Source organism: Terriglobales bacterium (genome assembly GCA_035454605.1).
Taxonomy (GTDB): domain Bacteria; phylum Acidobacteriota; class Terriglobia; order Terriglobales; family Acidobacteriaceae; genus DATMAB01.
The window spans coordinates 1-44,079 of sequence record DATIGQ010000162.1; the positions used below are offsets into that span (position 1 = coordinate 1).

46 protein-coding genes and 1 pseudogene are annotated in these 44,079 nt (G+C 62.1%); 14 read left to right on the forward strand and 33 right to left on the reverse strand.

The window, feature by feature from the left end:
* The 5 genes from nuoF to VLE48_11565 all read right to left on the reverse strand — a co-directional run.
* A partial coding sequence (gene nuoF / locus VLE48_11545) for an NADH-quinone oxidoreductase subunit NuoF (GenBank protein HSA93637.1) occupies window positions 1-1,117 on the reverse strand: 1,117 nt, incomplete at its 3' end.
* Window positions 1,118-1,603: an NAD(P)H-dependent oxidoreductase subunit E gene (locus VLE48_11550; protein ID HSA93638.1), complete on the reverse strand. Its 486-nt coding sequence runs from the start codon at window positions 1,601-1,603 to the stop codon at window positions 1,118-1,120.
* A complete protein-coding gene (gene nuoD, locus VLE48_11555; protein HSA93639.1) occupies window positions 1,600-2,799 on the reverse strand; it encodes an NADH dehydrogenase (quinone) subunit D in 1,200 nt (399 codons plus the stop codon). The genes VLE48_11550 and nuoD overlap by 4 nt, the downstream gene beginning before the upstream one ends.
* Window positions 2,800-2,801: 2 nt before the next feature.
* Window positions 2,802-3,299 carry an NADH-quinone oxidoreductase subunit C gene (locus VLE48_11560; protein ID HSA93640.1) on the reverse strand — a complete coding sequence of 166 codons (498 nt, stop codon included), beginning with the start codon at window positions 3,297-3,299 and terminating at the stop codon, window positions 2,802-2,804.
* Window position 3,300: 1 nt separating this feature from the next.
* A complete protein-coding gene (locus tag VLE48_11565) occupies window positions 3,301-3,690 on the reverse strand; it encodes an NADH-quinone oxidoreductase subunit A (protein ID HSA93641.1) in 390 nt (129 codons plus the stop codon).
* Window positions 3,691-3,832: 142 nt separating this feature from the next.
* Here VLE48_11565 and VLE48_11570 point away from each other — a divergent pair, with 142 nt between their 5' ends.
* Window positions 3,833-4,411 (forward strand): hypothetical protein, encoded by a 579-nt coding sequence (locus VLE48_11570; GenBank protein HSA93642.1) that lies wholly within the window; start codon window positions 3,833-3,835, stop codon window positions 4,409-4,411.
* Between the two features lie 26 nt (window positions 4,412-4,437).
* On the opposite strand, the gene thiS is transcribed toward VLE48_11570, so the two are convergent.
* A complete protein-coding gene (thiS, locus tag VLE48_11575; protein ID HSA93643.1) occupies window positions 4,438-4,641 on the reverse strand; it encodes a sulfur carrier protein ThiS in 204 nt (67 codons plus the stop codon).
* 202 nt (window positions 4,642-4,843) lie between these two features.
* Between thiS and VLE48_11580 the strand changes: the two genes are divergently transcribed.
* Together VLE48_11580 and VLE48_11585 are read left to right on the forward strand one after the other, a co-directional pair.
* Window positions 4,844-5,317 carry a MerR family transcriptional regulator gene (locus VLE48_11580; protein ID HSA93644.1) on the forward strand — a complete coding sequence of 158 codons (474 nt, stop codon included), beginning with the start codon at window positions 4,844-4,846 and terminating at the stop codon, window positions 5,315-5,317.
* Window positions 5,314-5,640, forward strand: coding sequence for a hypothetical protein (locus tag VLE48_11585; GenBank protein ID HSA93645.1), 327 nt, complete (start codon window positions 5,314-5,316; stop codon window positions 5,638-5,640). Before VLE48_11580 ends, VLE48_11585 begins: the two co-directional genes overlap by 4 nt.
* A 69-nt stretch (window positions 5,641-5,709) precedes the next feature.
* Here VLE48_11585 and ribB read toward each other — a convergent pair whose 3' ends face one another.
* The 18 genes from ribB to VLE48_11675 form a co-directional block, all read right to left on the reverse strand.
* Window positions 5,710-6,876: a 3,4-dihydroxy-2-butanone-4-phosphate synthase gene (gene ribB / locus VLE48_11590; protein HSA93646.1), complete on the reverse strand. Its 1,167-nt coding sequence runs from the start codon at window positions 6,874-6,876 to the stop codon at window positions 5,710-5,712.
* Between the two features lie 111 nt (window positions 6,877-6,987).
* Complete coding sequence (locus tag VLE48_11595; GenBank protein HSA93647.1) at window positions 6,988-7,980, reverse strand: inorganic phosphate transporter; 993 nt, start codon at window positions 7,978-7,980, stop codon at window positions 6,988-6,990.
* Between the two features lie 55 nt (window positions 7,981-8,035).
* Window positions 8,036-8,650, reverse strand: a complete 615-nt coding sequence (locus VLE48_11600; GenBank protein ID HSA93648.1) for a DUF47 family protein — start codon at window positions 8,648-8,650, stop codon at window positions 8,036-8,038.
* A gap of 181 nt (window positions 8,651-8,831) precedes the next feature.
* Complete coding sequence (locus VLE48_11605) at window positions 8,832-9,059, reverse strand: hypothetical protein (GenBank protein ID HSA93649.1); 228 nt, start codon at window positions 9,057-9,059, stop codon at window positions 8,832-8,834.
* A gap of 278 nt (window positions 9,060-9,337) precedes the next feature.
* Entirely contained in the window at window positions 9,338-11,383 is a 2,046-nt protein-coding gene (locus VLE48_11610; protein ID HSA93650.1) for an amylo-alpha-1,6-glucosidase, read from the reverse strand.
* Window positions 11,380-11,538: a hypothetical protein gene (locus VLE48_11615; GenBank protein ID HSA93651.1), complete on the reverse strand. Its 159-nt coding sequence runs from the start codon at window positions 11,536-11,538 to the stop codon at window positions 11,380-11,382. Before VLE48_11615 ends, VLE48_11610 begins: the two co-directional genes overlap by 4 nt.
* Window positions 11,539-11,548: 10 nt before the next feature.
* On the reverse strand, window positions 11,549-11,731 hold the full coding sequence (locus tag VLE48_11620; protein HSA93652.1) for a hypothetical protein: 183 nt from the start codon (window positions 11,729-11,731) through the stop codon (window positions 11,549-11,551).
* A gap of 10 nt (window positions 11,732-11,741) precedes the next feature.
* The gene (locus VLE48_11625; protein HSA93653.1) at window positions 11,742-12,308 is read right to left on the reverse strand and encodes an NAD(P)H-dependent oxidoreductase; all 567 of its coding nucleotides are present in this window, start codon (window positions 12,306-12,308) and stop codon (window positions 11,742-11,744) included.
* 9 nt (window positions 12,309-12,317) lie between these two features.
* Window positions 12,318-13,487 carry a glucose 1-dehydrogenase gene (locus tag VLE48_11630; protein ID HSA93654.1) on the reverse strand — a complete coding sequence of 390 codons (1,170 nt, stop codon included), beginning with the start codon at window positions 13,485-13,487 and terminating at the stop codon, window positions 12,318-12,320.
* 49 nt (window positions 13,488-13,536) lie between these two features.
* A complete protein-coding gene (locus VLE48_11635; protein ID HSA93655.1) occupies window positions 13,537-16,275 on the reverse strand; it encodes a hypothetical protein in 2,739 nt (912 codons plus the stop codon).
* A 29-nt stretch (window positions 16,276-16,304) separates the two neighbouring features.
* A complete protein-coding gene (locus VLE48_11640; GenBank protein ID HSA93656.1) occupies window positions 16,305-17,309 on the reverse strand; it encodes a VOC family protein in 1,005 nt (334 codons plus the stop codon).
* A 52-nt stretch (window positions 17,310-17,361) separates the two neighbouring features.
* Window positions 17,362-18,924 carry a GMC family oxidoreductase gene (locus VLE48_11645; GenBank protein HSA93657.1) on the reverse strand — a complete coding sequence of 521 codons (1,563 nt, stop codon included), beginning with the start codon at window positions 18,922-18,924 and terminating at the stop codon, window positions 17,362-17,364.
* A gap of 14 nt (window positions 18,925-18,938) precedes the next feature.
* Complete coding sequence (locus tag VLE48_11650; GenBank protein ID HSA93658.1) at window positions 18,939-20,549, reverse strand: SMP-30/gluconolactonase/LRE family protein; 1,611 nt, start codon at window positions 20,547-20,549, stop codon at window positions 18,939-18,941.
* Window positions 20,546-21,028, reverse strand: a complete 483-nt coding sequence (locus VLE48_11655; protein ID HSA93659.1) for a heme-binding protein — start codon at window positions 21,026-21,028, stop codon at window positions 20,546-20,548. The genes VLE48_11650 and VLE48_11655 overlap by 4 nt, the downstream gene beginning before the upstream one ends.
* A 12-nt stretch (window positions 21,029-21,040) precedes the next feature.
* Window positions 21,041-21,901, reverse strand: a complete 861-nt coding sequence (locus tag VLE48_11660; protein HSA93660.1) for a heme-binding protein — start codon at window positions 21,899-21,901, stop codon at window positions 21,041-21,043.
* A 79-nt stretch (window positions 21,902-21,980) separates the two neighbouring features.
* Window positions 21,981-22,463 (reverse strand): hypothetical protein, encoded by a 483-nt coding sequence (locus tag VLE48_11665; protein ID HSA93661.1) that lies wholly within the window; start codon window positions 22,461-22,463, stop codon window positions 21,981-21,983.
* 38 nt (window positions 22,464-22,501) lie between these two features.
* Window positions 22,502-23,350 (reverse strand): DM13 domain-containing protein, encoded by an 849-nt coding sequence (locus VLE48_11670; GenBank protein HSA93662.1) that lies wholly within the window; start codon window positions 23,348-23,350, stop codon window positions 22,502-22,504.
* Between the two features lie 227 nt (window positions 23,351-23,577).
* Window positions 23,578-24,405 (reverse strand): aquaporin, encoded by an 828-nt coding sequence (locus tag VLE48_11675; GenBank protein HSA93663.1) that lies wholly within the window; start codon window positions 24,403-24,405, stop codon window positions 23,578-23,580.
* Between the two features lie 340 nt (window positions 24,406-24,745).
* On the opposite strand from VLE48_11675, the gene VLE48_11680 reads away from it, so the two are divergent.
* From VLE48_11680 to VLE48_11695, 4 genes are all read left to right on the forward strand, one after another.
* Window positions 24,746-24,997: a zf-HC2 domain-containing protein gene (locus tag VLE48_11680; protein HSA93664.1), complete on the forward strand. Its 252-nt coding sequence runs from the start codon at window positions 24,746-24,748 to the stop codon at window positions 24,995-24,997.
* A 171-nt stretch (window positions 24,998-25,168) separates the two neighbouring features.
* Window positions 25,169-25,846 (forward strand): sigma-70 family RNA polymerase sigma factor, encoded by a 678-nt coding sequence (locus VLE48_11685; GenBank protein HSA93665.1) that lies wholly within the window; start codon window positions 25,169-25,171, stop codon window positions 25,844-25,846.
* Entirely contained in the window at window positions 25,840-26,694 is an 855-nt protein-coding gene (locus tag VLE48_11690; GenBank protein HSA93666.1) for an MEDS domain-containing protein, read from the forward strand. Before VLE48_11685 ends, VLE48_11690 begins: the two co-directional genes overlap by 7 nt.
* 10 nt (window positions 26,695-26,704) lie before the next feature.
* A complete protein-coding gene (locus VLE48_11695; protein ID HSA93667.1) occupies window positions 26,705-27,007 on the forward strand; it encodes a zf-HC2 domain-containing protein in 303 nt (100 codons plus the stop codon).
* A 290-nt stretch (window positions 27,008-27,297) separates the two neighbouring features.
* Here VLE48_11695 and VLE48_11700 read toward each other — a convergent pair whose 3' ends face one another.
* Window positions 27,298-27,735 carry a DUF1801 domain-containing protein gene (locus tag VLE48_11700; protein HSA93668.1) on the reverse strand — a complete coding sequence of 146 codons (438 nt, stop codon included), beginning with the start codon at window positions 27,733-27,735 and terminating at the stop codon, window positions 27,298-27,300.
* A 391-nt stretch (window positions 27,736-28,126) separates the two neighbouring features.
* On the opposite strand from VLE48_11700, the gene VLE48_11705 reads away from it, so the two are divergent.
* Entirely contained in the window at window positions 28,127-28,306 is a 180-nt protein-coding gene (locus tag VLE48_11705; GenBank protein ID HSA93669.1) for a hypothetical protein, read from the forward strand.
* 206 nt (window positions 28,307-28,512) lie between these two features.
* A pseudogene (locus tag VLE48_11710) lies at window positions 28,513-28,614 on the forward strand (integrase core domain-containing protein).
* A gap of 231 nt (window positions 28,615-28,845) precedes the next feature.
* On the opposite strand, the gene VLE48_11715 reads toward VLE48_11710, so the two are convergent.
* Window positions 28,846-29,868 carry a hypothetical protein gene (locus VLE48_11715; GenBank protein HSA93670.1) on the reverse strand — a complete coding sequence of 341 codons (1,023 nt, stop codon included), beginning with the start codon at window positions 29,866-29,868 and terminating at the stop codon, window positions 28,846-28,848.
* Window positions 29,869-30,217: 349 nt separating this feature from the next.
* On the opposite strand from VLE48_11715, the gene VLE48_11720 reads away from it, so the two are divergent.
* Together VLE48_11720 and VLE48_11725 are read left to right on the forward strand one after the other, a co-directional pair.
* A complete protein-coding gene (locus tag VLE48_11720) occupies window positions 30,218-32,653 on the forward strand; it encodes a glycosyltransferase family 4 protein (protein ID HSA93671.1) in 2,436 nt (811 codons plus the stop codon).
* The gene (locus tag VLE48_11725) at window positions 32,650-33,630 is read left to right on the forward strand and encodes a hypothetical protein (protein HSA93672.1); all 981 of its coding nucleotides are present in this window, start codon (window positions 32,650-32,652) and stop codon (window positions 33,628-33,630) included. Before VLE48_11720 ends, VLE48_11725 begins: the two co-directional genes overlap by 4 nt.
* Here the strand turns inward: VLE48_11725 and VLE48_11730 are convergent.
* The 4 genes from VLE48_11730 to VLE48_11745 all read right to left on the reverse strand — a co-directional run bounded on the left by VLE48_11730 (window position 33,547) and on the right by VLE48_11745 (window position 36,585).
* Complete coding sequence (locus VLE48_11730; protein HSA93673.1) at window positions 33,547-34,488, reverse strand: hypothetical protein; 942 nt, start codon at window positions 34,486-34,488, stop codon at window positions 33,547-33,549. The two genes, VLE48_11725 and VLE48_11730, sit on opposite strands and share 84 nt — an antisense overlap.
* A gap of 117 nt (window positions 34,489-34,605) precedes the next feature.
* The gene (locus VLE48_11735; protein ID HSA93674.1) at window positions 34,606-35,001 is read right to left on the reverse strand and encodes a response regulator; all 396 of its coding nucleotides are present in this window, start codon (window positions 34,999-35,001) and stop codon (window positions 34,606-34,608) included.
* Between the two features lie 151 nt (window positions 35,002-35,152).
* The gene (locus VLE48_11740) at window positions 35,153-36,001 is read right to left on the reverse strand and encodes a BON domain-containing protein (protein ID HSA93675.1); all 849 of its coding nucleotides are present in this window, start codon (window positions 35,999-36,001) and stop codon (window positions 35,153-35,155) included.
* A 164-nt stretch (window positions 36,002-36,165) separates the two neighbouring features.
* Window positions 36,166-36,585, reverse strand: a complete 420-nt coding sequence (locus VLE48_11745) for a hypothetical protein (protein ID HSA93676.1) — start codon at window positions 36,583-36,585, stop codon at window positions 36,166-36,168.
* A gap of 271 nt (window positions 36,586-36,856) precedes the next feature.
* Between VLE48_11745 and VLE48_11750 the strand changes: the two genes are divergently transcribed.
* Window positions 36,857-37,669, forward strand: coding sequence for a hypothetical protein (locus VLE48_11750; GenBank protein HSA93677.1), 813 nt, complete (start codon window positions 36,857-36,859; stop codon window positions 37,667-37,669).
* Window positions 37,670-38,342: 673 nt separating this feature from the next.
* Window positions 38,343-38,765: a response regulator gene (locus tag VLE48_11755; GenBank protein HSA93678.1), complete on the forward strand. Its 423-nt coding sequence runs from the start codon at window positions 38,343-38,345 to the stop codon at window positions 38,763-38,765.
* Window positions 38,766-39,093: 328 nt separating this feature from the next.
* Here VLE48_11755 and VLE48_11760 read toward each other — a convergent pair whose 3' ends face one another.
* From VLE48_11760 to VLE48_11770, 3 genes are all read right to left on the reverse strand, one after another.
* Entirely contained in the window at window positions 39,094-39,243 is a 150-nt protein-coding gene (locus VLE48_11760) for a lmo0937 family membrane protein (protein HSA93679.1), read from the reverse strand.
* 241 nt (window positions 39,244-39,484) lie between these two features.
* Window positions 39,485-41,764: a DUF3011 domain-containing protein gene (locus tag VLE48_11765; protein HSA93680.1), complete on the reverse strand. Its 2,280-nt coding sequence runs from the start codon at window positions 41,762-41,764 to the stop codon at window positions 39,485-39,487.
* Between the two features lie 83 nt (window positions 41,765-41,847).
* Window positions 41,848-42,555 (reverse strand): lipid-binding SYLF domain-containing protein, encoded by a 708-nt coding sequence (locus VLE48_11770; protein ID HSA93681.1) that lies wholly within the window; start codon window positions 42,553-42,555, stop codon window positions 41,848-41,850.
* 380 nt (window positions 42,556-42,935) lie between these two features.
* Here VLE48_11770 and VLE48_11775 point away from each other — a divergent pair.
* Window positions 42,936-44,079, forward strand: a 1,144-nt coding sequence (locus VLE48_11775) for a hypothetical protein (protein ID HSA93682.1), incomplete at its 3' end; no start/stop codon positions are given.

Consider the following 44,079-nt stretch of genomic DNA (forward strand, 5'->3'; position numbering starts at 1 on the left):
CGCCGCCGGCGTGGAAGCGGGTGAGCGTCTTCTTGAGCCAGTCCGTGCCCTCGCGGCAGGGGATGCACCAGCCGCAGCTTTCGTGCTGGTAGAAGCCGATGATGCGCTGCGCGAACTTCACCATGCAGGTGGCATCGTCAACCACCACCACGCCGCCCGAACCCAGGAAGGTGCCGATCTTGGCCAGCGAGTCGAAGTCCATGGCGACGTCGATTTCTTCGGCGGCGAGGATGGGCGTCGAAGAGCCGCCCGGCACCACGGCCTTGACCTTGCGGCCGTTGGGGATACCGCCCGCCACCTCGTGAATCATCTTCTTCAGGTTGTAGCCGAGCGGCAGTTCGTAAACGCCCGGCCGGTTGACATGGCCGCTGAGGCAGAACAGTCGAGTGCCGCCGTTCTTGGGCGTGCCCAGGTCGGCGTACCATTTCCCTCCGCCCAGAATGATGTGCGGCACCGAGGCCAGCGTCTCCACGTTGTTGATGACGGTAGGACCGCCCCACAGCCCCACCACGGCCGGGAAGGGCGGACGTATGCGCGGGATGCCGCGCTTGCCCTCGAGCGACTCCATCAGCGCCGACTCTTCGCCGACCTCGTACGCGCCGGCGCCGGTATGCCAGTAGACCTCGAAGTCTCGGCCGCTGCCAAAGATGTTCTTGCCGATGAAGCCGCGCGCGCGCGCCTCTGCCAGCGCCTGGCGAAGGATGTCGACCAGGTAGCGGTACTCGCCGCGAATGTAGATGAAGCCGACCTTGGCTTGCACGGCCAGCCCGGCGATCATCACGCCTTCAATCACCGAGTGCGGGTCGTGCTCCAGGAGCAGGCGGTCCTTGCAGGTGCCGGGTTCGCTCTCATCCCCGTTGCAGAGCACGTACTTGGGCTTGGGAGACTCTTTGGGCACGAAGGACCACTTCAGCCCCGCAGGAAAGCCAGCCCCGCCGCGGCCGCGCAGGCTGGAGTCTTTCACTTCGCCGATGATGGCGTCCGGCGTCATGGAAAGGGCCTTTTGTACGGCCTTGTAGCCATCCAGCTCCAGGTAGCGGTCCAGCGAGGCCGCACCTAGGCCGAAGCGTTTGCTTACGACCTTGACTTCATCGGCGTGTGCTACCAGGTCCGCCACCTATTGCGTTCCCTTCTTGCGGCAATCCTCGAGGAGCTTATCGACCTTTTCCGCTGTGAGGTTCTCGTGAAAGTCGTAGTTCACCTGCATGGCAGGCGCCCAACTGCAAGCACCGATACACTCGACTTCTTCGAGCGAAAACACGCCGTCCTTGCTCGTTCCCTTGTGGCCGATGCCGAGCCTGCTCTTGCAGTGCTCGAATATGCCCTCGGCTCCGCGCAGCATGCAGGAAATGTTGGTGCAAACCTGCAGGTTGTACCTGCCTCGCGGCTTGGTGGTGAGCATGCTGTAGTAGCTGATGACGTTGCGGATCTCTAGCTCCGTCAGGTCGGTCTTGCTGGCCAGGTAGGTGACGGCTTCGTCGGTCACGTAACCCAGTTCATCCTGGGTGTAGAGCAGCATGGGAACGAGGAACGAGCGACGCGTGGGGTATTCCTGCATCTTCTCGTCAAAAAACCTGTCGAGCTGTTCGGAGACGGGAATCACCGGTCGATTTCTCCCAGCACGATGTCAATGCTGCCGATGGCCGCCACCACGTCCGCGATCAGTTTGCCTTCGCACATCTTGGGCAGGGCCTGGAGGTTGGCGTACGACGGCGAGCGCATGTGGACGCGGTGCGGCTTGGCAGTGCCATCGGACACCACGTAGTAGCCCATCTCGCCGCGCGGTGACTCGATGGCTTGATAGACTTCGCCCGCGGGCACCGCAAAGCCCTCGGTGACGATCTTGAAGTGATAGATGAGCGCTTCCATCTGCGTCTTCATCTTCTCCCGATCCGGCAGCACCACCTTGGGCGCATCGGCTTTGACCGCGCCTTCCGGCATGCCGTCCAGCGCCTGCCGCACGATGCCGATGGACTCGCGCAGTTCCTGCACGCGCACCAGATAGCGGGCGTAGACATCGCCGTCCGTCGATACCGGGACCTTGAACTGGAACTGGTCGTAGCTCGAATAAGGCATGTCGCGGCGCAGATCGATATCCACGCCGCTGGCGCGCAGTGAGGGACCGGTCACGCCCAGGGCCACGGCATCGTCGCCGGAGAGATAGGCCACGCCCTTGGTACGCCCGATCCAGATGCGGTTGCCGGTGAGCAAGGCTTCGTATTCGTCCACCCGCGCAGGGAAGAGGTCGGCGAAGCGACGGACGCGCTCAAAGAAGCCGAGCGGCGGCTCCAGGGCCAGACCTCCGATGCGGAAGTAGGAGGTCATCATGCGCTGGCCGCTGACCATCTCGAACAGGCGCAGGATGTCCTCGCGCTCGCGGAAGCAGTAGAGGAAGACGGTCATGGCGCCGATATCGAGCGCATGGGTGCCCAGCCAGACCAGGTGTGAGGCGATGCGCGAAAGCTCGTTGAGCAGCACGCGCATCCACTGCGCGCGTGGCGGAGCCTCCAGGCCCAGCAGCTTCTCGACCGCCAGCACGTAGCACAGGTTGTTGGTCAACGGGCACAGGTAGTCGATGCGGTCGGTCAGTACCACCACCTGCTGGTAGAACTTGGCTTCAGCGGTTTTCTCAATGCCGGTATGCAGATAGCCGATGTCCGGGATCATGCGCACCACGTTTTCGCCTTCGATCTCCAGCAGCAGGCGCAGGACCCCGTGCGTTGAAGGATGCTGTGGTCCCATGTTCAGGACCAGAGTGCCTTCGCCCTCCGGCGTAAGCGTGGGGGTGAGCGTGGCCACGGCTAGCGGTACCCCTCAACGGGATAATCCTTGCGCAGCGGGTGTCCCTGCCAGTCTTCCGGCATCATGATGCGGCGCAGGTCGGGGTGGCCCAGGAAGCGAACCCCGAACAGGTCAAAAACCTCGCGCTCGAAGAAGTTGGCCGAAGGCCAGACTGAAGTCACAGACTCGACGCCGGCATCGCCCTCCGCCAGACGCACTTTCAGGCGTACTCGCGCGCGGCGCGGGATGGAGAGCAAGTGATATACGACCTCGAAGCGCGGCTCACGCGGATGCCAGTCCACGCAGGTCAAATCGGAAAGAAAGTTGAAGCGCAAGTCGGCATCGTCACGCAGCAACAGCCCGGCTTCGCGGAGGGCGGGAGCGCGCACTTCGATGCTCAGCTCGCCGCGATCGAGCTTGGCGCCGGCCACCGCATCGGACCGCCAGCCGAGCAAGCGCGCGACGGGAGCCTCCCCGCGAAGCTGCTCGAAATCGGTGATGGCCGGTGGGAGCGCCATGTTAAAGATCGCTCCGGGGAGTGCCGGACCAGTCCAAAACTCCCTTCTTCCAGATGTAGAAGAAGCCGGCCAGGACGATGCCGATGTACACCAGCATCTCAAAGAAGCCGAACAGTCCCAGCTCGCGGGCGATGACCGCCCAGGGAAAGAGGAACACCACCTCGACGTCGAACAGGATGAACAGCATGGCGACCAGGTAGAACTTCACCGAGAAGCGGCTGCGGGCGTCGCCCACCGGATCCATGCCGCATTCATAGGCCTGGGATTTGACTCTACTGGGCCGGCGCCAGCCGATCAGATGCGAGAGCAGCACCATCCCGGCCGCCAGAGCCGCGGCGACCAGTAAATGTAGAAGTAGCGGCAGGTAGCGGGCGAAGTAGTTGTCCGGCATGGGAGAGCGTGTATATAATGCGCGCCGTTCTCAAACCGCTAAACATTCGACTATAGAGTTCGCATTTCGGAGTGTCAAGTTTGCGCCGATTTGTGCGGCTCGCTGCAAAGAAGTGCGCCGGCGGCCGAGAGGCGGGCGGGCCATGATTTTCGGTTTCAACACCGACGTCAAGCACGGCGATACCGTCTACCACGTCCAGAGCGAAGCGCGGAAGGTCGAGCTCCTGCTGCAGACCCAGGTCTTCGTCAAGGGACAGTGCATCGGTAAGCGTGCCGCATCCTATGCCGGTCATGCCCTGCGGCCGGATTTCTCCGAAGAGCAGATGCACGAGATGCTCAAAGCCCAGCATCGCCTGGTGCTGGACGGGATCAAGGAGGGCAAGGCGGCGGAAGTCGTCGCCCAGGACCGCGATATTCAGGATGTAGATGGCAGCGGGCTGGCCATGCGGTGGAGCAACCCAGGCGCGCCCGATGCCAATGGCGTCCTGGCGATGAAATTGCTGGTTACCGATGGCGGCGCTCCCGCTTCCGGTGCGCGAGTAGCAGCGAAATTGTCCTTGGACGGCCAAGCCCCGGTGGTGGCGCAGGCCTCAACGGATAGCTCCGGAAGCGCAGAACTCACAGTTACGCTGGGCGCCGATGCCGGCCAGGATTCCGGGGTGTTGATCCGCGCCGTGTGGGAAGGGAAGTCGGCGACGCGCAAGTTCCGAGTGAAGCGATAGGACCTATCACCAGGTCCCGTTGAGAATCATCCGCCGCCGACGAAATGGACGATCTCCAGCTGGTCTCCATCCACCAGAGGTGTCGCAGGCCAGCGGTCGCGGGGGACGATCTCGCGGTTCAGTTCCACGGCCACCCGGTCCGCCTTCAAGCCCAGATGGTCGAGCAATCCCGCCAGACTCGCCGGCTCGATTGAGACGCTTCGCTCCTCGCCGTTGATCTGCAGCTTCACGCCTCGATTGTAACCAGTCCCCAGGACCGAACGCCAAGCGGCAACAGCGATGCGCTCAGGCCGTATCCCGTCTGCCGTGTTCGTCGAGTCTGTTACTTGCAGAGATGCACGAGGGGCGGATTCTGCTTGACACGCAACATTCCAGGCCTAGAATGTTCGAAACAATTCGGCAGTTGCGCGTTTCAAGCAAAAGTTTTCGCGAATGAGCCAAGGATACACGTCGAAGCAAGTGGAGGCGCTCACCGGCATCACCCTGCGCCAGCTGCAATGGTGGGACGAGCAGGGAATCGTGGTGCCGGCGCGCGACGGGCGCCGCCGGCTGTACTCGATGGACGACCTGGCCGCCGTGGCTGTGATCGCCGAGCTGCGCGACAAGGGCTTCAGCTTGCAGCGCGTGCGCAAAGTGGTGCGCATGCTGCAGCGGGAGTTCGGACGCAGCCTGGTGGACGCGGTCTCGGTCCGGTCCGACTGCCACCTGCTGACCGATGGTCGCCGCGTCTATGTGGAGGACTCGGCGCACCGGGTGGTGGACATCCTCAAGAGTGCGCGTCAGCCCATTTTCGCCGTCTGCCTGACCGATACCGTGCGCCGCCTGCGCAGCGACCTGCGCGGGCGCAAGCGTCCGGTCCGGGCGGCGGGGATGCGGAGGGCGCGCTCGCGGAGGCTGGCGTCATGAAAGAAGATCCCAAGCTATCGCACGGCAAGTCAACCAAGGCTCCTGCGGGGTGCGTTCCCATGGTGGCCGAACTGAGCATCCTCACCGAATGGATCCCCGAGCAGATGGAGCCCGGCACCGTCTTTGTGCTGGAAAATGCCGGCGAGGTAGGGGGGAACGAGGATCCCTACTGGGCCGTGCTGGCCTGCCCCTCTTGCGGCACGCTGGGCTTGATCACGCGCCGGCAGGTGGCCGGGCTGATCCCGGTCCTGTGCGGTTCCGCCCAGTGCTCGGCGCACTTCATGCTGCGCGATGATGCCGTGCTGCCGCGCAAGCCGAACTGACGTATTCTCCCCCAGAGAGGCCAGGGGCGCGGCTGAAGCCGCGCCCTGTTTCTTCGCCAGGAATCCGTGCTAATCCCGGCTCGGGACTTGTGATCGTACCGGCACGGGAACCTGCTCCACCACCCGCATGCCGAATCCTTCCAGCGCCACCAGCTTGCGGGGATGATTGGTGAGCAGGCGGAGGGAATGGATGCCCAAATCGGAGAGAATCTGCGCTCCGATTCCGACTTCGCGCTGAGTCTTGCGCTGATGGTCGGGCAGGTCGGGCTGGCGCACTTCGCGATGAAAGGCCAGCGCGGGGCGATCGGCCACGCGCTCGACAGAGAAGCCCTTGGAAGTCTGGTGCAGATAGATGAGGGCGCCGCGGCCTTCGGCGGCGATCCGCTCCATGGAGCGCTCGATCACCGCCTGGCAGTCGCACCAGGTGGCGCCGAAGACGTCACCCACCAGGCAGTGGGAGTGCATGCGCACCAGCACCGGTTCATCCCCGGACTTTTCCACCTCGCCGCGGATCAAGGCCACGTGCGACTCCCGGTCGATCTCACTCTCGTAGGCGATCATGCGGAAGTCGCCGAAGCGGGTGGGCAATACGGCCTCGCCGATGCGGCGCACGAACCGCTCATGGCGCAGTCGATAGCGGATGAGATCGGCCACGGTCATCATCTTCAGGCCGTGCTCGCGGCAGAATTCGATGAGGTCGGGCACCCGCGCCATGGTGCCGTCCTCCTTCATGATTTCGCAGATGATGCCGGCCGGTACCATGCCGGCCAGGCGTGCCAGGTCCACGGAAGCTTCCGTTTGGCCCGCACGCACCAGGACGCCGCCTTTGCGCGCCCGTAGCGGGAAAACGTGGCCGGGCCGGGCCAGGTCGGAGGCCCGGGTGGCGGGATCGATGGCGACCCGAATGGTTCGTGCCCGGTCGTAGGCGGAGATTCCAGTGGTGATGCCGCTGCGCGCGTCGATGGCTTCGCAGAAAGCCGTGCCGTAGGTAGCCGTGTTCTCCGCTGTCATGGGGCCGATGCGCAGGTGGTCGAGCCGCTCCTCGGTCAGGGCCAGGCAAACCAGGCCGCGGCCATGCTTGGCCATGAAGTTGATGGCTCCGGCGGTGACCCTCTCGGCGGCTAGCGTCAGATCGCCTTCGTTCTCACGGTCTTCGTCGTCCACCACCACGACCATGCGGCCGTTGCGGATTTCCTCGATGCAGCTCTCGACGTCGCTGAAGGGCGCGTTTGTCATCCGCGTACGGTTGTCATTCTAGCAAACAGGCCGTTGGAAGCTGCGACTCTGAAGGACGACCACGCACGGCGCCAGTCTTCAGGTTATTGACCCGTCGGGCCAACTGGACCATCACAGGATCAGCAGCAGCAGCTTCATGGTTGTCCAGGCAATTAGGGCGCAGACTGGGAAGGTGAGAATCCATGCTATCGCGATTTCCCTGCCCACGCCCCAGCGGACGGCGGAGAGCCGTCGTGTCGCGCCGACCCCCATGATGGCGGTATTGATGGTGTGGGTAGTGCTCAGCGGGATGCCAAAGTAAGAGGCCAGAGTGATGGTGAATGCTGCGCCTGTTTCGGCGGCGAACCCATGCACGGGCTGCAACTTCGTCAGCCGTAATCCCATTGTCTTGATGATACGCCAGCCGCCGATGGCGGTTCCTACACCCATGGTCAGGGCGCAGGTCCAAATCACCCAGCCGGGTACGGCGAACTCCGGCAACAGTCCGCCCAGAACCAGGCCTAGGCTGAACACGCCGATGAACTTCTGGCCGTCGTTGCTGCCGTGGCCAAAGGCCATGAAGGCGGCGGAAAGAATCTGCAACTTGCCGAACCAACGGCGCACGGTCTCTGGGCGGGATTGGAAAAACAGCCGATAGATAAGGATCATCAGCAGTAACCCGCCGCCGAATCCTAAGAAGGTGGAAAAGGCCAATCCGATGAGGACTTTGCTCCAGCCCTTCCACACCAGGACCTCGGGTCCGGCAGCAGCCAGGCCGGCTCCGCTGAGACCGGCGACCAGGGCATGGCTCTCGCTGGTCGGCAGACCCCGCCACCAGGCCAGCGTGCTCCAAATGATGATGCCAAGCATGGCGGCGCCTATGGTAGGCAGGGTGATAACTTCAGGTTTGACGATGTCCTTGCCTATGGTCTGGGCCACCTTGATCCCATAGAAGGCACCAATGATGTTGAGCACGGTGGCCACGGCTACCGCATGGTAGGGCCGCAGTACGCGCGTCGCTACCACCGTGGCGATGGCGTTGGGAGCGTCCGTCCAGCCGTTGACGAATTCGGCGCCGAGCACGAGGAGCAAGACCAGCACCAGGGCGGGAGAGAGGTCCCCCATTAGAAAGACCTCTGGCCGGCAGGGCGTCGTGCGGGGATGGAAAACGTGAAAGACATCAGGCGCTCTTCAGCACCACGCTTTCCAGCACATTAGCGACATCCTCGCCACGGTCGGTGGCAGTCTCCAGGACTTCGTACAGTTCCTTGATCTTGATCAGGCGGATGGGGTCCCGCTCCTCGTCGAACAGCCGGCCAATGCCCGCGCGCGCCAGCCGGTCCGCTTCGTTTTCCAGACGGTTGATTTCCACGCAGTAGTCCAGCACATGGTTGTGCTTCTCCAGCATGACCACCGCCTTGGCGATCTGCTCACTCTGCAGCACGATAATCCGGGCCAGCTCCCTGGCTTCCGGTGGCGCTTCCGTGATCTTGTACATCAGGATGCGTTCGCCGGCGGCGTAGATCAGGTCCAGGACGTCATCCAGGCTGCTGGCCAGCCGGTGAATGTCTTCACGATCGAAAGGCGTGATGAAGGTCTGGTTGAGCTTGACCAGGATGGAGTGGGTCATCTCGTCGCCGCGGTGCTCGATCCCCTTCAGGGCCTGCACGCGTCCGTCCACCTGCTGAAAATCTGCCAGGAGCTCGGTCAGCAGCCTGGCGCCCTCGGTCAGATTGCCGGACATGTCGGCAAACATGTCGAAAAACTTCGTTTCGCGGGGAATGATGCGGACCATATTGTCCGAGGCTGCTCCACCTTTTAGGATTGCCGTACGAATCGAGGCGCCTACTATCGCACGCAGGGAAGAAGCGCGTCAAACCAGGCGCGTGTAAGGCCACTTGGACTCGGCGGGAGGAAAAATCAAACGGGCCATCCTGCCGGATGGCCCGTTCTGAAGCCCTCGGAAAGACGGACGCTTACAGGGTGGACTCGATCTCGAATCCCCACGCCTGCAGCAGCGTCTCCGGGATGAACTTGGAGTTCTTGTTCTTGCGCGCCCACTCGCGCAGGCGCGTGGAGCGGAGATACTGTTCCGGCTCGAGCTTGAACTCCTTCACCACCTGCTCGAACTCGGTCACCGTGGGTACCACCGGGCCGATCGGTTCCGGCTTACCCCAGTTGGGATTTCCACGACGCTTTGCCATTGAAGTTGCTTACCTGCCTTGTATCAGTGATTTGAAACCTACAGAATTGCTGCTACTTGATTGGATTGTCATCCGCTGAACCGCGATTCACCACGACAGCAGATTTTTCCCGAGCCGGAAGGAGCCTCTTCGAGTGTCCCGGGAAACAATTAGTATAGAGCTTTTCCCCGTGCAGTTCAAGGGCCACATGTAATCCATTGATATAGAACTGGTTACACGAATCTCCAAGCGCTACCCGACAGGTCCAGCCCGGACGATCCTCAGAATCGATTCCGGCTCTACGGTTGTGAACTGCGAGCGGGTTTGGCGGTTGCCGACGCGGTCCGCCGGACGGGACGGCGTCGGGGCTTGTCTGCGTGGAGCGCGAGTACGTCCTCCACCGCAGCGCGGAGCAGTTCGGCCACGCTCCATGCCTGGGCAAAGCACCCGCGCGGGCGGTGCGGAGGTTCAGCATCGAAGATTTCAGAGATTTGGCCGAGTCCGCCCTCTTCCATGTGGCGTCGGAACCCTTCCAGCCACGCCCGGGCCTGCTTGCGTGACTTGGTTGTGGCACCGTTGGCCTTCACATACGCGGTGAGGAAAGGCCCCATGAGCCACGGCCACACCGTTCCCTGATGATAGGAGGAATCGCGGCTGAACGGGTCACCCTCGTAGCGCGGGCGGTATTGCGGATCCTTGGGTGTCAGACTCCGCAGACCGACCGGAGTAAGGAGTTCGCGTTCTACGATCTCAAGCATGCGCCGGGTTTTGTCCAGCGGGAGCATGGTGAAGGGAAGGCTGGCGGCCAGCACCTGATTGGGACGGATGGATGCGTCGCGGTCATCGCCGTGGACTACGTCGTAGAGACATCCCGCGGATTCGTTCCAAAAAAGCCGGTTGAAGCTGGCACTCGCCTTGGCGGCCATGCCGGCATAACGCTTCGCGGCCTCCGGTTTCTCGAAGTGGCCGGCAAAGTCCTCCATGATGCGCAGCGCGTTGTACCACAGGGCCTGGATCTCGACCGGCTTGCCGTGGCGAGGGGTGACCACCCAGTCGCCGATCTTGGCGTCCATCCAGGTGAGCTGTACGCCGGGGACGCCGGCGGCCAGCAAACCGTCCTCTTCCATGCGGATGCCATAGCGGGTCCCGCGAATGTGCCAATCGATGATGTCCGTCAGGGCCGGATAGAGTTGCTCCCGGACGAGCGCCACATCTCCCGTGCGGTCGAGATAGGCGCGGATCGCCTCGAAGAACCACAGGGTGGCATCCACGGTGTTGTACTCGGGCGTTTCGCCGGCATCGGGAAAACGGTTGGGCAGCATGCCCTGGTCCACGTGCTTGGCGAATTCCAGGAGGATGCCCCGCGCTACGTCGACGCGACCGGTCGCCAGGGTCAGGCCGGGAAGGGCAATCATGGTGTCGCGTCCCCAATCGCTGAACCAGGGATAGCCGGCGATCACGGTGCTGCCTGCCCCGCGGCGGACAATGTACTGGTCGGCGGCGGCCACCAACTGTCTCACCAGATCGTCGTCGGCTGGAGCCTCGGCGAGGACAGCGTTGCGACGGGCGATCTCACGCTGACGGTAGAGGCCCGCGTCCCCGGCGCTGCGTGGCTCGGTGGAGACGATGAGGGTTGCCCCGGCGCGCATGCCCAAGTCGAACTTCAGGCGCATGGGGCTGAACAGATCTTCCTGGAAATCCAGGCCGCGCTCGCGTTCCACCGCATACTCGAAGTTGTAGAACCAGTCGCCGGAGGGGTCGAGCCCGGCAGCGTCGTGGGCGAAATAGAGGGTGGGCGCTCCGTCGTACGGCCGCACTGCCGCCAGGCCCGGCTGCACGTCCACGTTACGGTTCAGTGCGCCGTTGGCGTGCGTGGTGCTGTGGTAGTCGCGAAAGGCGATGAGCGGCCGGACCTCAAGCTGCGCGCTCGCAAGCGGGCGTTTCGAGCGCACCGCGTATGCCACCACTGTGGTGTTCTCGCCCTGCACCAGGAAGACCGATTTCTCGATTTCGATGCCATCCACTTCGTAGGTAAAGATGGGAAACGGGTCGAGGCGGAACTGCTTCAGGTAGTGGAAGCCCTGGGGGTGAACCACGCCCGGATACTGATTGGCGGAGAGGTCGAAGCGCTGTCCGTCGAGAACCACCGTCTCTTCCAACTTGGACAGCAACACCATCCGGCCCACCGGCGGATGCGTGGCGGCGGTGAGCAGCCCGTGGTAGCGGCGCGTGTTCAGGCCGACGATAGTAGAGGAAGAGAAACCGCCCAGGCCGTTGGTTTCCAGCCATTCCCGTCCCAGCGCTTGGGAGAGGTCATCGCAGATCTCCGGGCCGAAGCGAATCATCGCTTCTCCTGGAGCTTGCGCAGCATGTAGCCCGCATACCAGGTGGGCCAGTCGTCGTCGCGGTGGCCGAGAGTGCGCTCGTAGGTGCCGTGCGCCTGTTCCGCGTCGCGCAGCAGTTGGGCGAGTTCCGCCTGAGTAAGCTCTTTGAGGGTCATCCGACTCTCCCTACGCGAAGCGAGCTTCGGCCTTGCCGCAGCCGGGGCAGGTATGGGTTTCCTCGATCAGGCCTCCCAAAGCCGGATCGACCCTCTTCGCCTCCTGAGGGCTGGAGGGATAGATCAGCTTCTCCGCGTGGTGGTTCATCTCCATCTTGCATTCGGGGCAGACCATTTTCTGCTTGGCGGCCATGGCATCTTCCTTATTCGAGAGTGATGTTCTCGCGCCCGTGGCGCAGTGTCTTGGCCATCCAGATGAGTTCGCCCAGGAACTTGTCGGCGCGGCGGTAGTAGGCTTCGTCGAGCAATTTGCCGGACTCGTCGAAGGTCTTCGCGACCGTGCCGAAGTTCAGGTCCCAGAAGATGGGCACCAGGCCCAGCTCGCGCAGCACCGGCACCAAGCTCTGGATGCCCCGCGCGCCGCCGAACGGCCCGGCGGAAACGCCCGCGATGCCCGCTGGCTTATGGATGTATTCCTTCAGGCAGGAATCGAGCACGTGCTTCAGCAGCCCGGGAAAGCTGTGGTTGTACTCCGGGGAGACGATCACCAGGCCGTCGGCGCGGTTCATCTTCTCGGAGAATCCGGCGTCCTTGATGGCTTCTCCGGCGTCATCCACCGGGAGCGGCAGCTTGGCGATATCGATCACTTCCGACGTCACGCCCTTGCGCTTGAGCAATTCGCCGTGGACGAAGTGCGCCACGTGCGCGCTCATGCGCCCCTTGCGCGTGGTGCCCAGGATGACCGGGATGTACAGAGATCGTTCTTCCATGGCTTGTCTTTATCCCAGGGGCGCCACTTCGCAGAACACCTTGATGGCTCCCTTGGCCTCCGTCAGCGTCTGGATGAGCTGCTGGTAGTTCTCCAGCCCCCGGATGGGGTGAGTGAGCAGCTTGGCGAGCCAGCCAGGATACGCCAACTGCGCCTGTCCAAGATCCTGGACAGCGCGCTCGAAGTCTTCGCGGCTGGCGTTGACGCTTCCGAACGCTACCTTGTTGCCCAGCACAAAGCCCTGGTTGATGTGGTCGGCGGGAATCTGCAGCACCTTGTCGCCGCCGGTGATGCTCACCATGGCCAGCACGCCGTTCTTGCCCAGCGCGTCCATGGCTTCAAAGACCAGGCCGGAATTGCCGGTGCCTTCCAGGATGTAATCGAAGGGACCGAACTGCTCCGCCGCCTGCTTCAGGCTGGTCTGCTTGGTGCTCACGTAGCGGACGCCGATCTCTTCCAGGAGATTGGAGTTGAGGTACGGGGGTTCGGTGCGGCCCAGGGCCACGACCTCGAGGCCACGCAGACGCAGGAAGAGTGACGCCAGCAGACCCAGGGTTCCCGTGCCCAGCACGGCAGCACGCTTGGGGCGCCACACCCGCAGGCGTCGCTGGATTTCCCACGCCTGGTTGATCGCTTTCTCAGCCACGCTCGAGGGCTCCAGCAGCACGCCCACTTCTTTCAGCCCGCCGGGCACCTTGACGAGGAACTCGGCGGAATCGGCGTAATACTCAGCCAGGTAGCCGTGGCGCAGGTTGATGCCGCGCTCGAAGTAGGTGTCGTCGGTGGTCATGTCCTGCAAGCCGATCTTGTCGTAAATGCTCGACCCGGGACGGCGCACGGAAGCCACCACGTAATCGCCGGGCTGGAACTCGACCACGCCCGGTGCGACCGCTTCCACCTGGCCGAAGCTTTCATGGCCGAGGATGAGGTACTCATCGCCCGGTGGCGGAGCGCCGTACTCGGCGGCGTTGATTTCCTTGTCTGTTCCGTCCACGCCCACGCGCAGCACTTTGACGCGCACGCCCCGGCCATCGGCGACGTCTTCCAGGCGTGGCTTGGGGACTTCCCGCAGGTGGATGCTGCCCGGCTTGCCGGGGATGACCGCGATGGCCTTCATCGTGGTCTGGGCCGCCTTCCTTTCCGTCTCCGTAGCTGATTCGGTTTCTGCAACACCCTTCATGATGTCTCCTCGCAGGCTCCCATCTGAGATTCCGACGGGGCAAAAAAGTTCAGCCGCCGACCTTGGTTTCTTCCAGTTCCGGCTTGGCCGCGGGTCGCCGCCGGCGCTCTCCCCGCCGGGTTTCCCGCTCAGCGCTCTGCTGGATCAGCTTGGCGACCACACCCGTCCAGCCGGTCTGGTGGTTGGCGCCCACACCCGAGCCATTGTCGCCGTGAAAGTACTCATAGAAAAGGATGTGATCGCCCCAGTTGGGATCCCGCTGCAAATCGCCCCAGTGCTGATGCACGGGCCGGCGTCCCTGGCCGTCGCGCAGGAAGATGCGGGTCAGGCGCCGCGAGAGTTCCATCGACACCTCCCACAAGGTCATCATCTGGCCGGAACCGGTGGGACACTCCACCTTGTAGTCGTCACCCAGATAGTGGTGGAACTTCTGCAGCGACTCGATGAGCAGGAAATTCACCGGGAACCAGATGGGGCCGCGCCAGTTGGAGTTGCCCCCAAAGAGGCCAGTCGAAGACTCAGCAGGTTCGTAGTCAACGCGGTATTCGTGGTCGTCCAGGTGCAGCACATAAGGTTCGCGCAGGTGCCTGCGAGAGACGGCGCGAATGCCGTGTGGCGAGAGGAATTCGTTCTCGTCCAACATGATGTGGAGCACGCGGCGCAGCTTGTCGCGATCCACGATGGAGAGCAGGCGGCGCTCGCCACGTCCAGGCGTGCGCATGCAGGCCACGTTCGCAATCAGGTCGTGACGGTAGTCAACGAACCATTCCAGTCGGCGGGTGAAACCGGGCAGATGCCTCAGGGTTTCGGGCTCCAGGGTATCCACGGCGAAGAGCGGAATCAGGCCCACCATGGAGCGGATCTTCATGGGTTCGAAGCGGCCGTCGGGAAAATGCAGGGCGTCGTAGTAGAAGCCGTCCTCATCGTCCCACAAGCCCATGCCGTTGTGGCCCAGATGGTTCATCGCGTACGCGATGTTGATGAAGTGCTCCCAGAACTTGCTCGCCACGTCCTCGTACGCCGGATCATGCAGGGCAAGTTCCTTGGCGATGGCCAGCAGGTTAAGCGTGTACATCGCCATCCAGGACGTGCCGTCGGACTGTTCCAGGTGTCCGCCGGTGGGCAGGGGCGCGCTGCGATCGAATACGCCGATGTTGTCCAGGCCGAGGAAGCCGCCCTGGAATATGTTCATGCCCTCCGCGTCCTTGCGGTTCACCCACCAGGTGAAGTTCAGCAGCAGCTTGTGGAACACGCGCTCCAGGAACTGGAGGTCGCCCTTGCCGCGGCGCTTCTTGTCGATCTTGTAGACCCGCCAGGCTGCCCAGGCGTGCACCGGCGGATTCACATCGCCGAAGGCCCACTCGTAGGCCGGGATCTGCCCGTTGGGGTGCATGTACCACTCCCGCAGCATGAGAATGAGCTGGTCCTTCGCGAAGTCCGGATCCACCAGCGCCAGCGGGATGCAATGGAAAGCCAGGTCCCAGGCCGCGTACCACGGGTATTCCCACTTGTCCGGCATGGAGATCACGTCGGCGTTGTAGAGGTGCATCCACTCGTGGTTGCGGCCGTTCTTGCGTTCCGGCGGCGGTGGCAGCTGGCCCGGGTCGCCCTCCAGCCACTGCTTCACCACGTAGTGGTAGAACTGCTTGGACCACAGCATTCCGGCGAAGGCCTGGCGGGCCACCGCCTGGGCGTCGTCGGAGATGTCCTGGGGAATCACGGTCGCGTAGAACTCGTCGGCCTCGCGCTTGCGGTCGGCGAAGACGCGGTCAAAGGCGCCGCCGAACACGCTCGCGCCCGCCGGCAGTTCCTGGTCCGTCAGGCGTAGTTGGATCGTGACTTCCTTTCCCGCGGCCACCTCGAGCATGTAGTGAGCGGCGGCCTTGGTGCCCGTCTGTGCCGGATTCACCTTGTCGCGCGCGCCCTGCGCAACGCAGTCGTTGATGCCGTCCTTGACGTAGGGAGTCGGATTGGGGCTGCCGAACAGCCGCTCGTCGTTGGTTTCGTTTTCCGTGAAGAGCAGTTCCGGGCGGCCCTCGCAGTACAGCCAGCGGTCTCCATAATGGTGGTGCGTGAGCTCGACCACGGCGGCGGGCGCGCGCTTGGCGTCACGCCGCAACTGCGGGCGCGGCTCGCCGGCGCCCCAGGACCAGGTGTTGCGGAACCAGACCGTAGGCAACAGGTGCAGCTTGGCCGCCTCCGGTCCCCGGTTGGCCACCGTGACCTTGATCAGGATGTCTTCCGGGCCGGCCTTGGCGTATTCCACGAACACGTCGAAGTAGCGGTTCTCCTCGAAGACGCCGGTATCCAGCAGCTCGAACTCCGGCTCGCCCCGGCCGCGGCGGCGATTCTCTTCCGCCAGCCGCCCGTAAGGGAACTCCGCCTGTGGATACTTGTAGAGGAACTTCATGTAGGAGTGGGTCGGCGTGGAGTCGAGATAAAAGTACAGTTCTTTGACATCCTCGCCGTGGTTGCCTTCGTTGCCGGTCAGCCCGAACATGCGCTCCTTGAGGATGGGGTCGCGTTCGTTCCACAGCCCAAGCGCAAAACAGATGTACTGATGGCGGTCCGAGATGCCGGCCAGCCCGTCTTCGTTCCAGCGATAGACGCGGGAACGAGCGTGGTCATGAGGGAAAAACTCCCAGGCGGTGCCGTACGCGCTGTAGTCCTCACGCACCGTGCCCCAGGCGCGTTCGGAGAGGTAGGGGCCCCAGCGGCTCCAGTAGGCCTTGCGCTCGCGGTTTTCCTCCAGGCGTTGCTCTTCCGCGGTGAGTGGGCGATTCGTCACAGATGCCTCTCTCGTGGTGGATCTAGAACTCATTTTTCAGCGACCTCCAGGACGTGTCCGTCCCCATCGCGCACCAGCAGGGCCCTGCGATATCCCGTCTCCGCTTTCGGCAGTGAGATGACGCCGCTGGAAACGAAAGCGACGTGCCCGCCACGCAGCAGGCGCGCAGCAGCTTCGGCGTCGAGCGTGACCAGGCGCGTCTGCCGGTGCACCAGGTCGTTGGCCTTTTCGTCCAGCGGAAAAGGCCGGCCATCGCGCGGAGACAGGTACTCCAAGAGCTCGATGCCGGGGCCGGAGGCGGCGCGCAGCGCCGTGATTCTGAGCCGTGCCCCGAATACGTTGTTCAGGCGTTCTTGTTCGGGACCGTAGTTCTCGCTCTCCCCCACCACCCGCATGCCCATAAGAGTCCGGTAGAGCTTCAAGGTTTCATCCGTATTCCAGACCACGATGGCGGTGTGGTCGATGCCCAGGAACAACCGGTCGGATGGCCTATGCCACTTGGGGTCGCCTTTGCCGGCCGGGAACTCAAGGATCTCCAGCGGGTGACCGTCGGGGTCCTTGAAATAGAAGGCTTTGATGCCGCCTGCGTTCGGGTTCCAGTCCGGCAATCGCTGCGGCCCGGTCGAGGCATGCTCGACCTTGAATTCCCGCAAGCGGCGGTAGGCAGCGTCCATGTCACGCACGATGATGGCCACATGCTGGAACCACCGATCGTTGGATCGCGAGTCAACCGGAATCGGCCGGCCCTTGGGCGCAAGGTACTCGGTCAGCTCGATGAACTCGTCCCCCAGCCGCAAGCGGACCACGCGCATACGCAGGCCGAACACGCCCTGCAAGTGCTCGTAGTCGTCGCCCGCGACCTCCACATCCGAGACTTTTTCGAAGGTCAGAACTTTGGAATAGAAGTCCACCGTGCGGTCCATGTCGGAAACGGTCATGTTGACCGAGTCCACGGCCACCACCAGCGGTTGCTGCGCCGCGAGTGGCAGCGCGAGGAGCAGCAGTGCCAGCCCTATGGCTAGACGGTGCTTCATTCGCATTGATCGATCCATGTTCATCGCTGCGGGCCTGCGGCCAGGTTATGCGCTACTTCAACCGTTGCATCAGGTGATCGCCCACGCGTAGGGCGTTCGCCATGATGGTGAGCCCCGGGTTCACCGCGCCGCTCGAGGGGAAAAAGCTCGCGTCGACTATGTAAAGGTTGTCCACTTCGTGGGCTTTGCAGTTCACGTCGAGCGCCGAGCTCTTGGGGTCTTTGCCGAAGCGGACGGTGCCATTCTGGTGTGCTACTCCTGCCAGCGGGATTCTCTGTCCTACGAACAGGCTGCGCCCGAACAAGCCGACGTGGCACTGGTGTCCATGCTCGTGGCACTTGGTTTGCTGGTTCAGCAGGTCCTTGAGCTTGGCGATGAGGCGGTTGTGGCCTTCCTCGTTGTTGGGCTTGTAGCTGAGGACGATGTTGCCCTCGCGGTCGAGCGTGACGCGGTTGTTCGGGTCGGGCAGATCTTCGGAAGTCAGCCAGAAATCCAGCGAATGGTTGGCCATCATTTCCAGCGTGAAGCCCGGAGTCAGCGGTGGCGCTCCCGCCTTGAGCGTCTCGCCGTCCAGCTTGCCCACGAACGAGATATGGCCCATGGGATATTCCCATTCTTTGGAGCCGAGATAGAAATCGTTCACCGCCAGCGTCTTCTGAAACACCGTCGGGTTGGGACATTTGGAGATGGCCATCTGCACCGAGTTGACGTGGCCCATGTAATGGCGTCCCACCGTGTCGGAACCGTTGGCCAGGCCGCGCGGATGCTTCTCGTTGGCGGAGCGCAGTAGCAGGGCAGCTGAGTTGATGGCGCCGCAGGACACCACCACCACGTCGGCGCTGTATTCCTCCTGCTTGCCGTTACGCTGCACCACCACCTTGGTGACCTTGCGGCCGGAAGCATCGGTTTCCAGGCGCTCCGCCTTGGCGTTGGTCAGCAACGTGACGTTGGGATGCGCCAGCGCCGGGTCAACCGCACAAACCTGGGAGTCCGACTTGGCCAGGACCAGGCAAGGGAAGCCATCACACGTGTTGCAGCGGATGCACTTGCTGGTGCGCGGGTTCTTCTCGTCCAGCATCACGCCCACGGGTACGTGGAACGGTTTCAGACCGTGACGAGCGAAGTCGTCGTGTAACTGCTGGATGCGCCACTCGTGGCTCACCGGGGGATGCGGATACGGGCCGCTGGCCGGGGGATCGGTGGGATCCTCGCCGCGCAGGCCGTGCACGTGGTAGAGCTGCTCGGCCTGGAGGTAATACGGCTCCAGTTCCTCGTAGGAGATCGGCCATGCCGGCGAAATACCGCCGTGATGTTTGATCTCGCCGAAGTCTTCCTTGCGCATACGGAACAGCGCTGCTCCGTAGAACTTGGTGTTGCCCCCGACGTAGTAGTTGGTGTGCGGGTGCAGCTCCTTGCCGTCCTTGTCGCGCCACTTCTCCTTGGTCTGGTAAAAGCCTTCCACGTTGACCGACCGTGGGTCCCAGTTCTTCTTCTCGCGAGGGACGTAGTCGCCGCGCTCCAGCACCAGGATCTTCTTGCCGGAAGGAGCCAGCTTGTAGGCCAGCGTGCCGCCGCCCGCACCCGTGCCGATGATGATCACATCGTACTTTTCCATGACGTTGTTCTCCGTTACGGCCGGACGCCGGCAATGTTCAGCCGCATCCGGTAGAGGCTGCTGCGTCCGCACAAGTAGAGCGTTTTTCCGTCTTCGTCGCCCCACGCCATGTTGTGCACGTGGCGGGGCGCAAGGATGGTTCCCAAATGCTTGCCCGCGGCCGAGATCACCCACAGCCCGCCCGGCCCGGAAACGTACAGGTTGCCCGCCTGGTCTACCTTGATGCCGTCCAACGCGTCTTCACCCTTGGCTGCCGTCATATCGAAGAACACCTGGCCGTTCGCCAGGGTGCCGTCGGGCTTCACTTCATAGCGCATCACGACCTTCTTCTTCTCATCCCAGTTGCCGACGTAGAGATATTTCTCGTCGGGAGAGAAGGCGATGCCGTTGGGCCCCTTCAGGTCGGTGGAGACCAGAGTGAGTTTGCCGTCCGTCGAGATACGGAACACGCCCTCGAAGGGAAGCTGCCGGCGCGGATCATCATAGAACTTCGGCAGCCCGAACGGCGGATCGGTGAAGTACAGAGAGCCGTCGGACTTGTAAACCAGGTCGTTGGGGCTGTTGAGCCGCTTGCCCTGGTAGTTGTCGGCCAGCACCGTGACCTTGTCGTCCTTTTCCAGCCGCGAGACGCGGTGGTTGCCGTGCTCGTTGATGGTGAGGCGGCCTTCGCGGTCGAGGGTCAGGCCGTTCGAACCGGGCTGCCCGTACTCCGCGATGTCCGCGCCCGAGTAGCCGCTGGGCGTGCGGAAAACGCTGAGTTCACCGTCCTTCGTGTACTTGTAAATGGTGTTGCTGTTGGGATCGCTGAACAGCAGATACTCGCCCTGGCGCACCCAGATGGGTCCTTCAGTGAACTTGAAGCCCTCCGCCAGCTTGAAGATTTTCGGATTGGGTCCGACGATGGCGTCCATCGCCGGATCGAGACGCTGCACTTCCACATTCACTTCCGCCGGGGTCACGGCCCGTGGCCCGTGCGTACCCGCGTAGAACTCCAGTCGGGCGTACCGCATCCAGATGAAGTTCGTGGGCGGGTTCGAAAGCGGTCCGTTGATGCCGAACACAGCAAGTTGGATCTGCTGGCCCGGTTTGACGTCGCGGCCGATGATGAGCCGGTTGGGCGCGTTCCAGCCCGAGACCACCGAGCCCCCCATCTGGCCAAGAGCCCGCGAGAGCTCGCCGTCCACCCAGATTTCGGCGTAGTCGTCGAGCGCAGTTTCGAACACCACCGTCGAGCCCGTCGCATCGAAGTCGCCGACACGCTCCGGAATGGTCAGCCGGATGCGATACCAGTTGAAGCCGAGACGTCCGAAGCCGCGGCGTGCGTTGAGCGTCGTAGGCTCGATGACCGGCCATGCGGAGTCGTCGAAGTCCGCCCCGCCGGCGTGCGGCGTGTAGTCGTAGGTCTTTACGGGAGCGCCGCTCGGCTGGTTGTCAGGGCCGGGTCCGCGGAAATCCACCTCGATGATCTTGGTGTCGCTGTACCGCCACGTTCCTTTTACCAGCGCCGCGCCCTCGTTCGTGGCCAGGTCGATGGTACCCAGCGGCTTGCCCGCGGGCGCATCGGCGACGGTTTGTGCGTGCGCCCAACCCGCGAGCGCCAGCAGCACGATTGCCAGGTATCTCACCGGATGGCCGCCTCCGTGGCGGCCGCGCCGACCTTCGCGATGTCCTCGTCCTCCTGCGGAGTGTTGCCGCTCACGCCGATGGCGCCGATCACTTTGCCATTCACCGTGATGGGCACACCGCCTTGCAGCGGTGTCGCGCCGGGCAGCACCAGAGAGGCCAGGCGGCCGTTCTTCACCTGCTCCTCAAAGGCTCCGCTCGGACGGCGGAAGATCGCCGCCGTGCGTGCCTTGCCCATGGCGACCTCGACGCTCGCCACCTGCGTGTCATCCAGGCGTTCGAGCACGATGAGGTAGCCCCCGTCATCCACCACCGCGATCACCACGGTAGAGCCGCGCTTCAAAGCTTCCGCTTCGGCGGCGGCAGCGATCTTCTTCGCCGCCTCCAGGGTCAGGACTTGCTTCCGTGGCAGCTCCGCCCCCAGAGGCAGGGCCGCCACGACCATCAGCAGCGTTGTCGCTAGTGTGCGTAGAGTCTTCATGGGTTTCTCGGCCTACCGCACCTTCACCACGTAGTACAGGAAGGGATTGCTGACTTCCTTGAACAGGTGGGGCGTGTTGTTGGGCACGATGATGACGTCGCCCTTCTTCAGCATGCGGGTTTCCCCGCCCTCGATGGTTGCGCCGCGGATCTCGTCCGCTGCGATGTTCTTGGGATCAACCACCGTACCGCCCGTGACGAAGGTCGCCGTCCCCTCGAGCACATAGATGATGTCGGCGTCGTTGTTGTGCACTTCGGCCTGGCCGGGTTTTTCGCGCCGGCTGGCGTGCACCATGTAGTTGCGTCCCTGGCCATCGAACAGGACCGCGCCCTTGGCGAAGGCCGCGGACACCTGGTCCTTGTCGAAATGGCTGACGGGCGCCGCCGCCATCGGGCCGGAGAGCGAGTTGGCGCCGGCGATAGCCAGTTCTTCGTCCTGCGCCGCGCTGGCCGCGCCGCTCACGCCCACGCCGCCCACCACCTGGTTGTCCACCACGATGGGCACGCCGCCGATCAGCGGGGTGAAGTCGTTGAGCGCGGTCATCACCGTGCGGCCCTTGCCGCTGGAGTTGATCAGCTCTTCGAAGAAGCGCGTCGGCCGCTTGAACTGCACTGCGGTGCGCGCCTTGCCGATGGAGATGTTGGCCCCGGCGGCGAACGTGCCGTCCAGGCGCTCCAGCGCCATCAGGTTGCCGCCGTCATCCACCACGGCGATCACGCCGCCGGGTGCGTTGAGCTTTTGGGCTTCTGCCTTGGCGGCCGCGATCACTTTGCGGGCACCGTCCAGCGTCAGCGATTTCTTTTCCGCGATCTGCGCGGAGGCCGCTGCGGCCATCAGTGTCGCAGCGATCAGGGCTAGGAGGATTTTCTTCATGTCACACGCTCATTGGTTTCTGGCGCGGGCCTGGAGGAAGGTTGACCTCCTGGCCCGCTCCGGGTTTCCGACAGGTTGCTTACATTACGGGCTTTTCGAACGAAGCCTCGCCCAGGTCCACTTCTGCCCAGGCGCAGTAGATGATCACTTTGGCGACGTCCTTGATATAGGCGGGCAGGCGGATCTGTTTCTTCAGCTTGTCTTCGGGCTTCATGTCGCCGCCGCCCATGCTCATGCCGTCGCCCGCGCCCTTCACTTTCAAACGACCGAGGTCATACACCACTCCCTTCGAGTCCACTACCTGCCAGTGCGGATCGGGACTTCCGGGAGCGACGAAGTCATCGGAGAGCGTCAGAACGTTGATCTTGCCCTCCTTGCTGTGGATGACGTGGCCGCCGTTGACCGCCTTGCCCTTGAAGGTTGTGCTGTGGTGCGCGGCCATCATCTTGTCGTCCTTCATCATCTTGTCCTGGGCGAAGCTGGAAGCGCCCAAAGCCAGGATGATCGCGAACGTAGTCAGAGCCGTGGTTACGACTTGCTTGCGGTTGTGCATCAGATTCATTTCTCCTTTTGGTTACGACGTTAGTCTTGTGCGAACTGTTAGGACTTCGGCGTCAGCGGCGCCGTGGCAAAGTTCACGCTGAACCGTTTGCACCACACGGCGACGGACTGATACTTGGCCAGGTCGAGGTCTTGGGGGAGCTCGTAGTTCTGGTCGCCCTTGTTGCCCTTGAGCGCGCCCAGATCCACGAAGCCGGCCTTCTTGACGCTGTCGCTGTCCGCGGCATCCGCAGCCGCCACCGCGTAAACGTGCAGCTCGGGACCGTTGGAGGTCTCGAACTCGGTGAACCGCAGGATGCGGCGGCCGTCGGCCAGTTCATGCACCATGGCGTAGCCCTGGGCGTCGTGCGCCACCTTGTGGAACTCACCCGCCGCCACCAGCTTCTGGGGCGTAGCCGGAATGGCGTTGCCCGCGACCAACGGAGCGGCGCCGAAATTCACGCTGAACCGCTTGCACCAGATCACTACGGAGTTGTACTTCTCTACGTCCAGGTCCGCGGCCAGCTCGTAATTCTGGTCGCCCTTGTTGCCCTTGATCGTGCCCAGGTCGACGAAGCCGCCATTGGTTACGGTTTCGTTATCCAGCGCGTCCGGCGCCACCGCCAGGTAGACGTGCACGTCGGGCCCGTTCGAGGTCTCGAAGTTGCTCAGGCGCAGTACGTGCTTGCCGTCCGCCAGCCGGTGGATGGTGGCCATGCCGCGCGTCTGGTGGGCGCCGTCGTGGAATTGCCCCATGCGGAGCTGGGTGGAGGCCGAGGCCGCCTGCGTTTCCGGGAACTGCTCATTCACGGTCACGTTGGTGAACAGGCGCTCCGGGCGGAACGCGTACCACAATCCGAACACCACCGCTGCCGCGATCACTGCGATCACAAGCTTGCGTGCTTGCATGCTCAAGACTCCTTCTAAAGTCGTTCGGTCTGTTTTGGATCCGAGGTTCGGATCCTTGAGGTCAGTGCCGATTCGGGCGGTGAGATGCGCGCCTGCCTCGGAGGTGACGAAATTCTTTGCATCCGGACCCGAAGGGAGCGCATCCTCCGGCCCTCCTCAAAGGAGACACAACTCCGCGCGCTTGCGACGATGCAAGATTAGGATTGGCCGGTTTTCTTCGAGTGGTTCTATCCGCCGTTTGCCATCTCGCCAAAGCGGCAGCGGAAAATGCAGCGTTCCGTGTTGTGGTGGTGATACTTGGCGCACAATACGGAACGCGCGCCCTTCCAGCGAACGTAGGTCTCCGCCGCCAGCAACATGCCCAGCGGTGGAGCCAGGAAATACAGCCAGAGACTGTCGAACACCGCGGCCGGCAGCGCCGAGCCCAGGGTTCGCGCCGGATTCATGCTCATACCTGAGAGCGGCGCTTCCACGGAGATGTACGTAGCCAGCAGCAGGCCCGCGAATATGCCCGTGTAGTGCGAAAGCCGCGGGTGATTGGTAGTGATAAGCACCATGGTCATCAGCAGGAATGAGATGACCACTTCGCCCAGGAACGCGATCGCCGGCCCGTCCGGTCCCGGCAGGGTGACGGCGTAGTTCACATTCGGGTGTGCCAGCGTCTGCCGCAGCACCAGCCAGGAAACCACTACGCCGGCCACTCCGCCGGCGAACTGTGCCGCCATGTAGAAGAACGCGTCCCAAGGCGCTACCTTGCCCAGACGTGCGAACGTCAGCGTGAAGGAGGGATTCATGTGCGCCCCGGAGCGCTTCCCCAGCGGCGAGTGGATCAGCGCGATGGCCGTGAGCCCCATGGCCACTCCCGTCAGGACCCGGCGGACTACTCCGTCCGGAATCGCCTGGCGCAACGGGGAGGATGGATGTTCCAGCAGCGCTGTGAACATGCACGCCGACACCATGAACAGCCCCAGCAGCGTGGCTTCGATCAGGTATTCGGGCCAGTGTCGGGCCAGTGCGTCGCCGGGTGAGGAAGCCGGTGGTGAGTTGTCTGCCATCCGCCGGGTGAGATGCGGCGCGGGAAGAATCGTTTCGGTCCGTCTCGGCCATAAAAAAGTCATAAAGATTGCTTGTAACTTCCACAGGCCCCGGGAATCCCATTGCTCGGGTCCGGTCTCCCGCGCGGGATTACGTATCTGAACGCGCGGGGTGGAGGACGCCATGAAGACGAAGCAGAAAATCATTTGTATTCACTGTCGTAAGCGGGTTAGCTCGGAAGAGATTGCTAGTGGCCAACACAGTCATCTCGACTCCGCGGCCTAGCCATAGAATCCGCCGGCAGGCTGCGCGGGCAAGGCTCCCATCGGGTTCCGGCCGGGGAGCAGGGAAGAGTGACGCTTGTCTGAACCGATCCGTATTCGCTGCCAGGAGGTCTGGCAGCTGCTCTCTGACTACATCGAGAACCAGCTCAGCCCCAAGGACCGCAAGTCCCTGGCGGAACACTTCCGCACCTGCGCCCATTGCACCGCTATCTTGGACGGCACCCGCAACGTCATCGAGCTCTCTTGCGACGGCCGTAGCTTCACCGTGCCCACCGGATTCAGCCAGCGGCTCGAGCGGCGTCTCAAAGCCGCTCTCGCCAGGCGCTGACCGGCGGCTTCCCAGCCCCAACCGCCCTCCCCTTCTGCCCGTTCACTGGTTCGCTGCCTTGCTATTGCCGCGCGGAGTCCTATAATGAGTTACCCTTCGGTTACTCCCGGGCCGCAACTCGGTGATGCGCGGGATCGGTCGCGGAGTCCAAGAAGGACGCCGAGACCATCTATGTCGCGGAGTGGGGCCGTCAAGGCCGAAAGCCCGGAACCGTCAGCCAGCAGGTCGCTGCGGGACGAAGCCGCACTCATCCACCGTGTCCAGCAGGGCGAGAATCACCTCTTTTACGAACTGATCGAGCCCTACCAGCGCAGCGTCTACTACGCCGCCTATGCCGTCCTGGAGAACGACGCCGACGCCGAAGAAGCCGCGCAGGAAGCCTTCCTGAAGGCCCTGGCCCACCTGCCGCAGTTCCGCGCCGAATCCAAGTTCAGCACCTGGCTGGTGCAGATCGCCATCAATGAGGCCCGCATGCGGCGCCGCAAGGACCGCAAGGGGCTTTACGAATCCATCGACAACGGCAAGCCTGACGAGGAAGGCGATTACATCCCGCGCGACTTCGCCGACTGGCGCGAGATTCCTTCGGAAACCCTCGACCGCAAGGAACTGCGTGAGGCGCTGGCCCGCGCCCTGGCCTCGCTCAAGCCCAAGTACCGCGAAGTCTTCATCTTGCGCGACGTGCAGAACCTCAGCATCGCGGAGACCGCCCGTCTGCTCGGCATCAACGAATCCTCGGTCAAGACCCGCCTGCTGCGCGCCCGCCTGCAGATGCGCGACGCGCTCGCCCCCGGCGTCGATGGCTCCTGGAGCTCGGGCAGTCCCAAGTACAAGAAGGTGCGGCCATGGTAGAAGCCAGACCCAAGGCCTGCCGCGGCATCGAGCGTCGCATCTCCGACTACCTCGAGGGTCAGGTCACCTCCAGGCAGCGTGCCGACATCCGCGGTCATCTTCGCCGCTGCCGCCGTTGTGCGGCGGTGTTCGAGGGCGTGCGCAACCTCAGGCGCTTGGCCGCCGACCCGTGCGCCTTCCCGCTTCCCGCCGGATTCAGCCAGCGCCTTCGCCGGCGTATCCAGGAAGCGGTTCAGCCTCCGGCGCTGTTGGTGCCGCTGGGTGTGGGCGACGCGATGGCCCGCAGCGGCGACCACGTCGGCTATTTCTGGGAATCCGAGCCCGACTTCGAAGCCGCCGTCGGCTTCCTGGAAGCCGGACTGCGTGGCCGCGACGCCGGCTTCATCTTCGGTCACCCGCAGGCCAACCAGCGCGTCCTCGCCATCCTAAGCCGGCATGGTTTCGACGTGGCGCGCCTGGCCCAGGAGCGGCGGCTGTTCGTGCTCGAAGGCAAGCCCACCGGTCAGGCCATGCTGGAAGACATTGCGGCGGCCTTCAAGCTCGCACTCGATGCCGGCGCACCCCTGCTCCGCCTGCTGGGCAACATCGGTTGGGGCCGCCCCGACTGGCCCCCGGACGACGCCATCCTCGAATTCGAATCGCGGGTCACCGTGGCCGCCAAGAGCCTTCCCGCCGTCATCGTCTGCATGTACGACGTGGCCGCGCTGCCCGGCCGCATCCTGCTCAAGGGCGGATTTGAAACTCATCCCTTGACCTACCACGACCAGCAACTGGAGCAGAATCCTCATCACGTGCCCAACGACCGGTTCCTGGCGCTGCTCCAGGCCGCCGACGGGAGGATCCAGTAAGGCTCGAGCGATGGCCAGGCAGAAACGCCAACCCGCACCGAAAGCCGGGCAGAAGGCCGCCGGTCCGGTTGTCGAGATCAGTTGCCGCGAAGTGCTGCGCGAGATTTCCAGGTACATCGAGAGCGACCTCGATCCCGGCCTGCGCGGCATGATCGAACGTCACTTTGCCGGCTGCCGCCACTGCTCGGCGGTGCTCGACGGCACCCGCAACGTCATCGTGCTCAGCGGCGACGACCGCACCTTCTCCCTGCCCTCCGGTTTCAGCCAGCGCTTACGCAGCCTGCTCGAAACCCGATCCCCCGAAGACAACTAGCGTCGCGCCCCACAACTTCATTTGGAATAGTTTTCAGGTTGTCATCCTGAGGGAAGCGAAGGATCACCCCCATCCCACAAATTCCCAGCAAATCCCTGACCTGTCATTCTGAGCGCAGCGAAGCATCTATGAATTTGAAACCAATGCATGTCTTTCGGAGGGGCACGGCTCTAGCCGTGCCGTTCGGAGCGCCAAGCATCTGGGCTTTAGCCCCTGAAGGAACAACAGGCAGTGATTAGTGATTGAGGTAACGAAAATAGGAGCAGATATGGCCGGGACCTGCAATAAGGTTAGTCGCCCCGCTTCCGGCTCGCTCGCCGGGGCTTGCTCTTGCCCTTGAGATTCAGCGCCACGGCTGCGCGGATGAGGTCCTTCAAGGCCGCCTCATGGATTTTGTCGCCTTCGTGGATATCGATGGCGCGCCTCACATTCCCCTCCAGGCTGGCGTTGAACAGGCCTGCAGGGTCCGGCAACGCAGCTCCCTTGGGAAACGTCATCTTGACGACGTTTTTGTACGTCTCTCCCGTGCACACGATGCCGCCGTGGGACCAGACCGGTGTTCCGGGGCTCGTGGGCTTCACCCACTTCCGCTCCTCGACGATCTCAGGGTCTGCCTTGTGTATGATGTCGCGCACTCTCGCGAGCGTCTTCCCGCGCCAATCCCCAAGTTCCTTGATCTTCATGTCGATGAATCGAGAGGCGGATTCCACCGGCGCGGGCCCTTTCATGTACAGCTCTCGCGCCTAATCTAGCTGCGCTCACCTTTCGTCTGCAAGCCGCCGGAAGAGCCGCTCTTACATCGCCGACCGATACCAGAATGGACATCAACCCCTATGAACGTGACAGAAGCAGATGCGGCAATCATCGACTAACTAACATACAATCAACTCGCCAGCGCCTTGCCTGCCCGGGTGGCGAAACTGGCAGACGCACGGGACTTAAAATCCATTTCTGGGTTTCTGTACGAACGCGCACGATTTCGCAGCTTTCTGCAATGTTCCACGAAACACAAGGCTTTGTCTGCTGGTTTTCCCGCATCGACACGCACTGTCTCGCACCGAGGTCGGAGACCAAGTGACACCAGAAGTGACACCGGATAGAGTGTGTCCGTAGAGCGCCATGGAAGACGAGCCCAAAAAGCGGGACCTGAGGTTTGAGGTAGAACCAACTCCCACGCCGGAGCAGTTCGGGAAGGGGCTCGCGGAAGCAGTCGATGTCTACCTTCGAGCACCGAAGGGTCAGGGCAAGCAGGCGGTGAAGGAGCACTTCTTACGGCAGTTCAAGAAGAAGCTGCAATGAGCGCGCGACCCTGCACCTCGTCTCGCAGGGTTCAGGCCACCAACGACATATCTCCCGAGCATCGCGGTAACCGGTTTCAGCTACGCGCGACCCTTGCCCAGAATCATTCTGTCGCGCAAGTGCTTTTCCAGCTCTAGCCAAGGGTAGCGCACGAGCCGGCCGACCTTCGTAAAGGGCGGCCCGTTTGGTGACCTCTCGCAGCGCCACTGCCCGACGCCCGGGAGAAGATCGCGCAGTGGAAGCAGGACTACGACGAAAATCGTCCACATAGCAGCTTGCAGCATCGTACACCGGTGGAGTTCGCAGCGCAGGCTGCAAGCTTCTACAAAGAGGGAGTGGGGCAAGAGGCCTCAAACGTCGGCCCCTTGCCCCACACCCCCATCCCGCTGCCGAGGAAGGCATGCGGGGCGAACAAAACCCGGAGAAAGTCTCATTATCCCTGGACTAAAGATGGGGGGCAGGTCAGATGGCAAACGACCAGACCCAGAGCCATCAGTGTGCGGATGGCTGTCGCATCAATTGACCTCACGCATCCGCGGTTAGCGCAGCGATTGCAAGTTCAGGATCTGCGAGAGGATGGCGCCCATGATGCCCGAAGTGCCACCCGAAGATTGGCCAAATTGGTTGCGGCTGTTGTAGCCGTCGTCATAGCCCCGGCTGAAGCCCTGGCGAAAGTAGTAGTTATACTCTCTTTGGTCAATGTAATAGCCGTCATAGCCGTAGTTCGCGTCCTGATAGGCGTAAGAGTTCCGGTAGCCGGACGTCCAGCGGTCCTGCTGTGCTGCCTGGCCGGCCTGGAAGCCTTGCGCATATCCGTTGTTCACGGCCTGGCGAAGCAGATTCGCGCCGTATTCGTTGGTCTGGTAGTAGCTGCCAGCGCGGTTGTAGCGATAGATCGGGGCCGTGTAGAAGAAAGGATCGTTGTTGTAGTCGCGGGCTTGCTGGAGATCGATTCGCTGCTGACGCAGGCGCGCCAAATACTCCTGCTGGTAGCGGTAGCTCGCCATGTATCGTTGCTGCTGGAGCCGTGCCGCGTACTGCTGCGCGAGACGCTGCTGCTCGTCCAGGCGCCGACGGTACACTAGGACGCGCTGCTGCTGGGCGCGAATCAGGGCCTGCTGACGCTTTTGCGACACACGCGTCTGCTGTCCGGGGGGCACGGTGCCATCGCCCCACCCGACCTTTTTCCCCTTGTCCCAACCCGGCGGTCGGTCTTGCTGTTGCTGTACCCGCACCTGCCGCTGATTCTGCTTCTGCTGCTTCTGCGGTTTCTGCTGTGACTGCACCCGCTGCTGCTGTTGGTCTTGCTGCAGGGCCCGCTGTTGCGTCTGTTCAGGCCGGGCTTGTGGTGCGGGTTCCTGTTCCTGTTGCTTGCCTTGCCGGCTTTCCGCCTGGGCCTTGGACTTGCCCTTGGCCTGCTTTTGAGACTTCCCCTGTTTGTCGCCCTTGTCCTGCTTTTCTGACTTGTCCTGCTTGCCACCCTGCCGTGCGTATGCAGGCGCGGCGGTCCCAAGCAGCAGGAACAGAGATAGTGCGGTGCTGATGACTCTAACTGACTTCATTAGGTTGCGCTCCGTTTCAGCGATCGGCGCTCTGGTTCAGCGCGAAGTGCGGTCGGTTGACCCTTCATTCCTTCTTCATCCTGCGCGTCGGTGCGACTCGGCGTGTGCGTAGTTAGACGGACACTTTCGGTCGTAATTGGATGCTACGGGCCGGCGGCTCTGCTTTCTGTACCAAAGAGCACAGGCTCAGGCCGACTGGCGAAGGTGTTCAGTTGTGCACAGACGCCAGTCGTGTGATGGATTGATGATGAGGGAGCCCCTGGTCTTGCGTGGGCACAATCGGTACAACCTGCCACTGAAGCAGCGGCGAAGCAGCCCGCGCCCGCTGCCACAACCTAAGGAGACATGAATGTCGTCACTAGAGAGTGCACCGTGGAGAAAACCATCATCTCGGCTCACGGTGCGCACGCCGGTGCTCGAAGAAAAGCCGGCGCCGTCGTGGCGGTTGAGGTCCAGCGCTGCGCTTCCAAGCCGGATCGCGGTGATCGGAAACTATCTCCCGCGACAGTGTGGGATCGCCACTTTCACGACCGACCTATGCGATGCCATCGGCGCAGAGTTCGGCACCGCGCAACTCCTAGCAGTGCCGGTCAACGACCCTGAATCGCGGTACAGCTACCCCGCTCGCGTCCGATTCGAGCTCACGGAAGGTGACCCTTCCTCGTACGAGGATGCCGCCGACTTTCTTAACTTCAACAATGTTGATCTGGTTTCTCTTCAGCATGAGTACGGCATTTTCGGAGGGCCAGCTGGCAGCCACATCCTGCGCCTGCTGCGGCGCCTCAAGATGCCTATGGTGACGACACTACATACGGTTCTGCGCGCGCCAGACGCCAATCAGCGTATGGTCATGGACGAGATCGTGGCACTCTCTGACCGCCTCATTGTCATGAGTGAGCACTCCTCGCGGTTCCTGCAAGAAGTGTTTCGTGTTCCTGAGGAGAAAATCGACCTCATTCCTCACGGCGTCCCCGACCTGCCCTTTGGAGATCCCAACTACTATAAAGATTCCTCCGGAACGGAAGGGAAGGCTGTGCTACTCACGTTCGGACTGCTGTCGCCGAATAAGGGGATTGAAAGCGTCATTGAAGCGCTGCCACGCATCGTTGCCCAACACGCCGACGCCGTCTACGTGATCGCGGGTGCTACCCATCCTCGTATCCGACGTCGCGAAGGGGACCAATATCGGCTCAAGCTGCAGGCTCTGGCAAGAAAGCTCGGGGTAGAACGCAACGTGATATTCCACAATCGTTTCGTCAGCCCTGAGGAGATGGCCCAGTTCGTTGGGTCGGCCGACATTTACATCACCCCGTATCGCGATGAGGCACAAGCGGTATCCGGCACACTGGCGTATGCGCTAGGCGCGGGTAAGGCAATCATTTCGACCCCATACTGGCACGCCACCGAACTACTGGATGACGGCCGCGGGGTTCTAGTGCCGTTCCAAGACTCCAAAGCAATTGCAAGTGCGGCGATTGAACTCCTGGACAAGGAGGCAACCCGCCATGCCATGCGCAAGCGCGCCTACCTGTATGCGCGCGACACGGTCTGGAACAAGATCGCCCGGTCCTATATGGGCACGTTCGTACGCGCCCGTTCTGACCGTATGCAAACCCCGCGTATCGCGTTCTCGGATCTGAATGCCGAAAGGACGCTGGACAGGCTGCCATCCATCAAGCTGGATCACCTGTATCGTATGACCGACCACACCGGCCTCCTGCAGCATGCAGTATTCTCGGTGCCGAATTATCGGGAAGGCTACTCAACCGACGACAATGCTCGCGCGTTGATTGTGGCTGTTCTGATGGAGCAGCTTGGGATGACAGCGGTTTCCGAGTCGGCAAGGTTGGGATCATGCTATTTGGCGTTTCTATGGCACGCGTTCAATCCGGCGACCGGCCGGTTTAGAAATGTTCTGAGCTACGAGCGCCAGTGGCACGAGGCCGAGGGATCCGAAGATAGCCATGGGCGCGCTCTGTGGGGATTGGGAACCGTCCTGGGGCGCTCCAAGTCCCCGGGTTTAAGGGGCACGGCAGGCCGGCTTTTTGAATCTGCCGTTCCTGCCATGCACGCCTTCCGCAGTCCCCGTGCCTGGGCCTTCGCTGCGCTGGGATTGCAGGAATACCTTGACTGCTTTCCGGGGGACAGAGCGGCTCTCCAGACGAGAGACGAGCTGGCACATCGACTGCTTGATAGTTACGCTTCCAGCCGCTCGGCGGGATGGAACTGGTTTGAGGATGTCCTCGCTTACTCAAACGCCCGATTGCCACAGGCTCTCCTAGCTTGCGCTTCGCGCACCTCAGACAAAGTGATGCTTGCGGCCGGTCTTGAATCCCTGGATTGGCTTGTCAGGATGCAGCGTTGCGAAACAAAAGGGCACTTTGTGCCCATCGGATCCCAGGGTTTCTACCGCGAGGGCGGTGACAAAGCCCGCTTCGATCAACAACCTGTCGAGGCAGGCGCTGCCGTATCTGCATGCCTGCAGGCCTTTCGCGCAACCGGAGATGACCGTTGGCAGAAGGAGGCTTGGTCAGCGTTCAACTGGTTTCTGGGCGACAATGATCTGCAGATCGTTCTTTATGATTCCAGCACCGGCGGATGCCGGGATGGTTTGCATCCCGACCGGGCCAACGAGAACCAGGGAGCAGAGTCCACTCTTTCATTCCTGATGGCGCTGTTGGAGATGCGTCTTCTAGAGGGCGCGGACCTGCTGCTCACCAAGCGCGAATCGCCAGCCGACTCAGCCGGTTTTGCCAGTTCCCGCAATCCATTGGAGATCTCATGAGCGTGGGTAAGAATCATGATGAGCCACTGCTTCATCGCCATCCCTCGAACCCGATCTTGACGAGCCGAGACTGGCCATATTCGATCAATAGCGTCTTCAATGCAGGCGCGACGCTGCTGGAGGATGGGTCGACCCTGTTGCTGTGCCGTGTAGAAGACCGGCGAGGCCTCTCACATCTCTGCGCCGCCCGTTCTGCAAACGGCGTGGACGGATGGACCATCGATCCGGCACCCACGCTCATGCCGAGGCCAGATGAATATCCCGAAGAGTTGTGGGGCATCGAGGACCCTCGACTGACCTACGTGCCGGAACTGCAGCAGTACGTGGTGGTGTACACCGCATATTCTCGGGGCGGTCCTGGGGTCTCTCTGGCCCTCACGAAGGACTTCCGCACCTTCGAGAGATACGGTGTGATTATGTCGCCTGATGACAAGGATGCGGCCCTTCTCCCACACAAAATCGGAGGGTTCTGGGCACTCATCCATCGGCCCATGACGGCACTCGGCGCTCACATATGGATCTCCTACTCCCCCGATTTGCGACATTGGGGCAGCCACAAGGTGATGCTGGAGGCCCGCCGCGGCGCGTGGTGGGACGCGAACAAGATCGGCCTGTCTTCGCCGCCAATTGAAACCGCCGGGGGCTGGCTAGTGCTCTACCACGGAGTGCGTCAGACGGCTTCCGGATGTCTCTATCGCCTCGGTTTGGCTCTTTTCGATCTTTCCCAGCCGGACAAGTGCCTGTTGCGGGGCGATTCCTGGATCTTCGGAGCAGAAACCGACTACGAACGTGGCGGCGATGTCCACGACGTGGTTTTCCCCTGCGGGCATACGATGAGTTCGGATGGCGACACCATCAATGTCTACTACGGGGCAGCCGACTCCTGCATCGGGCTAGCTCGCGGCAGCGTTCGGTCTCTTGTCGGCTGGCTTGATGCCAACGGACACTGTGAGCGGCGGCGTGATTGGCGCGCCTGACGGAGCTCTTGAGAGAAATTCTGCTGAGGAAGGCCCCCGAGGGGGAACGGCCGCGGTCGGAGGAACCTTGAGCTTCGCCAGCTCACTGGCAAAAAGCGAGTTGTCAGGGAATTCCGCGACTAGCTCCTCGAGTTGTGTGCGGGCTACCTCTGGCTTCTTCTCGCGCAGGGCTGCCAGCGCCAGCAAGATCTTCGCAAACGGCCGGAGATAATGGCCGCGGTCGGCGGCGATCTCGAGCTGTCGGATGCCTGCTTTCTTGTCGCCGCGGATTCCAGCCAAGCGGAGGACAAACCTCTTGAGTCGTGGCAAACTCCCGATCACGTAATTCGCCGTGCCCAGGCCAAGATAGGCATCGGCGGCATCGGGGGCGACGACCAGCAGTTTCTTGGCGTACTTATCAGCCTCGCGGATCATTTTCAGGCTATCAAGCTGCTCCTTATCGATAAGGCTGGCGTAGTCGGCCTCCATACCCAGGCTCAGGGCCATGGCGAACAGGGCGTTCGCATCGTCGGGAGCGGTCTTCAAACGGAGCCGCGCCAGGTCCTGCGCCCGCTTGACCGCGCCGAAGAATGCCGCGCGCAGCTTCGGGTCGGGCTTGAGAGGGATCTTGCCCAGAAAACGCTTGTTGTCCAGGAAAAAGTCGGAGGTCAGGACGCCCTGCCGATAGCACTCCTCAAACAAATAGCTCGCCGCTTCCGAGGCGCTCCCAAGAGGATCTTCCGGGTGGGACTTCTGCCAGGCCGCAAACTGGTTGCGAGCTTCCTCCGGTTTCAGTTCGTAGAGAAGGTGAAAGCCGGCGTCGAGTTCCGGCACGTGCAAGGCTTCAGCCGGAGCCTGCCAGGAGGCTGCCAGCGTCACTGGAACATCAAGGACCCCAGCCGCCAGTGCGCTGCACAGGAGCGAGCAAATCAGGGAACGGGACAGCGACCATCGCTTGTTCTTACTCGCAGACATTTCTTTGGTTCTGTCATTGCGTCAGTTACTCTCTGGCGGTGCCACCGAAGCGCTGATCAGGTCACCCGTAGTGCGTACGAGGGCCTTCGGCTCCTGCTGACCCTTGGCGAAAAAGGCGTCGGCGACGACTCCGGCCGGTATGGCTCCACTCTCATATGCTCCACTCATGGCAATGAGCAGGGTGTGGGGATAGCCCCGGCGGACGATCGAGAGCAGCTCGGCTCCCGACATGTTGGGCATGTTGAGGTCGGAAATGATGACGTCGGGAGGCTCTTGCGTCAGTTGCAGGAGAGCATCGAAACCATCCGCCGCCGTGGAGACGTCGTATCCGTGAGACGCCAGCAGCTCCGCAATATACTCACGATTACTCAAGTCATCATCGACCACCAAGATTCGGTGCTTGGGCTTCCTCGCCATGGCTCTCCTCACGGAAATGTGAAACCTATCGGTCAGCACCAAGATTCGCATTCCGGGACTTGCAATTCTGTACAGAACTGCACAACTTCAACTTTTCTGCTGTCCCGGGGTGGTTCGAAGCCGGAATTAATCACGCTGGGCGCCACGGCCTCTACGGCGTCACCAAAACTGGGTTCAGCAGGCGGAACTCGATCACCGACTCGGATGGAACCTTCACCTGGCCGGACTTGCGAATCGCCTGCACGCCGGTACCCGCCCCGGCGCCAGCAGCAGCACCGATGGCCGCACCCTTCCCGCCGCCCGCGATGCCTCCGATGATGGCTCCAACCGCGGCCCCGCCGCCTACGGCCGCCGCGGTCTCCTTGCCGCGGGAGGCGCCGTGGGTCGCGAACTCGCTGGTGTTCAGGTGGTACTGCTTTCCCCCAAGCGTAAGTTGCGTGAGCTCCAGGGAGATTTCCGGCCGTCCGGCGAACTTGCCTCCGCTCTTGGCGGCAATCACCCGGCCTTCCACATCGGCGCCTTTGGCGGCGACGGTTTTGCCGTCAATCGCAATCGGAGTCTCCAGAGTTCCCCGGAAAATATCCCCGATCTTGCTCTGCTCGGAGTCGATGGCATCGATCATGCGCACAGAGAGGACCGTGCCTTCCGGAATGGTGACCTGGGCAGGCGCGGACGTTGGGAGAGCGCTGGGGGAGGAAGACATGGCCCCGGCGGTCGCAGCGGACGACGCCCCTGTGGCAAAGCGTGCGCCCGGCTCGGTTCCGGCCGTCAACGGCACAACCTGCAGGTTGTTCACAACAGTCTTGACGCCTTCGACGGTCCCGGCATGCACGGCCGCAGCGGCGCGCTGCTGTTCATTGTCTACGCTGCCGGAGAGTGTGACCACACCATCGGTGGACTGAACGGTGACGGCTTTTCCAGCCAGCCCCGAATCTGCCGCGATCTTGCTTTGAACCTGGCTCACGATAGCGGCGTCGTTGGGCCGTGTCGAGCACCCCATGACCACGAGCATGAGCAGAAGTGCAACGACGAAAAGAGAGCGATTTTGGCAATGCATAGACACCTCGTCCTGGTGGCGAGCCTGACCATCATTCGCCGCTGGGGCCAGGGATTCTGTACAGAATTGCACAGCCTCAACGTTCCTGCGGCCATAGCGGTTTTGGGTTACTGTCGCCCCTCCTGCAGAAGCAACAGTTTCGCCACCGTGCACTTCTTCCATGCCTTCCAGCGGCGGTTCTTGACGGGGTCGAAGTGAGGGAGTTTGACCAGGACCTGTTCCTTGGCGGCCCGCATCTCCACTTGCGGCCTGCCGCCCGGGTCCAGGGGGCCGATCGAATCCGGAGCGCTCAAGATCAGCACCACACGCAGAGGGGCGAACACGTGCTCACCAGGGCAGGCAACCCACACCTGGTTCTGGTCGAGGTCTACAAAGATGAGTTGGCATTGGTACGTGGAGGGCTGCGCCTGCTCAAGGCGTTCTCGCGTCAGCGGGGGAGGCGTGGAGGAGGTGGCATTAAACTGTTGCGCGAACGCAGGCAGCAGGAGCGCCAGATACGCCATCGTCACTCGACCAGCCCTCTTCATCTAAAAGCCCGAGCATCCTAGCTAAATCGCCGGCCCTCATTTGGCGAAGTTTCCCATTCACGAGAGCTGACTCGCTGTACAGAATTGGACAGCCGCTCGTTTTCCCTGCCCCCCGGCGACCGACCCAGGTCCGGCGCGCGAAAAAGAGTTCCTGACCTGTGCGATTTTGTACAGTCTTCGCTTTCTGTGTGTGCGACCTTTTCCTTGCTGAGGACTCTCCATGGCGCAGATTTCAATTCAGAAAAGCTCCACGCGCACTAGGAACCTTGAAATGCCTTCGGCTTCCCCAGGATCGCGCGCTTACGCCTACGGGTTTTGGATTGCCGTGGTACTGATTGTGGCCTCCGCATCCGTCGGCGTGGCGATGGCGGAAACTGTCGCCGAGGCCGCGTGTCAACCGGCTGCCGCGCCTTTATCCGTGGAGCAGGTGGTAGAAAACCTGGGGAAGAGGAACGCCGAACGGACGCAGGCGCTGGAGAGCTATGTGAGCCAGCGCCGGTATCAGTTGGAGTATTCCGGGTTTCCTGGCAGCCGGCGCGCGGAAATGATCGTTCAGGCAAAGTATGCCGCGCCAGCCAACAAGGAATTCACCATCGTGTCGCAAACCGGATCCAAGGCCATCATCAACAAGGTGTTCAAGAAACTGCTGGAAAGCGAACAAGAGGCGCTTGCGCCGGAGAACCAGGAGCGCACCGCATTGAACCCTCAGAATTACGAATTCTGCCTGCTGGAGTATCAGCGTACCGGCGACTTCGGCGCCTACGTGCTGGGCCTGAAGCCGAAGCTCAAGAACAAGTTCCTCTATCGCGGCAAGATCTGGGTTGACGGCAAGGATTTCGCGGTCCTGCGCATTGAGGCCGAGCCGGCCAAGAACCCTTCGTTCTGGATCAAGAAGAGCCAGATCCAGCACGCCTATATCAGGATCGGCGACTTCTGGCTGCCTTCCGAGAATCACACCACCAGCTCGGTGCGGCTGGGTGGGCGCGCGGTGCTCACCATTCAGTACACGGATTACACGGTGGTCCCGGATCGGGGTACGTCCCAGTTGCAGAGCAGTCTGGGCAGCGGGCAGAGCAAGCATTGAGGAGCGAACTTCTGTACTGGTTTCTGATTGCGGTGGTGGGCTTGGGTTCTCAGAGATGAAAGAAGCTGGACCTTCCTCAATTCGCCGGGCAGAGAGCAGGTCCTCGCTCCAGATGGAGGAATTCTACCGACGCTGGAAAGCACCGGTCTTCACGTTCTGTTGCCTTTATCTTGGCGACACGCACCTGGCCAGCGACGCTACGGCGTGGGCCTTCTTGCGCTATTACCGGCAACACGGAGAGCTCGAGGGTAGCCAGCTCCCGTCGCCCCTGATCGGTGCTGCGCTGGCTGAGGCTTGCCGGTTGGCCAGTCCTCCCGGTGGCCGCGCAGTCGCTTCCCAGGCAGCGGGCGCCGGGCAGCCGCTGACGGACGCAATCCTGGACCTTGCCGGTGAAGAGAGGGCGGTCTTCATACTGCGGACCGTGCTTGGCATGGGTGCCACACCCATCTCCGCAGCGACAGGTTTGCCGTTGGAGCGTGTGGACGGGCTCTGGCGAGACGCCTTGAAGATGCTGAGTGCAGTCTTGTTACATCCCGCGTCGCACGCGGACCAAGCGCCAGGCGGGACACCTGCCAGCCTGCACACAGCAATCCAGCAACCTGAGCCGGCTGGCTAGGCCGGCGAGCGTTAGAGGGTAAACCAGCTACCTGCAAGACTGAAAGTCGAGGTCACCATGGCCGCACAGGGTAAGAACATCCTATGCATTGATACCGACAGGAACGGTCTCACTCTCCGCGGGGCGTTGCTGCAAGACCACGGATACCGAGTCCTGACCGCCACGTGCGGACGTGAGGGCCTGCAACTCTTCGTTTCGCAGGCGGTCGACGCGATCCTGCTCGACTACTACCTGACCTTGCTGGACGGCGGCGTGGTGGCGGATGAGATCAAGCGCCTAAAGCCCGAGACCCGAGTGGTGATGCTGACCGACCATCGAGAAGTCCCTCAGGATGGGCTGAAATCGGTGGATGCGTTCGTGTTCAAGTCCCATGGGCCCGAAGCCCTGCTGGCGGCACTTCATGCTGTCTTGGAGGCCAATTCGGGCTCCAAAACAGCCGGGGCTGATTTCAGGGCTGGCGGAAAAGCCAGCATAGCGTAACGCTTCCTTCTGCGGGCTGACTGGAATCGCTGTTCGGCTAAGGCGAAAACTCCCGATAGGCGGCCGGAAGTGAGACGCGCGCGTGCCTGCCGGACCCCGCCAACCAGTTTCTCTGCCGCCTTCCAAGCCAGTACACCCCCGCCGATGAAACCCATCAGAGCGACAGACAACAGTGCACAGAGGGCGACTTCCCTAAAGATATAGAGATAAAGAGCCATCCAGCCATCCTTTCAGGTCGTTCCGAGTTCGTTCCGGTGTGGCACACCTGGTAAAGGCAGGCAGGGCCCGACTACCACATGCCGGCCCGGACTCGCCTGCTTAGTTGCTCCTAGCCGGTAACTCGGCGTCCGCCCAGCAAGTTAACGATCAAAACGACTACCGCCAGAACTAACAGCAGATGGATCAGGCCTCCGCCTACATGAAAGCTGAAACCCAGAAGCCACAGAATCACGAAGATCACAAAAATTGTCCAAAGCATGTTTTTATCTCCTGTTGCTTATCCATCGTGAGCACCGGTTCTAAGTTCATCGCAGGTGCGCACGAGGTACTTTCACCTTACCGAATTGGGAACCGGCAGTCTGTTCAATAACGCGCACTGACCGGGCGCGATGAGGGTGAAGACACGAAAAGCCGGCTCACCAGGAGCCGGCTTTCGGTTTGTGGGTAACCGAGGCGTGGTTCCGCTTCGGTTACCCCTAGCGTACGCACAACATTGGTTGCTAAGGTTGCAAGCGCAGATCCTGGTCGAGCTTGAAACTCAGGAGGGTCTCTGCCGGAACCCGCACCTCTTTGCCTCCGGTCAAGACTTGCCCGGCGACACCACCTGCCGCGCCGATGCCCGCGCCAATGGCAGCACCCTTACCGCCGCTGACAATGGCGCCGATAATGGCGCCCACGGCCGCACCGCCACCCACCAGTACCGCAGTCCGTTTGTTGGCGCCGAGTCCATCGCGTCCGCTGCGTTCCAGGTCCCCGGTACTGACGAAGTATCGGTTCCCTCCCACGGTCAGCGAATCGATGTCCAGCACCAGATCGGAGCCAGCCGTGCTTCGAATCACCAGGTCGACATCAGAACCCTTCCGAATCGTAACCGTACCTGCGCCATCGAGGACATCCTTATCCATCACAGCGGAAAAGGTCTGCCCCACGTTGGCGGTTTTGGAATCGATGACTTCGTTGGTTCGGATCGCGAGCTGCGTCCCGCTGGGAATGGTCGTGTAGGCTCCTCCGGATCCCACATTCGAACCCAGGAGCGAGCTCACCTCGAATTCCGCGCGGCAGCCGTTGTCCACCCAGACTCCTTCGCTGTCGTATCCCCAGGTGGATCCCTGGGTGCAGCGAGCATCACTGAGCTGACGGGACAAACGCACTCCGCCCCGGCTATCAATCCGGCAGTACCGTCGCTCATTGTTGCCGGACTCACACCGAATGTACTGTGAGGTTGAGGTTGCGTTTTGGACCGGAAGGTAGAGATAGTCGCTTTCGTTGATGACCACCTGGCCCGTCCGCCCGTTGAAGGAATGCTGCACAGTGAGCGTCTTGTTTTGGCCTTCGGCCGGGTCGCCGCCCATGGCGTTGTTGGTCACCTGGAGGTTGAGCTGGCCGTTCTGGATCTGCCGCCTTAAGCGGTCGGTCACATCCATGGTCCGGTTGCCGGCGCCATAGGTGCCGCGAAGGATCTGCAGGCTGCCCTGGTAGCTGTCCGGCAGCCTGAGATAGTCGCCTTCGTTGATGACTATCCGGCCCGGCTGGCCGTTGAACGAGTGCTGCACGGTGAGCGTCTTGTCTTGGCCCTCGGCCGGGTCACCGCCCATGGCGTTGTTGGTCACCTGGAGGTTGAGCTGGCCATTCTGGATCTGTCGCCTTAAGCGGTCGGTCACATCCATGGTCCGGTTGCCGGCGCCATAGGTGCCACGAAGGATCTGCAGACTCCCCTGGTAGCTGTTGTCCGGCAGTCGGAGATAGTCGCCTTCGTTGATGACCACCTGGCCCGTCCGCCCGTTGAAGGAATGCTGCACGGTGAGCGTTTTGGCTTGGTTTTCGGCCGGATCACCGCCCATGGCGTTGTTGGTCACCTGGAGGTTGAGCTGGCCGTTCTGGATCTGCCGCCTTAGGCGGTCAGTGACATCCATGGTCCGGTTGCCGGCGCCATAGGTGCCACGAAGAATCTGCAGGCTACCCTGGTAGCTGTCCGGCAGCCTGAGATAGTCGCCTTCGTTGATGACTACCTGGCCCGTCCACCCGTTGAAGGAATGCTGCACGGTGAGCGTCTTGTATTGGCCCTCGGCCGGATCACCGCCCATAGCGCTGTTGGTCACCTGGAGGTTGAGCTGGCCATTCTGGATCTGTCGCCTTAGGCGGTCGGTGACATCCATGGTCCGGTTGCCGGCGCCATAGGTGCCACGAAGGATCTGCAGACTCCCCTCGTAGCTGGTGTCCGGCAGTCGGAGATAGTCGCCTTCGTTGATGACCACCTGGCCCGTCCGCCCGTTGAAGGAATGCTGCACGGTGAGCGTTTTGGCTTGGTTTTCGGCCGGGTCACCGCCCATGGCGTTGTTGGTCACCTGGAGGTTGAGCTGGCCATTCTGGATCTGTCGCCTTAAGCGGTCGGTCACATCCATGGTCCGGTTGCCGGCGCCATAGGTGCCACGAAGGATCTGCAGTCCAGCGGAACTGACCGCCGCACTCCACACCGGTTGGAGCCTTACGTTCTCGTTCTCATGGAAGGTCACTACTCGGGTGCGGCCCTGCTTGTCCCGGAGGTGCAGGCGAAGCGCCTGATCCTTCCCCGGTCGAGGGTCCACACCAAGGGTCGCGTTGTCGGCGCGGAAATTCAGGGACTGACCGCGGATGAGCGAACGCACACGCTCCGTCACATCCACCCAGGTGTCCCCCCAGCCATAGTCAGCACGGACGAGTTCTCCGCGCTTCGGACCGCTTCGGGCGAAGACCGGAAGCGCGATGAGCAGCAGCAGTAATACGATGCCAAGTCGTTTCACGATGAAATCTCCTTTTTGGTAATCGCGGTTATGTTTGCCTGAACTCATTGACGAATACTGTCCCCAAAATGGCTCACACCCGGCTACGTGCCCGAGGCTGCAGTCGAGTTATTCTGTGGAGCATTCTTCTGCAGGGAAAGAACCAGACGGCGGCCGTTAGCGGGAATCCGCACTTTATTGTCCCGCACGATCTCTCGTGCCGTGATGGAACGCCCATAGACGCGTGCGTTGGCGTCGTTGTCCGGACGAATGGTGGAACCCGCCAGGGAAATGCCGGCGAAGAGACCGCGCGAACGGGAGTAACTGAGTATCTCCGCCTGCATGAACGCATCGGTGGCGGCTTGAGCGTCCCGGCCTTTGGGGCCGGCCGCAGCGGAGGCATCCGCGCCCAGCTTTACCTTGCTGCTGAGAATGGAATCTACGCCTCTCTCATTCATCACCAGGAGAATGAGATCGGTCGCTTGTCCGCCGAGTTGCAGTCCGAAGCTGCCGCCCTCCAGGGCGTACATGGCGGGAGCGCCCCACGGACCATCGAAGGTCTTGCCCGATCGGCAGACCATCGCCCCGCGGCCATAGCTTCCCCCGAATCCGATCGCTACCTTCTTGACGGAAGGAATCACAATGACGCACTCGGCCTTCTTCAACAGGTCTTGCGGGATGCTGTCGGGAATGTTCATGATCTCTTCCATCACGATCCCGGCATTGTTCAGACGCTTTTGCTCCTTACTCGCACCATAGGCCGCACCGGTGGCAAGCAGGAAGCAGAGAGCAAGAGTGAATGTTCGTATCATCGCTGACCTCCATAGTCAGAAACTGTCGCTTACGGTTGTTCTTGAAAACCGTTGCCAGGACGGCTTCGAATCGACGAAGGGCCGCTTCGTTCAATCACGCGGCTGATGTGGTGATCCGGTTCCTTCAGGGCAGGTCAGGATGACGCACTATCGTCGTTTTACTTTCTCCCTGCTACGGCATCCTAGAAGCTTCGCCGGTGCGTGTATGTTCCCTTACGCACACCTTTCGTGATCTGGTCGCGCAATCGCCGCGCGGTCGCACCCGGCCTCCCGGAAAGGGGGGGGTGTTCAAGAGTGGACAGACAACTCGCCTTCGCCGTTTGTAGCATGTCTCGGAGGCGGCGACAGCGGGGAGTCGGATGGTTATCCAACGGAAGGTCTTGCGTTTTGCGGTCATCGCCGCGGCCGTTACCGGTGTCTTGCTGTCGGTGCAGTTTGTAACGCAATCACGCCTGAGTGCCGATGCCTCCGCCGATGGCCGAGCACAGCGAGGTAACACGCAAGGCGCGGCACCTTCGCAGTTTGATTCTCTCGTTCAAGACAACGCCGAAAGGATGATGGCAGAAGGCAGGCAAGTCTTCCGCTACGACACCTTTGGCAGCGAGGCCTTCTGGGGTGACACGCTCAAACTGCACCAGGCCATCGCCGGCGAGAAAAACGGCGGTGTGGGGGGCGGGGTGAGCCCAAAGACCGCCTTGTCGGTGGGCCTTAAGGTGGATGCCGACGCCCTGCCTGACTCGTTGAAGCAAGAGCTCAAGCAAGGCAAGGTCAACCTCGACGATCCTGCGGTCACACTCGCCCTGCTCAAACTGAACTCGGTGGTTGGCGTGACGGGCATCTTTGATGCGAACGGCAGGTTGCAGTCCATGGGTCTTCAGTGTTCCTTGTGCCACTCGACGGTCGACGACTCCTTCGCACCCGGCATTGGAAAGCGCCTGGACGGCTGGGCCAACCGCGATCTGAACGTCGGCCTGATCGTCTCGCTCGCGCCGAACCTGAAGCCTTATTCCGACCTCCTTGGCGTGGACGTCGAGACGGTAAAGAAGGTCTTCAACAGCTGGGGCCCGGGGCGGTTCGACGCTGTACTCGACAAGGACGGCAAGGCTTTCCGACCCGACGGGAAACAGGCTGGCACCCTCATTCCGCCCGCATTCGGCCTGGCGGGCGTGAACCTGCACACCTGGACGGGCTTTGGATCCGTTACCTACTGGAACGCCTATGTCGCCGCCACCGAAATGCACGGCTCGGGCATCTTCTTCGACGCCCGGTTTAGCAACAAGGACCAGTACCCGGTGGCCGCGAAAAGCGGCTCTGGCAACACGCGCGGTAAGCCAGATCTGGTCACCTCGAAACTGGCGGCTCTTCACTTCTATCAGCTTGCCATCCCGGCTGCGAAGCCTCCGGAGGACAGTTACGCCAAGGAACCCGCGGCACGTGGAAAGGCAATCTTCAACGGCAAAGCGAACTGCGCGAGCTGTCACGTCCCGCCACTCTTCACGGAGCCGGGAAACAACCTGCACGCAC

Coding starts and splice junctions, on each gene's coding strand:
- VLE48_11585 (HSA93645.1), top strand. CDS start 5,314: ATGAAAGAAGATCCCAAGCTATCGCACGGCAAGTCAACCAAGGCTCCT.
- VLE48_11670 (HSA93662.1), bottom strand. CDS start 23,350: ATGCAAGCACGCAAGCTTGTGATCGCAGTGATCGCGGCAGCGGTGGTG.
- VLE48_11740 (HSA93675.1), bottom strand. CDS start 36,001: ATGGGGTGCTCGACACGGCCCAACGACGCCGCTATCGTGAGCCAGGTT.
- VLE48_11745 (HSA93676.1), bottom strand. CDS start 36,585: ATGAAGAGGGCTGGTCGAGTGACGATGGCGTATCTGGCGCTCCTGCTG.
- VLE48_11570 (HSA93642.1), top strand. CDS start 3,833: ATGATTTTCGGTTTCAACACCGACGTCAAGCACGGCGATACCGTCTAC.
- VLE48_11625 (HSA93653.1), bottom strand. CDS start 12,308: ATGGAAGAACGATCTCTGTACATCCCGGTCATCCTGGGCACCACGCGC.
- VLE48_11580 (HSA93644.1), top strand. CDS start 4,844: ATGAGCCAAGGATACACGTCGAAGCAAGTGGAGGCGCTCACCGGCATC.
- VLE48_11690 (HSA93666.1), top strand. CDS start 25,840: ATGGTAGAAGCCAGACCCAAGGCCTGCCGCGGCATCGAGCGTCGCATC.
- VLE48_11610 (HSA93650.1), bottom strand. CDS start 11,383: ATGATTCGCTTCGGCCCGGAGATCTGCGATGACCTCTCCCAAGCGCTG.
- VLE48_11565 (HSA93641.1), bottom strand. CDS start 3,690: ATGCCGGACAACTACTTCGCCCGCTACCTGCCGCTACTTCTACATTTA.
- VLE48_11605 (HSA93649.1), bottom strand. CDS start 9,059: ATGGCAAAGCGTCGTGGAAATCCCAACTGGGGTAAGCCGGAACCGATC.
- VLE48_11720 (HSA93671.1), top strand. CDS start 30,218: ATGTCGTCACTAGAGAGTGCACCGTGGAGAAAACCATCATCTCGGCTC.
- VLE48_11755 (HSA93678.1), top strand. CDS start 38,343: ATGGCCGCACAGGGTAAGAACATCCTATGCATTGATACCGACAGGAAC.
- VLE48_11725 (HSA93672.1), top strand. CDS start 32,650: ATGAGCGTGGGTAAGAATCATGATGAGCCACTGCTTCATCGCCATCCC.
- VLE48_11560 (HSA93640.1), bottom strand. CDS start 3,299: ATGGCGCTCCCACCGGCCATCACCGATTTCGAGCAGCTTCGCGGGGAG.
- VLE48_11735 (HSA93674.1), bottom strand. CDS start 35,001: ATGGCGAGGAAGCCCAAGCACCGAATCTTGGTGGTCGATGATGACTTG.
- VLE48_11705 (HSA93669.1), top strand. CDS start 28,127: ATGGAAGACGAGCCCAAAAAGCGGGACCTGAGGTTTGAGGTAGAACCA.
- VLE48_11715 (HSA93670.1), bottom strand. CDS start 29,868: ATGAAGTCAGTTAGAGTCATCAGCACCGCACTATCTCTGTTCCTGCTG.
- VLE48_11665 (HSA93661.1), bottom strand. CDS start 22,463: ATGAATCTGATGCACAACCGCAAGCAAGTCGTAACCACGGCTCTGACT.
- VLE48_11640 (HSA93656.1), bottom strand. CDS start 17,309: ATGAAGCACCGTCTAGCCATAGGGCTGGCACTGCTGCTCCTCGCGCTG.
- ribB (HSA93646.1), bottom strand. CDS start 6,876: ATGACAAACGCGCCCTTCAGCGACGTCGAGAGCTGCATCGAGGAAATC.
- VLE48_11595 (HSA93647.1), bottom strand. CDS start 7,980: ATGGGGGACCTCTCTCCCGCCCTGGTGCTGGTCTTGCTCCTCGTGCTC.
- VLE48_11760 (HSA93679.1), bottom strand. CDS start 39,243: ATGCTTTGGACAATTTTTGTGATCTTCGTGATTCTGTGGCTTCTGGGT.
- VLE48_11600 (HSA93648.1), bottom strand. CDS start 8,650: ATGGTCCGCATCATTCCCCGCGAAACGAAGTTTTTCGACATGTTTGCC.
- VLE48_11620 (HSA93652.1), bottom strand. CDS start 11,731: ATGGCCGCCAAGCAGAAAATGGTCTGCCCCGAATGCAAGATGGAGATG.
- VLE48_11685 (HSA93665.1), top strand. CDS start 25,169: ATGTCGCGGAGTGGGGCCGTCAAGGCCGAAAGCCCGGAACCGTCAGCC.
- VLE48_11770 (HSA93681.1), bottom strand. CDS start 42,555: ATGATACGAACATTCACTCTTGCTCTCTGCTTCCTGCTTGCCACCGGT.
- VLE48_11645 (HSA93657.1), bottom strand. CDS start 18,924: ATGGAAAAGTACGATGTGATCATCATCGGCACGGGTGCGGGCGGCGGC.
- VLE48_11660 (HSA93660.1), bottom strand. CDS start 21,901: ATGAAGAAAATCCTCCTAGCCCTGATCGCTGCGACACTGATGGCCGCA.
- VLE48_11615 (HSA93651.1), bottom strand. CDS start 11,538: ATGACCCTCAAAGAGCTTACTCAGGCGGAACTCGCCCAACTGCTGCGC.
- VLE48_11675 (HSA93663.1), bottom strand. CDS start 24,405: ATGGCAGACAACTCACCACCGGCTTCCTCACCCGGCGACGCACTGGCC.
- VLE48_11695 (HSA93667.1), top strand. CDS start 26,705: ATGGCCAGGCAGAAACGCCAACCCGCACCGAAAGCCGGGCAGAAGGCC.
- VLE48_11630 (HSA93654.1), bottom strand. CDS start 13,487: ATGAAGGGTGTTGCAGAAACCGAATCAGCTACGGAGACGGAAAGGAAG.
- VLE48_11655 (HSA93659.1), bottom strand. CDS start 21,028: ATGAAGACTCTACGCACACTAGCGACAACGCTGCTGATGGTCGTGGCG.
- VLE48_11750 (HSA93677.1), top strand. CDS start 36,857: ATGCCTTCGGCTTCCCCAGGATCGCGCGCTTACGCCTACGGGTTTTGG.
- VLE48_11700 (HSA93668.1), bottom strand. CDS start 27,735: ATGAAAGGGCCCGCGCCGGTGGAATCCGCCTCTCGATTCATCGACATG.